A 57,172-nucleotide genomic window follows, 5' to 3' on the forward strand; every position below is an offset into this window, starting at 1 on the left:
CCCGTAGACGTCGGTGGCGGCCTTGGTCGCGGTCTGCTGGACCTTGCTGTCCATCGACAGCGTGATCTGGTAGCCGCCGTCGCGCAGGGCGGCGAGCCGCTTTTGCGGTGTGTCGCCGAACGCCGACTGCTGCTGCCACCAGGAGACGAAGTAGTCGCAGAAGAACCGGCTGTCGGCCGGGGTGGCGGCCGTGCACCCGTTGGGCACGGTGCCCGGTTTCAGGCCCAGCGGCTTCTGCTTGGCCTGGTCGGCGTCGGCCTGGGTGATGTTGCCGGCCTTGACCAGCGCGCCCAGCACGTAGTCGCGGCGGCTCTGTGCGGCGGCCTTGTCGCCGTGGATCGGGTCGTACGCGTCGGGGGACTGGACGAGGCCCGCGAGCATGGCGGCCTGGGGCAGGGTCAGCTTGGCCGGTGTCGTGTCGAAGTACGTCTGCGCGGCGGCTCCGATCCCGTAGGCGCCGGCGCCGAAGTAGACGATGTTGAGGTAGTTGCCGAGGATCTGGTCCTTGCTCAACGCGTTCTCGACCGCGACGGCGTACCGCATCTCCTGGATCTTGCGCCCGACCGTCTCCTCGGTGGCGGCGTCGCGCTCCTCCTGGGTCGCCTTGGGATCGGTCTTAAGCACATTCCGGACATACTGCATGGTCAACGTGGAAGCGCCCTGCTGCGTCTCACCGCTGCGCCCGTTGGCTATCAGCGCCCGCGCCACACTGCGGGGATCGACGGCCCCGTGCTCGTAGAACCGGGTGTCCTCGGCGGCGACGATGGCCTGCCGCATCACCGGCGCGACCTCGCCCAACGCGACGTCGTTCCGGTTGAGATCGGCGAAGGTCGTGATCAGCGTCTTCCCGTCGGCGGCGTAGAGGCGGGAGGCCTGGGGAACGGTCGGGTGGGCCAGCGCTTCCGGAAGATCGGTGGTCGCGATCGCGACCTTGGTGGCCACGAACCCGGCCAACAACCCAGCCGGCAACGCCCCCGCGGCGACCAGCAGACCCACCACGCCGGCGCCGATCGCCAGCCGCGTCCATCTCGCCATCGGTGCCTCCCCTGAGTTGCCCCTGCACTCAGGCTGCGCCATCCGCCGAGTGATCCTCACTTAGGATGCGTATGTTCTACGGAAATGCCCAGCTACCGGGCCAAATTCACACACCTCTGCCAGCAACTGTCCAGCCCGCGCTCAGAGGTGGTCACGCAGCGCACTTGGATCAGAGCAGCGAGTCCTGCCACTGGGTGTGTAGTCGGGCATAGCGGCCTCCGCCCGTGATCAGGCGGCTCGGTGGGCCGTCTTCGACCACCCGGCCGTCGTCGACGACCAGGACGCGGTCGGCGATCTCGACCGTGGACAGGCGGTGGGCGATCACCAGGGCCGTGCGCTGCCGCAGGATGGTCCGCAGCGCCCGTTGGACCAGTCGTTCCGTCGGCACGTCCAACGAAGATGTGGCCTCGTCGAGGATCAGCACGCCGGGGTCGGCCAGGAACGCTCGCGCGAACGCCACCAACTGTCGCTGCCCGGCGGACAGCCGACCACCGCGCCGGTGTACGTCGGTGTCGTAGCCCTCCGGCAGCGCGGCGACGAAATCGTGCGCCCCGATCGCCCGGGCCGCCGCCACCACCTCCGCGTCCGTCGCATCGGGGCGGCCGAAGCGCAGGTTGTCGGCGACCGTACCCGCGAACAGGTGGTTTTCCTGGGTGACCATGACGACGGCCCGACGCAGGTCGGTATCGCCCACGTCGCGCAGGTCGACGCCGTCGAGCCGGACGGTGCCCGAGTCCGGGTCGTAGAACCGCGCCACCAGTTTGGCCACGGTCGACTTGCCCGCGCCGGTGGCGCCGACCAGCGCCACGATCTGGCCCGCGGGTATCTCGATGGTGAAGTCGCTCAGCACCGGTGGACCGTCGCGGTAGCCGAAGGTGACGTTCTGGAAGGTGATCGCCCGCCCGCCGCCGGCCGTTGGCAGCGGCACCGCACGGGCCGGCTCCGGCACCGCCGGCCGCTCGTCGAGCACCCCGGCCAGCTTCTCCAGCGCCGCCGTGGCCGACTGCAACGCGTTGTAGAACTGGCTCAGCTCCTGCATGGGCTCGAAGAACCGGCGCAGGTAGAGCAGAAACGCGGCCAGCACACCGATCGCCGTCCGGCCGTGCAGCACCTGCCAGCCACCGAAGGTCAGCACGCCGGCGATCGCCACGTTGCCGATCAGCTTGATGCTCGGCGAGTACACCGCGATCAGCCGGAACGCGCGCAGCGACGCCACCCGGTAGTCGTTGTTGAGCTCGTCGAAGATCTGCTGGTTGCGCGGCTCCCGGCGGAAGGCGTGCACCGCCCGGATGCCGCCCAGCGACTCGACGAAGTGGACGATCACCAGAGCGACCGCTTCCCGGGTACGCCGGTAGGCGACGGCCGACGCGCGCGCGAACCAGCGCGACAGGAACAGCAGGAACGGGAAGGTCAGCAGCGTCACCAGGGCCAGCGGCGCGTCGAGGTAGAGCAGCACGCCGGCCACCGAGACGACCGACAGCCCGGCCAGCACCAGGTCGTCGATGCCGCCGTCGACCAGTTCGCTGATCGAGTCCATGTCGCTGGTCAGTCGGGCCACCATCCGGCCCGACGTGTAGCGCTCGTGGAACCCGATCGACAGCCGCTGGAAGTGGTCGTAGACCCGTTGTCGCAGGTCGCGCAGCACGTCCTGGCCGATCCGGGCCGACAGGCGCAGGAAGCCGCGCTTGCCGAAGTATTCGGTCAAGGACGCCGCCACGAAAGCCAGGCCGACCTCGATCAGGATCGTCGGATCTCCCTGGCGCAGCGGCGGGATGCCTTTGTCGATGGCGAGCATCACCAGGAACGGCCCGGCCATCCCGGCGACGCTCTGCAACAGCAGCAGGACGATCGTGGCGGCCAGCGCGCGCCGGTGCGGGCGCACCAGGGAACCCAACAGCACTCGGCTGCGTACCCGTAGGCGCGCGACTGCCGCAGGGTCGCTGGCCTCGGCGGCGGTCCGGTCGGCATCGAGGTCGGCGGCCCGGCCGCGCCAGGCGTGCGCCGTCATGCGGCGTCCGCGATCGCCGCCGCCTCGGAGAGCACCGCCCGGTACGCGGGCACGGTGGCCAAAAGTTCCGAGTGCGTGCCGGTCGCGACGATCACCCCACCGGCGAGCAGCGCCACGCGGTCGGCCAGGGCGATGGTCGACGGCCGGTGCACCACGAGCAGCGCGGTGGTGTCCGAGAGCACACCGGCCAGCGCCTTCTCGACCAGCGCCTCGGTGTGCACGTCGAGCGCCGACAGCGGGTCGTCGAGCACCAGCACCCGGGGCCGGCTGAGGATCGCCCGGGCCAGCGCCAGCCGTTGCCGCTGGCCGCCCGACAGCGAGAGCCCCTGCTCGCCGACCCGGGTGTCGAGACCCCAGGGCAGGTCCTCGACGAAGTCGGCCTGGGCCAGCGCGAGCGCTTCGTGGATCTCGTCGTCGGTGGCGTCGGTGCGGCCCAGCGCGAGGTTCTCCCGGACCGACATGGAGAACAGCGTCGGCTCCTCGAACGCGACGCCGACCACCTCGCGCAGCGAACACATCCGCAGGTCGCGGATGTCGCGGCCGTCGAGGGTGATCCGGCCCGAGGTCACGTCGTAGAGCCGGGGCACCAGGGAGACCAGCGTGGTCTTGCCGCAGCCCGTGGTGCCGACCACGGCGAGGGTCTCGCCCGGCCGCACGGTCAGCGAGATGCCCCGCAGCACCGGCACGTCGCTGCCGGGATAGCTGAACCACACGTTGTCGAAGCACACCTCGCCCTTGACCGGCCCGGCCTTTGTCGCGCCCGGGCGGTCCACGATGGAGGGTGGCGCGTCGAGCACCTCGTAGATCCGGTCCGAGGCGGTCATCGCCTCCTGTGCGTTGCCGATGATCCAGCCCAGCGACTCGATCGGCCAGATCAGCATGAGCTGGAGCGTGACGAAGGCGACGAGCTCGCCGATCGTGAGCCGGCCGGCGGCGACCTCCATCGCGCCGGCCACCAGCACCGCCGCCAGCGTCAGGTTGGGCACCAGGTCGAACTGGGCGGACGTGCCGGCGAGTTGGCGGCCCTTGTCGACCGCGGTGTCCCGCAGCCGATCGGCGCCGCTGCCGAACTGGTCGCTCATGAACGACTGCCGGCCGAACGACTTCACCGTGCGCAGGCCGCGGGCGGTCTCCTCGACCTGGGTGGCCAGGTCGCCCTGCTCGTCCTGCATCCGCCGCGAGGTGCGCAGGTAGGTGCGGGTGAACCGGCGGCTGACCACGACCAGCGGCACGGAGCTAGCCGCGACCAACAGGCCAAGTGGCCAGTGCAATTGGATCAACAGACCCACCACCACGGCGTACGTGGCCAGGTTGACGATCAGGAACAGCAGGCCGAAGGAGAGGAAGCGGCGGATGACCGACAGGTCGGCGGTGACCCGCGCGAGAAGCTGGCCGCTCTGCCAGCGATCGTGGAACGCGACCGGCAGCCGCTGGAGGTGCGCGTAGATCTCCTGCCGGATGGTGGCCTCCATGCCGAGCGCCTGACTCGACTGTGACCAGCGGCGGATGAAGGTCAGCGTGGCCTCGGCGACTCCGAGCAGCAGCGCCAGAGCACCGAGCGCGAACAGGCCGCCGGGGTCGTGGTGGGCGATCGGCCCGTCGACCACCCGGCGGATGACCAGCGGCACCGCGATGCCGACGGCGGTGCCGGCGAGTGCGGCGAGGATCAGGCCGGTGAACTGGAGGCGGTAGGGGCGGAGGTAGCGGCGAAGCCGCCACAGGTTGCGTACCCCTGACTGATGGTCACCTTTGGTACGCACCCCGTGACGGTAAACGCTGCGAGTGTCCTAACGCATCTCGTGCCCGAGAAGCCACTTTTTCACTTCGAGTCCGTAGCGGTAGCCGCCCAGGGTGCCGTCGGTGCGCAGCACCCGGTGGCAGGGCACGAACGGCGCGATCGCGTTGCGGGCGCAGGCCTGCGCGGCCGCCCGGACCGCCGCGGGCCGCCCGGCCAGCTCCGCGAACTCCGTGTACGTGACCGGTTCGCCGGCTTTGACGTCGCGGAGCACGTCCCAGGCGCGGCCGAGGAAGCCTCCGCCGGACCGCTGCTCCACCGGCACCGCGTCGAGCGCCGTGAGATCACCGTCCAGATAGGACTTGACCGCGTCGGTGATCGGGCCGAGGTCCTGCTGGGGCTGTGGTTGCCCACGCAAACTCGGGTGTACGAGGGCGAGCAGCTCGTCGACGCTGTCGGTGAAGCCGGCGGCGCGCACGACACCCGCGTCGGTCGCGATGATGGTCAGCGGGCCGGTGGGGGTGGACATGGTGGTGGTGTTCACGCGTTCCTCCAGAGACGGATCAGGGCGTACGAGCGCCACGGCCGCCAGTTCGCGGCGTGCGCTTCCAGTGCTTTCGGGTCGTCCGGCAGGCCGAGGTTCTTCGCGCCCCGGCGGACGGCCAGGTCGGTGGGCAGGAAGACGTCCGGGTCACCGGCGGCGCGCATCGCGACGTAGCCGGCCGTCCAGGCGCCGATGCCCGGCAGGGCGACCAGGCTGGTGACCAGTTCCTCGCGGTCGGCGCCGAGGTCGAGGTCGACGGTGCCGTCGGCGACCGCGCGGGCCAGGCCGCGGATCGTCGCCCGGCGGGCGGCCGGCATCGGCAGGGCCTCGTCCGGCAGGTCCGCGACCATGGCGGGGTCCGGGAAGCCCGGTTGGCCCGTCGCGGCCGCGATCCGGCCCAGGATCGTGCGGGTCGCCGGCACCGAGATCTGCTGGCCGACGATCGCCCGGACCGCCGTCTCGAAGCCGTCGACGGCGCGCGGGACGCGTACCCCCGGCTCCTTTTCGACGATCTTGGTCAGTTTCGGGTCGGCCTCGAGGGTGGCGTCGATCGCCTCGGGGTCGGCGTCCAGATCGAGCAGCCGGCGGCAGCGGGCTACCGCGGGCGCCAGGTCCCGGACGTCTTTGAGCCGCAGCGTCGCGGCGACGTGTGCGCCGGTGCCGTGACCGGGGATCGGCGTCAGGGCCACCTCGCCCGCGCCGTGCGGCAGGGTCATCGTGCGGCGGTACGTGCCGTCCGTCACCTCCTCGACGCCGGGGATGGCGCGGTCGGCGAGGAACTCGAGCAGAGCGGTGGCGTGCAGCGGGGGACGGTAGGCGAGCCGCAGGTTGACGACGCCGGCCTCCTTGGCCTTCGTTTTTGTCGCTCGCAGCGTCGACGGCGGGCCGCCGTACACCTCCTTGATCGTGTCGTTGAACTGCCGCACTGAGCCGAAACCGGCCGCGAAGGCGATCTCCGCGAGGCCGAGGTCGGTGGTCTCGACCAAGATCCGGGCGGTCTGAGCGCGCTGTGCTCGCGCCAGTGCCAGCGGACCGGCGCCGAGCTCCTCGGTGAGCATCCGGTGCAGGTGGCGCTCGGTGTAGCCCAGCCTGCCGGCGAGCCCGGGAACCCCCTCGCGGTCGACCACGCCGTCGCCGATGAGCCGCATCGCGCGACCGACCGTGTCGGCCCGCACGTCCCATTCGGGTGAACCCGGGGCGGCATCCGGCCGGCACCGGCGGCAGGCCCGGAACCCGGCCCGCTGAGCTGCGGCGGCACTGGGGTAGAAGCGGACGTTTGCCCGTTTTGGCGTGATGGCCGGGCAGGAGGGCTTGCAGTAGATCCCGGTCGACGTCACGGCCGTGTAGAACCAGCCGTCGAACCGCTGGTCGCGGCTGTCGACTGCGCGGTAGCAGCGCTCGAACTCCAGTTCCATGCCATCGATCCTGCCTCGCTTCGGCCATTCTGGCTCGCGGGATTCGGACATGGCCGCTAGCTGTGTCGACGCTCAGCTTTTTGTCGGTACCGTGCTGCACACTTGTGGTCATGGCGAAGAAGTCGACATGGGCGTTGGGGATCCTGGGCGCGGCCGCTGCGGCGCTGGCCTGGGCGGCACGTGACGTGCCGCGGGCGATGGGCGCCAGCCCCGAGGAGCGCCGGGTCGCCCCGTCGCCACAGTGGCGCGACGGCAAGTTCCACAACCGGGTCCCCGCCCGCACCCTCACGCAGCCGGCGGGTTCGATGCTCGGCTCGTTCCTGCGCGACCGCGAACGCCGCAAGCCGCGCCTGCCGATCCCGCTGGCAGCGCCGTCGCACGCGACGACCCAGGGCCTACACCTCACCTGGTACGGCCACTCGTCCGCGCTGGTGGAGATCGACGGCGACCGGGTCCTGTTCGATCCGGTGTGGAGCGAGCGCTGCTCGCCGTCCCACCTGGTCGGCCCCCGCCGCCTGCACGAGCCGCCGGTGGAGATCTACGAACTACCGACGCTGGCCGCGATCGTGATCTCGCACGACCACTACGACCACCTGGACCTACCCACGATCCAGGAGCTGGCCCGCACGTCAACGGCCCCGTTCGTGGTCCCGCTCGGCGTCGGCGCCCACTTCGCCACCTGGGGCGTCCCACCGGAGCGAGTGATCGAGCTCGACTGGGACGAGTCGATCACAGTCGCCGGCCTAACCCTGACAGCGACAGAGGCCCGCCACTTCTCAGGCCGGGGCCTAACCCGAGACGAGACCCTATGGGCGTCCTGGGTGGTAGCCGGCCACGGCCGCAAGGTCTTCTACACAGGCGACTCGGGCTATTTCGACGGCTACGCCGAGATCGGTGCGGCCCACGGCCCGTTCGACGCGACCCTGATGCAGATCGGGGCCTACGGAGACGGCTGGCCAGACATCCACATGACCCCGGAAGACGCGGTCCGAGCCCACCAGGCGGTCCGTGGCGGCTTGCTGATCCCGCTGCACTGGGGCACGTTCGTGCTGGCCTTCCACGACTGGTCAGAGCCAGCGGACCGCCTATGGTCCGAAGCCAAAGCCGAGGGCGTGACGCTAGCGGTGCCGCGCCCCGGCGAGCGGGTCGACGTCGACACCCCACCCGCGGTCGACGGCTGGTGGCAAGCGATCGCCTGACCCCTCGACCGTCTGGACCTGGTGATCGGCCGCTGCCGCGCCTTCCGCGGAGCGGCGGGTCGGCGGCGATCGCGGTTTGCGCGAGCCAGCGGGCCGGCAGCGGTCGCGCGCTGCCGCGGTTCGCGCGAAGCGGCGACGGCCTGATGCCCCGGGCCCCGGACCTGGACCTGGTGATCGGCCGCCGCGGCGCCTTGCGCAAGGCGCCGGGCTGGCAGCGGTCGCGTGCTGCCGCGGTTCGCGCGAACCGGCGACCGCCTGACGCCCCGGACCTGGACCTGGCGATTGGCCGCTACGGCGCCTCGCGCAAGGCGGCGGGCTGGCAGCAGCCGCGCGCTGCCGCGGTTTGTGCCGGGCGGCGGGCCGTCATCGGTCGCGACCGCTGCCCCGCTGCAGACCGCCCCGCCAGGTCCACCCAGGGCCGCGATCGAAGATCAACAACCACACATCAAGCCGCAGCCGGGGTGGGTCTCGTTGTCGGGCGTAGCCCTCAAGTCAGGATCTCCGGGCGGTGACAAGGTGGAGCGCCCCACCGGACGTACGACCTTGTCACCGCCCGGAGATCCTGATGCCCTTGCGAAGTCCGACAACGAGACCCACCCCTCCCGGGCCTCCGCAGCTCGGGCGGGGTCCGGGGCAAAGCCCCGGAGACCACCAACAGCGCCCCACCAAAGCCCGAGCACCCGTCGAGATCCGAAGGGCGCCCGAGGCAACCACGACACCGGCCGCCAACCCCGGGGCCCCGCGGTGCCGAGACAAAGGCACCCCCAGATCCACCGTTTGATCTTGCCCCTAGGCCGCCCATCCCAAGCCGGCCACGACCCACTGAGCTTCCCTGCGTAAGCTGGTCTGTTGTGAGTCTGACCATCGGGATCGTCGGCCTGCCCAACGTCGGCAAGAGCACGCTGTTCAATGCACTGACTAAGAACGACGTGCTTGCGGCGAACTACCCATTCGCAACCATCGAGCCGAATGTCGGCGTTGTGGGGTTGCCGGATGACCGGCTGCCGAAGCTGGGCGCCCTGTACGACTCGCAGAAGATCGTGCCGGCTCCCGTTTCGTTCGTGGACATCGCCGGGCTGGTCCGCGGGGCCTCGAAGGGCCAGGGGCGCGGCAACGCGTTCCTTGCCAACATCCGCGACGCGTCGGCGATCTGCCAGGTCGTGCGGGCCTTCTCGGACCCCAACGTGGTCCACGTCGACGGCAAGGTGTCCCCGGCCGACGACATCGAGACGATCAACACCGAGCTGATCCTGGCCGATCTCCAGACGATCGAGAAGGCACTGCCGCGGCTGGAGAAGGAAGCGAAGCTCCGCAAGGACCGCGCGGCGATGGTCACCGCGGCCAAGGCCGCCGCTGAGCTGCTGGACACCGGCGTGACCCTCTACGGCGGCGCGGCCGCCGCCGGCATCGAGGTGGACCAGCTCCGCGAGCTGCACCTGCTGACCACCAAGCCCTTCCTGTACGTCTTCAACGTCGACGAGGAAGAGCTCAACAACGCGGCGTTCCTCGACGAGCTGCGGGCCCTGGTCGCCCCGGCCGAGGCCGTCTTCATGGACGCCAAGGTCGAGTCCGAGCTGATCGACCTGCCCGAGGACGAGGCGCGCGAGCTGCTGGAGTCGATCGGCCAGCAGGAGCCGGGCCTCAACCAGCTCATCAGGGTGGGCTTCCGGACGCTGGGCCTGCAGACCTACCTGACCGCCGGCCCGAAGGAATCCCGCGCCTGGACGATCCCGGTCGGCGCCACCGCCCCGGAAGCCGCTGGCGTGATCCACTCCGACTTCCAGCGCGGCTTCATCAAGGCCGAGATCGTCTCCTTCGACGACCTGATGACCGCAGGCACGATGAGCGCCGCCAAGGCGGCCGGCAAAGTCCGCATCGAAGGCAAGGACTACACGATGCAGGACGGCGACGTCGTCGACTTCCGCTTCAACGTCTGACCCGGGTCCGACGGCCCGGCCCGGCGAGGCCGGCGTGCGGGGCCACCGCATCGTCGAGAAGGTCGCCTCGGCCGACTGGGACCCGCCGGCGTCGAGCCTTCGTCTCGGCCGGCCTGAACCAGCCGGCTCGAGGCTTCGCCAGATCCGGGCTGGCTACGCTTTCGATCGGATCGCTTCGACGTCTGGGGATGACTTATGTACCTGCTCGAACTGGCCTTCGACGGCAACCCTGAGCGGCTGGAGCACCGGCCCGCACACCGTGAGGTCCTCGCGGCTCTCAAGGAGCGCGGGAAGGTCGCGATGGCGGGCCCGTACGCCGACGAGTCCGGGGCTTTGCTGATCTTCGACGTGGCCACCGAAGAAGAGTTCGAGGCGTTGGTTGCCGCCGACCCCTACTACCGGGCTCCCGGTGTCACGATCGCCGCCAAGCGCCTGTGGAATCCCGTCATCCGGTGATGTAGTGCAGCACCACGTTGTGGACGTGGTGGGCCTTGTCGGAGCCGCGGAACTCGACCTCGTACGTGTGGGCGCCCACGTGGATGGCGATCGTGCCCGTCGAGAAGAACGCTCCGCCCCAGGACTTGTTGCTGACCACGCTCACGCTGGTGATCTTGGCGTACGGGATGCTGGTGATGGCGACCTTCTTGCCGATGAACGACTTGTCCTGCACGATCACGCGGCGGTTGGTGACACCGATGAAACCAGTGCCGGCGCCGATCGCGTCGTAGACCGCGATGACCTCCTCGCCCTGCAACAGGCCGCTCTCGATCTGCCGCAACTGCTCTTTCCGGTCGTACTTGGCGTTCGTGGTCGTCATACGAACGACGCTAAGGGCCGCGGTCAAGGACGAGATTTCTCACGCTAGGCAGCACGGGCGGGGCCGGGCATGCTGTCGCCATGAGTCTCGATGGTGTGGTGGCGTTGGTTACGGGCGGCTCGCGGGGGATCGGGCGGGCGGCGGCCCAGCGGCTCGCGGGCAGCGGCGCGACCGTGGTCGTGCACTACGGGACCAACAAGGCCGCCGCGCAGGAGACCGTGGACAGTCTCGGCGCCGGTGGCCACGAGATGCTGCCGGCCGACCTCAAGGACCCGGCCCAGATCAAAGAGCTCGTCGACCAGGTGGTCGCCCGGCACGGCACGATCGGGGTCCTGGTCAACAACGCCGGGACGTACGAGCCGCATCCTGTGCTCGAGACCTCTTACGAGCAGTGGCAGGACGTCTGGCGGCGGACGATGGACACCAACCTGACCGGGCCCGCCAACCTGATCCACGAGGTCGTGCCGCACATGGTCGCCGCCGGCGGTGGGCGGATCGTCAACATCACCTCGCGCGGCGCGTTCCGGGGTGAGCCGACCCACCCGGCCTACGGCGCCAGCAAGGCCGGCCTCAACAGCCTCAGCCAGTCGCTGGCCAAGGCGCTCGGCCAGCACAACATCTTCGTCACCGCGGTCGCGCCCGGGTACGTGGACACCGACATGGCCGCGCCCTACCTCAACGGGCCTCGTGGCGAGGCGATCCGCAACGAGACCGCCATCGGGCGCATCGCGGATGTCGACGAGGTGGCGAAGCTGGTGGTCTTCCTGGCCACGCCGGGCACGGAGTCGATGACCGGCGGGGTCATCGACATCAACGGCGCTTCCTACCTGCGTACGTGACGGCGGAGCCGGTGGCTTCGTAACCGTCGGTGACGAGGAAAGGCCACAGCGCACCGAGTAAGCAACCCAGGAGAGTGGCGCCGGATACCCACAGCAGCGAGTGGCGGTAGGTCGCCGACTGGCTACTCCACGTTGAGAACGAGCCGGTAAGCGTCTTCGATGCGCGCCGCGAGCGTCACTTCGCGTTCCGTGATCGACACCCCGTCGGCGGCTGCGAGCTTGACCTGTGTGTAACCATCGAGGCGACGGATTTCAGCCCTGAGGCGCAATGCGTCCGCGCAGACCTTCACCCGTTCGGTGAGATCGCTGTGTTGCGAGTTGTCGAGCTGGAACACCCGCTTGAGCTGCTTGTCCTCGCGCGACCAACCGGCCAGCAGGGCGAGCGCGTCTGACAGATAGTCGCCTCGGGCCCGACCGTTCCACAGGGCTCGCATCCACACCTCCCAGGCGTCGTTGCCGGCTTGTGGCCAAATCGCCGCCATCTCGTCATGGTTCGGCGCCCTCAGTCTTTCGCTGACCGGCCCTGGTGTCCACGCCCACATTTCCCCCTTGTGGTGACCTAGGGGACGGCTCCGGCACCCGAAACGACATTTCATCTGGCAGGCTGGTTGCTCGTGCACGCCGAACGTCCGAGTCAGTCCGCCAGCCGGGGGAGTGCGACCATCCTCGTCATCGTCGGTGCCGCCATCGTTGCTGAGCGTAAAGTTCTGGCCTGCGCCCGGGCACATCCTCCGGAATTAGCCGGCATGTGGGAGTTTCCCGGCGGGAAGGTCGAGCCGGGTGAGTCCGAGACCGGTGCACTCGTGCGGGAATGCCAGGAAGAACTGGGTGTGCGGATCGCGGTCGGTGATCGCATCGGCGACGATATCCCGTTGGGACACCGCCGTACCGTATTGAAGATTTTCGCCGCACGACTGGTTGACGGCGACCCGAAGCCGTTGGAGCATGCCGCCCTGCGCTGGCTGGGTCCCGACGAGCTCGACGACGTGCCGTGGCTCCCGGCCGACGCCCCGATCGTGGAGGCCCTCCGCGCCGGCCCCTGGCTGGGCCAATAGAAAAAGGGCCCCCGGCCGAAGCCGGGGGCCCTTACAAAAGCCTCAGTCCTGGTCCGGGTGCGCGTAGTTGAGGTCGCGCGGAGGCATCGGGAACTCCACGTCGTCGCCGAACGGTGATGCGGCTCCCGAGCGGTCGAACGCGGCCTCGCTGACGCCCAGGCGGCCGTTGGCGCCCACCGCCGGAAGCTGCGCGGGCCCGACCCGCCGGTGCCAGTTGACGCCTCGTTCCACTTCCTGCTCCTCGGTGCGTTCGTGTGCGTCCGGAAGGTCCACGCCGGTCATGGCGGGGCCCGCGGAAACCGCATGGCTGGAGCCGGACTGTACCAACTGGTCATCGTCAGGGTGCCGGCGGAAGATCTTGCTGCCCAGCCACACCAGCGGATCGTATTTACGGTCCACCACGCGCTCCTTCATCGGAATGATCGCGTTGTCGGTGATCTTGATGTGCTCAGGGCACACCTCGCTGCAGCACTTGGTGATGTTGCAGTACCCGAGGCCCTGATGCTGCTGAGCGTACGTCTTCCGGTCTTCCCGCGCGTCCAATGGATGCATATCCAGCTCCGCCGCGCGGATGAAGGTCCGCGGACCCGAGAACGCCTTCTTGTTCTCGTCGTGGTCACGCACCACGTGGCAGGTGTTCTGGCACAGGAAGCACTCGATGCACTTGCGGAACTCCTGCGAGCGCTCGACGTCGATCTGCTGCATCCGGTATTCGCCGGGTGCCAGGTCGGCGGGCGGGGCGAACGCCGGCGTCTCCCGGGCCTTCTCGTAGTTGAACGAGACGTCCGTGACGAGGTCGCGGATCACCGGGAAGGTGCGCAAGGGCGTCACCGTGATGGTCTCGTCCTCGGAGAACGTCGACATCCGGGTCATGCAGCCCAGCCGCGGCATGCCGTTGATCTCCATCGAGCACGAGCCGCACTTGCCGGCCTTGCAGTTCCATCGGCAGGCGAGGTCGGGCGCTTCGGTGGCCTGGAGCCGGTGGATGATGTCGAGCACGACCTCACCCTCGTTGACCTCGACCTGGTAGTCCTGCAGGTCGCCGCCGGTCTCGTCACCACGCCAGACCTTGAATTGGCGCTTCTCTCCCATTACTTGCTCGCCCCTTCGGTAGCAGACGTGTCGAACTCCGCCAGCTCTTCCTCGGTCAGGTACTTCGAAAGCTCGCCTCGGTCGAAGAGCCCGACCAGCTCCGGCCGGATCTTCGGCAGCGGCTTGTGCTCGAGCCGGACCTTGTCGCCGTCGAGCGAGCAGACGAGGTTGACCGTCCGCCACTTCGCGGACATCGCGGGGAAGTCCTCGCGGGTGTGGCCGCCCCGCGACTCCTCCCGCTCCAGCGCCGCCTTCGCGGTGCACTCGGAGACCACCAGCATGTTGCGCAGGTCCAGAGCGAGGTGCCAGCCCGGGTTGTACCGGCGGCCGCCGGTCGCACCGACGTTGGCGACCCGCACGCGCAGCTCCGCGAGCCGGGTCAGGGCGTCCTCGAGCTCGCCCTTGCGGCGGATGATGCCGACCAGGTCGCCCATCACCGCTTGCAGATCCTGCTGGAGCTTGTACGGGTTCTCGCCCGTCTCCCGCGCGAGCGGGGCGAGCGCCGTGTCGACGGCCGCCTCGACGTCGGCCGCGGGCACGGTCGGACGCTTCTCCATGCTGTCGACGTAGCTGGCCGCGAACTCGCCGGCGCGCTTGCCGAACACCAGCAGGTCGGACAGCGAGTTGCCGCCGAGCCGGTTGGAGCCGTGCATGCCGCCGGACACCTCGCCGGCCGCGAACAGGCCCTGCACGTGCCCCATCGCCGCGCCGGAGTCAGGCTCGACCTCGACGCCGCCCATCACGTAGTGGCAGGTGGGGCCGATCTCCATGGGCTCCTTGGTGATGTCGACGTCGGCCAGCTCCTTGAACTGGTGGTACATCGACGGCAGGCGCTTCTGGATGTACTCGGCCGAGCGACGCGACGCGATGTCGAGGTAGATGCCGCCGGCCGGAGTGCCGCGACCCTCCTTGACCTCGTTGTTGATCGCGCGGGCGACCTCGTCGCGGGGGAGCAGCTCCGGCGGGCGCCGGTTGTTGTCCGGGTCGGTGTACCAGCGGTCCGCCTCCTCCTCGGTCTCCGCGTACTGCTTGCGGAAGACGTCGGGGACGTACTCGAACATGAACCGCTTGCCCTCGGAGTTCTTGAGGACGCCGCCGTCGCCGCGGACCGACTCGGTGACCAGGATGCCCTTGACCGAGGGCGGCCAGACCATGCCGGTCGGGTGGAACTGGAGGAACTCCATGTTGATCAGCGTCGCGCCGGCGCGCAGGGCCAGCGCGTGGCCGTCGCCCGTGTACTCCCAGGAGTTCGACGTGACCTTGTAGGACCGGCCGACGCCGCCGGTTGCCAGCACCACCGCGGGCGCCTGGAACAGCAGGAAGTCGCCGGACTCGCGGTAGTAGCCGAACGCGCCGGCGATCCGGTCACCGTCGAGCAGCAGCTCGGTGATGGTGGTCTCGGCGAACACCCGGATCCGGGCGTCGTAGTCGCCGAACTCGCGCTTGTCCTCCTGCTGGAGCGACACGATCTTCTGCTGGAGCGTGCGGATCAGCTCCAAGCCGGTGCGGTCACCGACGTGCGCGAGGCGGGGGTACTCGTGACCACCGAAGTTGCGCTGCGAGATCTTGCCGTCCGGCGTGCGGTCGAACAGCGCGCCGTAGGTCTCCAGCTCCCAGATCCGCTGCGGCGCCTCTTTGGCGTGCAGCTCGGCCATCCGGAAGTTGTTGAGGAACTTGCCGCCGCGCATGGTGTCGCGGAAGTGCACCTGCCAGTTGTCGCGCGAGTTCGCGTTGCCCATCGCCGCGGCGGCGCCACCCTCGGCCATCACCGTGTGGGCCTTGCCGAACAGCGACTTGGAGATGATGGCGACCCGCTTGCCGGCCAGCCGTGCCTCGATCGCCGCGCGGAGGCCGGCGCCGCCGGCGCCGATCACGACGACGTCGTAGTGGTGTCGTTCGATTCGCTCAGTCATGTCAGTCGCCTCAGTTGATGAACCGCACGTCGCCGAACCATCCCGCCGAGACCGCCATGATGTAGAAGTCCGTGATGGCGAGCGTCGCGAGAGTGATCCAGGCCAGCTGCATGTGCCGGGTGTTCAGCTTGGACACGAACGTCCAGAAGCGGTAACGCACCGGGTGGCGGGAGAAGTGCTTGAGCCGCCCGCCCGCGATGTGCCGGCACGAGTGGCAGGAGAGCGTATAGGCCCAGAGCATGACCACATTCAAAATAAGAATGAGGTTGCCGAGCCCGAAGCCGAATCCCTCGGGGCTGTGGAACGCCTTGATGGCATCCCACGTGTTGATGACCGAGATGATGCCGGCGGCGTAGAACGCGTACCGGTGGGCGTTCTGGAAAATCAGCGGGAAGCGCGTCTCGCCCGAGTAGGTCTTGTGACCGTCGGGGACCGCGCACGCCGGCGGGGAAAGCCAGAACGAGCGGTAGTACGCCTTGCGGTAGTAGTAGCACGTCAGCCGGAAGAGCAGCAGGAACGGCAGCGTGAGGGCCGCCTCCGGGATGATCCACCAGCTCGGCAGGAAGGTGCCGAACTCTGCCGCCTCGCCGCACCTGTCGGTAAGACATGGCGAATAGAACGGCGTCAGATAGTGGTAGTCCTCCACGAAGAACCACTTGTGCATGTAGACCCGGACGGTCGCGTAGGCGATCCAGGCGCTCAGCCCGATCACGGTGATGAGGGGCGCTATCCACCATCGATCCGTACGCAACGTCCGAGCCGAAATCGAGGCGCGCGCCTGCGCCCCGACCGGCCTCGTCGCCGTTGTCGTCATGAAGTCTCCCGCAAGGTTCTTATGGCCGCTGGCCGGCGCGTGACGGTGCACACGTTACGCCGGGGGAATCAAGCGGCTCGCAGAGGTGCCAGCGGGTGTGATCAATCCGCTCGACGCACTTACAGATCGGGTGCACCGAGCCGGCGTACGGACGGCGAACAGTCGCGGTGAAGGTCTTCGAGACGTTCGAGCACCGGTAGGTCGCGGTCGCCACTCGGTGCGACGAAGAACGCCGGAGCACCCGACGAGGCCTGTCGGTCGAGCGCGTTCGCGTACGCGGTGCGGGCCTCTACGAGCTCCGTCCACATGTTCACGGTCCGGTCGTCGGCGCGGTCGTCCCGGTCGCGTTCGGCGACCCGGCGCAGGTCGTCGAGGAACGGCTGGAGGGCGGCGTTCTCGTTGCGGATCGCGACGGCACGCTGGCGCGGACCGGCCGCGGAGCCCGGCGGCGCCACCCGGTTGAGCCGCACCTCGAGCGCGCGGCACGCGTCGTCGACCCGCACCCGGTCGCGGCCGTCGGCACTCGCCTCGTCGACGGCGCCGACGAGCCGCGCCACGCCGATCGAGATGCCCGTGCAGGCACCGAGCACCACCACGACGGCGGCGACCACGATCGCGATCACAATCCGGCGACGACCCCGATTGTCCTTATTGTCTGGACCGGGAGTCGTTGCCGTGTCGGGATCCGGCGCCGAAGCGGGCGCAGGATCCACCAATTTATCCGGTTCGGGCGCGTCGGGCGACCTCGGATACGGCGGGGGTGGCGGGGTCGTCATACAGACGAATCTATCCCGACGCGCCACCCGTGAAGTTCCACGAAGCCAGCCGCAGTGACGGACCGGTGAAGCCGAACAGGTCCCAACTGTCGGCCGGCGTGATCGCGTTGCCGCCGACCCCGAGCACCGCACCCGGCCCGAGGGCCAGCGGGTAGGACTGGGTGAACCGGAAGTTCCGGACCGGCCGGGTGATCTCCCCGTCTTCCACCAGCCATACGCCGTTGCGGGTCAACCCGGTCACGACCAGGGTCTTCGGGTCGAGCACCCGGGTGTACCAGAAGTCGGTGACCAGCAGGCCACGCTCCATCGTGGACAGCAGCGCGGCGGTGTGCCCGTCGGCCGCCGGCCCGGCCACGGCCGCGGTCGGGGCGCTCTCGTCGGGCAGCAGCCGCAGGTTGGCCGGCACCGGCCCGAACGCGCCGCCACCGGGCCAGCCGTGCCCGGTGGAGACGGTGCCCGCCTCGGCCGCGGACCGCCGGTCGTACGCGACGCCGGTGGTGATGCCCGCGTCGACGAAGGTGACCGGCCGCTTGGGCGTGCCCTCACCGTCGAACGGGATGCCGACACCCGCGGTCGCGGTCACGTCGTCGACGAGGGTCACGGCCGGGTCGAACTGCGCCGCACCGATCTCGGCGAACGACTGCCGCTCGTTGTGCAGTTTCCCGTTGAAGCCGTACAGCGCGAAGTTGGTCAGCAGGTCGGCCACCGCGGTCGGCTCGAGCACCACCTCGTAGCGGCCCGGCGGCAGCTCGATCGCGTCCGCGCCGGCCCGGGCCTTGAGTGCGGCCCGACCGCCGAGCACCGCGCCGTCGAGGTCGGCGAGCCGGCGCGAGCCGAGTCGCGCGACGCCGTCGGAGCCCGGCACGCGCGCGATGCCGTCCATCGCCGCCTCGGCCGCCCGACCCGCGACCGCCTGGCCCGCGCTGTTGGCGAAGGCGCCGGACCAGTACACGGTGCGGCAGTAGCCGGCCGTCTCCAATCCCTCGGCCGCGTCGACGAAGGCGCGCACGCGGGCGGCCCGCTCGTCGGGCGTGGCCTGCGCGGTCGCCTCGTCCCAGGCGCCGTCGGTGACCAGCGGCGCGGCCGGTGCGAGGCCCGGCCAGCCGGGGTCGACCGGGGTCAGTGGCACCGCCGCGATGGTCCGCTCGACGAGCGCGGTCAGGCCGGCCTCGTCGACCACTGTGGTCGAGCCGCCGACGGTCCGGCCGTCGAGGTGGACCCGCAGCCGGACGGCGGAGGTCGCGTCGGCCACGTTCTGGTGGATCCCCGAGTTGGCGAACCGGGTCAGCGCCAGGGCGGTGTGGTCGACCAGCACCTCGGCCTGCGCGCCGCTGCCGGCCAGCCGCCGGACCAGGTCGACGACCCGGCCCGCGAGATCGAGCTCCGCCGACATCAGCCCGTCACCCCCACCCGTACGCCCGTGAACCGGGCCGGAGCCGCGGGATGGCCGGTGTGCCCGGTCTGGCCCGGCTGGCCCTTGCCGCAGTTCGGGATGCCCCACGCCGTGACCTCCGACGAGAGCATGTCCATCGACTGCCAGAAGGTCGGTCCGATCCCGGTGTAGGTCGGGTTGCGCAGCATCCGGCCGATCTTGCCGTTCTTGATCTCCCAGCCGATCTCGCAGCCGAACTGGAAGTTGAGTCGCCGGTCGTCGATCGACCAGGACCGGTTGGTGTCCATGAAGATCCCGTCGTCGGTGCTGGCGATGATCTCTTCGAGCGTGTGCGGCCCGGGCTCCAGCCCGACGTTGGTCATCCGCACCATCGGGAGCCGCGCCCAGCCGTCGGAGCGCACGCTGCCGGCGTAGTCCAGACCGGCCACCGACGCGGAGTCGCGCCCGGCGAGCACGCCGACCCAGAGGCCCTCGTGCACCGCGTAACGGGCCGAGGCCGGGGTGCCCTCGTCGTCGAAGCCGAAGCTGCCGAGCGCGCCGGGGATGGTCGGGTCGATCGCGATGTTCATCAGCGACGACCCGTAGCGCATCGAACCCAGCTTGCTCAGGTCGAGCCAGGAGGTGCCGGCGTAGGCGGCCTCCCAGCCCAGGATCCGGTCGAGCTCGATCGCGTGCCCCACCGACTCGTGGATCTGGAGCGCCATCTGCTCACTGCCGAGGATCAGCGAGGTCTGTCCGGCCGGGCAGGGCGCCGCGGTCAGCAACTCGCGCGACTCGATCGCGACCCGGGCCGCGTTGCCGGGCAGGTCGAGCCCGGTGACCATTTCCCAGCCTCGGGTGCCGTACTGGTTCCCGTAGGACCTTCGCTGCGACTCGCCGTCGCCGATCGAGGTCGCCGTGATGCCGCCACCGCACTCGCGGAACCGCTGGTCGATGCGGTGTCCCTCGCTGGAGACGAACCACTTCGCGGTGTCCCAGATGCGGTAGTGGCTCTCCGCGAGGTCGGCGCCGTGCTCGCGCATCGTGGTGGTGAGCCCGACCATCAGCTCGGCCTTGTCGGAGAGCGGCACGCTCAGCGGGTCGACCTCGCAGGGAGACGACCAGGAGCCGGTCGCCGCGGGCAGTGGGATCAGGCCGGTGGCGGGGACAGGCACGCTCGCGCTCGCGGCGGCGATCTTCGCGGCGCGGGTGCCGGCCGCGCGGGCGGCTGGGTCAGACATGTCGGGCACGGCGTAGAAGCCCCAACCGGATCCGACCAGTGCGCGTACGCCGACACCGGCGTCCTCGTCCTGGCTCAGCTCTTCGAGCTCGCCGTTGCGTGCGGACATGGACTCGGTGCGCCGATGCATCACCCGCGCGTCCGCGTAGCGCGCCCCGGCGTCGAGAGCGGCCTGGACCGCGGCGGCTGCCGCGTCGAAATGGGTCACCCTGCGGAGCCTAGGTCACGATTCCGCGACGCGCGCGAACCAGACGGCATGCATCGCGCGTCCTCGATGCAGAGTCGTTACCACGGACCAGGCTGACAGTTCGATGGCCGTAGCTTACTTTCAGCGCCAGCGGTCGGATGCAACTTCCTTTCGCACTCGAAGCGTTCACTGCACAGTGCACGACCCGGAAGGGAGGTGACCGAGGCCATGACGGATGGCGCCACCGGACCGGTTGGCCTGAAGGTCTCGACGCCCGACGAACCGGCCGCGGACGTGTCGGCCACCGTCGCCGAGAACGTCCTCGGCCGGTCGCCCGGACAGCTCGCCTGGCTGCGGTTGAAGCGCGACCGCACCGCCTGGGCCAGCGGCTTCGCGCTGCTGTTCTTCGCGGTCGTCGCGATGGCGGCACCCCTGATCGAACGCCTCTACGGCAAGGGTCCGCTCGACCGCTTCTCCGACAAGCTCGACGGGAACGGCAACCCGCTGGGCTACCTGGGTGGCGTCAGCGCCGAGCACTGGCTGGGCGTCCAGCCCCGGCTCGGCCGCGACATCCTGATCCAGATCGTCTACGGGATGCGCACGTCGCTGCTCGTCGCGCTGACCGCCGCGCTGCTGACCATCGTGCTCGGCGTGGTGGTCGGGATCGTCGCCGGCTACCTCGGCGGCAAGGTCGACGCCGTCCTGAGCTGGCTGACCGACCTGACGCTGGCGTTCCCGTTCTACATCTTCTGCTTCGCGTTCGTGCCGATCGCGGTCGCCCAGCGCTACGGACCGACGGACCAGGAGGCGTCCTGGTTCCGGCCGGTGTTGTTGATCATCGTGTTCGTGCTGTTCAACTGGACCTACAGCGCCCGCCTCGTCCGCGGCCAGGTGCTCACCCTGCGCGAGCGGGAGTTCGTCGAGGCGGCCCGGGCCTCCGGTGCCGGCCTCGGGCACGTGCTGTTCCGCCAGCTTCTGCCCAACCTCTGGGCACCGATCCTGGTCACCTTCTCGCTCAACGTGCCGGCGCTGATCACCGCCGAGGCCGCCCTGTCGTTCCTCGGCATCGGCATCCTCGAGCCGACCCCGGACCTGGGCCGGCTGATCGCTGACAGCGTCAACTACGTCCGTGACGACCCCGCCTTCACCCTGACCGGCGGCATCACGCTCTTCGTGCTGGTGCTGGCGTTCAACCTGTTCGGCGACTCGCTGCGCGACGCCCTCGACCCGAAGTCCGACCGGTAGGGGGCGCGACGATGCTGCGGTTCTTCATCAAGAAGCTGCTCCTCGCGGCCACGACGCTGATCACCGTCAGCGTGATCACCTTCGGGCTGTTCTTCGCGGCGCCGAACAACCCCGCCGAGCTCATGTGCGGCAACCGCAAGACCTGCACGCCCGCGCAGGAAGAGAGCATCGCCCGGCGGATGGGCCTCGACAAGCCGGTCGTCCAGCAATATGCCGACTTCATGGCCGGCATCGTGAAGGGGCGCACGTTCGGCGAGGGCGACGCGGTGCGCGAGTGCCCGGCGCCCTGCCTGGGCTACTCGTTCCGCAACGACGAACCGGTCACCGACATCATCGGGCGCACGCTGCCCGTGACGCTGTCCATCGTGTTCGGTGCCGCCGTGGTCTGGCTGCTGATCGGCGTATCGGTCGGCATGGTCTCGGCGCTGCGCAAGGGCACCATCTTCGACCGGGGCGCGGTCGGCTTCTCCCTGACCGGCGCCTCGATGCCGATCCTCCTGTTCGGGCCTTTACTGCTGATCATCTTCGTGTACGAGACGGGCCTGCTGGCCTATCCCAGCTACGTACCGCTGACCGAGAACCCCGTCAAGTGGGCGGCCGCGATGCTGCTGCCCTGGCTGGCCCTCGGTTTCATCAACTCCGCCAGCTACGCGCGGCTGTCCCGTGCGCAGATGCTGGAGACGCTGTCCGAGGACTTCGTGCGCACCGCGCGGGCCAAGGGCATGACCAAGTTCCGGGTGTACGGGAAACACGCGCTGCGGGCGGCGATCACGCCGATCGTCACCATCGCGGGTCTGGACCTGGGCACCTACCTCGGCGGCACGGTGGTGACCGAGACGATCTTCGGCTTCACCGGGCTGGGCAAGGCATCGCTCAACGCGGCGATCAACCTCGATATGCCGCTGGTTATGGCGACGGTGCTGCTCGCCGCGTTGTTCATCGTCGCGGCCAACGTCATCGTCGACGTCCTCTATTCGTTCATCGACCCCAGAGTTCGTCTCGCATAGACCCACGGGCGCGTGTCGGTGTGGGCCGTGCCGACACGCGCCCGTGATCCGAAAGAAATGTTCGGTGTAGAGGCTCATGTCGGAGGATTTCTGCAATCCTCCGCGGGATAGGGAGGGAGTGACCGATGCGTTCAACACGGACGTTGCGGCGGCTGACCGCGGCTACCGGGGCCGCGTTGCTGCTGACGGCGACGCTTGCCGCTTGTTCGAAGAACACCGGCGAGTCCACTGAGCAGGGCAAAGAGGTCGTCGAGAGGACGGGCGCGATCTCGACCGACCCCAAGGAGTCGCAGGGGCCCGCGCCGGAGGTGGCAGGTGCGACCAAGGGCGGCACGCTGAAGGTGATTCAGCAGACCGACTTCGAGCACATGGACCCCCAGCGCACCTACGTCGTCGGCGCGATGGCCGTGCAGCACATGCTGGTCCGCAACCTGACGCAGTTCCGGGAAGACGGCAAGGGCAAGCTGACGCTGGTCGGCGACCTCGCGGAGAGCCCGGGCAAGGACGTCAACAACGACTGCAAGACCTGGGAGTACACGCTCAAGAAGGGCGTCAAGTACGAGGACGGCACCGAGGTCAAGGCCGCCGACGTGGCGTACGGCATCGCCCGGTCGTTCGAGGAGACCATCGACGGCGGGCCGACTTACGTGCAGGAGTGGCTGGCCGACAACCCGACCTACAACGCGGTCTACAAGGGCCCCTACACCTCCGGCAACACCAACGTGCCGGGCCTGACCGTGAACGGCGACTACGGGCTCAAGTTCGAGTTCAAGAACCCGCACTGCGACCTGCCGTTCGCGCTGTCCATGGGCACCTCGGCGCCGCTGCCAGCCGCCAAGGACACCAAGCTCGAGTACGACCGGCACGTCTTCTCGTCCGGCCCGTACAAGATCAAGGAATACATCAAGGACAGCAAGCTGGTGCTGGAGCGCAACCCGAACTGGGACCCCAACACCGACCCGATCCGGCACAACTACCTCGACGGCCTCGAGGTCGAGATGGGTCCGGACGACGCCGCGCAGACCGAGCGGGCCATCGCCGGTGGCGCGGACGCCAACGCGATCGCCTGGGACGGCGTGCCGCAGTCGCTGGTCAGCAAGGTGCAGGGTGACCCGTCGCTCAAGGAGCGCACGATCGACACCCCGAGCCTGTTCGTCTGGTACCTCGCGATCAACAACCAGAAGGTCACCGACATCAACGTCCGGCACGCGATCGGTTGCGCGCTCGACAAGCAGGGCATCCTGCTGACCCAGGGTGGCGACGCGGCCGGCCGGCTGACCAACAACCTGCAGGCCGACACCACGATCGGCTACCAGGAGATCGCCGACCCGACCGGTTGTGGCCCCACGGGTAACCCGGAGAAGGCCAAGGAGCTGCTCGGCGGCAAGAAGATCAAGCTCGCCTTCATGTCGCGCGACACCGCCTTCGGCCAGCAGACCGCGCCGGTGCTCAAGGACAGCCTGGAGAAGGCCGGCTTCGAGGTCGTCGTCTCCTACATCGCGCAGCCGAACCACAACCCGACCGCGCGTACGAAGGACAACCCGTACGACATCTACATCAGCAACTGGGGTGCGGACTGGCCGAGCGGCGCGTCCACGATCCCGGTGCTCTACGACGGCCGCAAGATCGGCCCGCAGGGCAACTCGAACGTGTCCTACTTCAACGGTGACGACGTCAACACCGCGATCGACGCGGCGTCGGCGCTGCCGGCCGGCGAGGCGGGCGACGACTGGTCCGCGATCGAGAAGACCATCATCGACAAGTACTACCCGGTCGTCCCGATCTACCAGTCCAAGACCTTCGTGGTCATGGGCGACAAGGTCGGCGGTGTCTTCCACTCCGACTCGATCGGCACGATGGTCTACTACAACGCCTTCATCAAGCAGTAAGGCAGCACGTTGAGGAGGGGCTCCCGTTCGGGGGCCCCTCCTTTTCACAGTCTCTGGTCGAGCGGGCAGAACCAGGTGCTGCGGCCGCCGTACGTGCCATGGGACATCGGGGTGCCGTCTCGAGGGCAGCGAGCGTCCGGGCCGCGCATCCGGACGATCTCCAGCGTGTGTACGCCGCCCCCGGCCACCGAGGTGCGGATCGCGTAGCGGGTAGCCCGCAGCAGCGCCGCCACCTCGTCCGCGGAAAGGTCGTCGACCGGCTTGCCGGGGTGCATCCTGGCCCGCCAGAGGATGTCATCGGCGAGCAGGTTGCCGATCCCGGCGATCGCATGCTGGTCGAGCAGGCGGGCCTTGACCGGCGCGGTGCCGCGGCCCAGCATCGCCCGGAACTGCGCCGGCGTGATCTCCGTGGCGTCCGGCCCGAGCAGCTCGATCGGCGGATCCAACCGGATGCGGCCGAGCCGCCGCGGGTCGACCAGCATCAGCCGGCCGCCGTCGGCGAACGTCAGCGCGAACCTGGAGTATCGGAAGTCGCCCGGTGCCCGGCCGCGCTCCCAGTAGTCGCCGCCGTCGACCTCGGTGCCGTCCGGATCGGCCACCACGATCTTGCCGGACATGCCGAGATGGATGCCGAGGACCGGCCCGTCCCCGGACGTCTCGCACCACATGCTCTTGCCGCGCCGGTGCGCCACCGTCAGCCGCCGCCCGACCAGCGCGGCGCGGATCTCGCCCGGCGGGTGCGGCCGGCAGACCCAGGTGTCGTGGTCGTCGACGTCGACGACCTCCCGGTCCAACGCGGCCCGCGCGATCACCGAGCGGGCGTTCTCGACCTCCGGTAGCTCCGGCACCCGTCAGAGGGTACGGCGCAGGAAGTCGCGTTCGGCCAGCAGCCGCCGGGCCAGGTCGGCCTCGCGGAGCAGCTCGTGCGGGCGGTTGGTCCGGGTGAGCGCGGTGGACAGCCGGGCCACGTGCGCCGACTCCTCGAGGTCGGTCGGGTCCGCCACGATCAGCAGTGGTTGCACCGCAGACCGGGTGGGCACGGGCTCGGCCGCCAGCTCCAGCAGCGAGTGGTGCGCGTAGATGTCCGGGCCGTCGACCGGCTGGCCGAGATAGCGCTCGGCGTACGCCGAGCCGCACCGCGCCCAGTCGACGATCGGGCCCTCGGCCACCGCGCAGCGGAACACCTCCGGGCGGCGGAGCACGGCGAGCGCCGCGAGCCAGCCACCGAAGCGCCGGCCGCGGACAGCCACGCGTGCCAGGTCGAGGTCGGGGTGCTTGCCGCTGAGCGCGGTGAGCGCGTCGGCCTGGTCGGCGAGCATCACGTCGGCGAGCCGGCGGTGCACCACCTTCTCGAACGACGGCGCCACGCCGGGCGTACCCCGGTTGTCGACGGTGACCACGGCGAACCCGTTGTCGGCCCACCATTGGCGCTCGATCCAGGCGGCTCGCTCGGCCCGCACCTCCTGGTGCCCCGGGCCGCCGTCGATGTCCAGCAGCACCGGCATCCGGCGACCGTCGACGTGCCCGGCCGGGTAGACCACGGCGGCCGGCAGGCGCCGGTCGGTGACCCGTTCCAGCGCGGGACGCGGCGCGGTCGGCGGCTCGGCCGAGAGCAGGTCCAGCTTCGCCACCTGGGCGTCGCCCTTCCAGACCGTCCAGCGGGTGCCGGTGTGGTCGAGCGATCGGGCGCCGATCACCAGCACGTCGCCACCGACCGCACCCGTGTGCCACCCGGGCGCGGTGGTCAGCCGGCGCGACTCCACGCCGCCACCGCCGATCGCCGTGCGTACCCGGAACAGGTGTTGCTCGCTCGGCTCGCCGTCACTGGCCTCGACCAGCAGGTCGGGGGAGCCGCCCGGGCCGGGCATGCGGCCGACCACCCGGCGCAGGTAGAGCGACGGCGGCGTGAGCAACGTGCCGTCGGCGAACAGGCAGCGCGCGTCGTAGCCGTCGTGCGCTAGCTCGCCCCCGACCAGCACCCGGCCGTCGGGGAGGTGGCAGGGCGTGCCGGCGACCGGCTCGACCCAGCGCGGGTCGGCGAGCTCGGCGTGCACCTGGGTCTCTCCGGTGCGCGGGTCGACCGCCAGCACGAGGCCGTGCTGCTGCATCCGGCGCAGCACCGTGATCAGTGGGCCACCCTCGACCCAGTCGACGGCGACCAGGTACGGATAGGTCTCCCGGTCCCAGTGCACGTCGACCCAGCCGCCGTCGAGGTCGAGCAGGTGCAGGCTGACCTCCGCGTTGACGCCCCCGGCCAGCGACCGGGCGATGGTCACCGGCGGCTCGCCGACCTCTAAACGGGTCACCCGGGTGTCGTCGACCCGCGTGGCCAGCAGCGTCTTCCCGTCCGGCGACCACCAGTAGCCACGGCGCCGGTCGAAGTCCCGCGCGGCGACCTCCTCGGCGCGGCCCCAGCTCACGTGGGTGCCTTCGCCGGCCAGCAGCACGTCGGCGCCGTCCGGCTCGATCACCCGCAGCTCGCCGGTCGCGCTCAGGTAGGCGATCCGCGTGCCGGTCGGGTCCGGGCGGGCGTCGGTGACCGGCCCGGCCGCGGTGACGTCGGTGACCGCGCCGGTGCGCAGGTCGACCTGGCGCAGGCGGCCGTCGGCGACCAGAGCCGCCACCCGGGCCAGCGGATCGGCCGCGTACGCGTCGATCGGGCCCTCGGCGACGAGTCGCTCGACCGAGGGTTCGCCGTCGCCGGCCGGTAGGTCCAGCGTCCATAGCGAGTCGGTGGGATCTTCCGGGCCGGCTGAGCGCAGGAACAGCACCCGCGAGCCGTCGACAGCCACGGTGACCTGGTGCGGGGCGCCGCGGGTGAACCCGTGGGTCCGTGCGGCCAGCTCGGGAAACTCCACATCCGGATCGTATGGGCTACAAGGGGTCGGTGAGAGTCGTTCCGAGAGGCCCCTCGGCGACACGCGTAGAGTGGCCCGGTGGCTCGACGACTACTGCTGGTGCACGCCCATCCGGACGATGAGTCGATCAGCACCGGCGCGACGATGGCGCACTACGCGGCGCTGGGTGACCAGGTCACCCTCGTGACGTGCACCCTCGGCGAAGAGGGCGAGATCTACGTTCCCGAGCTCGCGAAGCTGGCCGCGGCCGACGCTGATCAGCTCGGTGGCTACCGGATCGCCGAGCTGCGGGCCGCGTGCGCCGCACTGGGCGTCGGCGACGTCCGCTTCCTCGGTGGCGCGGGGCGTTACCGCGACTCCGGGATGATGGGGCTCGCCACCAACGACAACCCGCGCTCGTTCTGGAGCGCCGACGTCGACGAGGCCGCCGCCTACCTGGTCGAGGTGATGCGGGAGACCCGGCCGCAGGTCATGATCACTTACGACGAGAACGGCTTCTACGGGCATCCCGACCACATCCAGGCCCACCGGGTCGCGATGCGGGCGGCCGAGCTGGCCCGGGCCGAGGGCGTCGGTCCCGAGAAGATCTACTGGATGGCGCTGCCCTGCAGCGTGCTCGAGGCGGGCCTGCACGCCTTCGCCGACACGGTCGGCAACCCGTTCGAGGGCGTCGAGAGCGCCGACGACTTCCCGTTCGGCACCCCGGACGACGAGATCGCCGCCCGGATCGACGCGACCGACCTGCACGACGCGAAGGTCGCCGCGCTCAAGGCGCACGCGACCCAGATCCCCGACTCCTCCTGGCTCTACGCGCTGGCCGGCGACTTCGGCAGCGAGTTCATGGGCGTCGAGTACTACACCCTCGCGGCCGGCGAGCGCGGTCCGGGCGATGGGCCGAACGGGTGGGAGACCGACCTGTTCGCCGGCATCGCCGTGGCCGAGCCGGCGCCGGCGGAGGCCGGTTCGAGGTGACCAGCGTGTCCAGCCCCACCGACCACCTGCCGCCGCCGGAGCCGCCGGAGCCCGCGGAGACCCCGGCCCCCGAGCCCAGGCCGAGCCGGGACCGCGGTGCCGTCGCGGTGCTGCTGACCACCGCCGGCGTGCTGCTCGCGGTGCTGATGGCGGCGCTGTCCGCCGTGCTCGAGCTCCAGTTGGTAAGCGTGCGGGTCGGCGGGCAGTTGATCGGCGTCTCGGCCCTGCTGGCGCTGGTCGGCAACCTGTTCATCGGCTGGTTCGCGTACCGGGCGACCAAGCACAAATGGGCCGTTTTCCCGCCTGCCCTGATCTGGCTCGCGATCACCCTCATTGCCGCCGGCAGAACTACAGAGGGTGACTATCTGATTGCATCGAATAACTGGGTGGGCTGGGCCATGATCGGGCTCGGTTCACTGTCCTGGACGATTGTCGGCATCCGACTCGTCTCTTCTTCACCTGCGAAAACGTCAGCGAGAACGCTGTACTGAGCGGCCGGCGCCGGGTGGCGCCGAAGGTGAGCGCGGCCACGCAGTCGTGTCAGACCCGAGATCTCTTCGTTACACTTCGTGCGGTCTACTAAATCCCGACTTAAGGTATTTGATGCAGACCGCCCTCTGGAGCAACAAGCGTCGTCGCCGGTACGCCGTCGGCGGCGCGATCCTCGCCCTGCTGCTGGTTCTGATCGGTGTCCTGGCCGGGTTCACCAACCGAGGTGAGAAGGGCGATTTCGCCCGCGGCACCTCCGTGCTCGGCATCGACATCGGCGGCCTGGACCGTTCGGATGCGGCCGCTCGCCTGCACTCCGGGCTCGACGGCAAGCCGGAGCTCGACAAGCCGATCACCGTGCACATCACCGGCGACTCCGCCAAGACGGCCGACGCGCTGGTCACCCCCGACCAGGTCGGTCTCGCGGTCGACATCGACGCGACCGTGGCCGCGGCCGCCGCGCACGGTGGCGACCCGGTCACCCCCCAGGTCACCCTCGACTCCACGAAGCTCGACGACGTCCTGCGCCCCACGGTCGCGCAGGTCACCTCCGACGCCGCCACCCCCGGCTCGGTGACGTTCGACGGCGTCACCCCCAAGGTCACCTACCCGTCGCCGGGTAAGGCCGTGGACCTGCCGAAGGCCACGGACGCCGTGAAGACCGGCTGGATCGACGCGATCTCGGCCGCTGGTGTCACCACCGGCGGCACCGTCCCCAGCCCGGGCCAGACCGGCGCGCCCGCCGTGTCGGTGCCGCTGGTCGAGGTCGACAACGGCAAGGCCCGCGCGGCGGTCGACCAGCTGATGGACACGCTGGTCAAGCCGGCGGTAGCCGCTCCGGTGACCGTGCACTCGGCGAAGGGCGACGTCACGATCACGCCCGACATGATCGCCAAGAGCCTGAAGATCGACGGCGCGGCCGACGGCACCGTCACGCCGTCCGTCGACGCCGGCGCACTGCGGACCGCTATGGGCCCGGCCATCTCCAAGATCGAGTCATCGCCGCCGAGCGCGGTGAAGGGCGAGGGCGCCACCCAGCAGGTGCTGGTCAGCGCGGCCGGCGGCCAGTACGTGGACGGCGGCAAGCTGGCCACCGACGTGCTCGGCGTGCTGCCGCAGACCGGCGCCCGCAGCGTGAACGCCACGCTGAACCCGGCTCCGGCCCAGGTCGCCGACGCCAACCTGCAGAAGCTCGGCGTCAAGGAGAAGGTCTCCTCGTTCACCACGAAGTTCACCGGCGGGCTCACCGAGCCGCGGGTCAAGAACATCGTGACCGTGGCCAAGAAGGTCGACGGCGCCGTGGTGAAGCCCGGTGAGACCTTCTCGCTCAACGGCTTCACCGGCTGGCGCGGCTACGAGCAGGGCTACGTCGACGCTCCGGTGATCGTCGACAACAAGCTCGTGCCCGCGGTCGGCGGCGGCATCTCACAGTTCACCACCACCATGTTCAACGCGAGCTACTACGCCGGCCTCAAGGACGTCGAGCACAAGCCGCACTCGTTCTACATCTCGCGGTACCCGTCGGTGATCGAGTCGACGATCTACTGGCCGAACCTGGACCTCAAGTTCCAGAACAACACGCCGTACGGGATGTTGATCGACACGTCGTACACCAAGGACTCGGTCACGGTCTCGATGTGGAGCACCAAGGTCTACGACAGCGTCAAGACCGAGTGGGCGCCGAAGCACGACGTGACCAAGCCGGAGAACAAGACCCTGCCGGCCGGCCCGGACTGCATCGCCACGACCGGCACCGATGGCTTCACGCAGGACGCCTACCGCATCATCACCAAGGGCGGCAAAGAGGTGCAGCGCGAGAAGTTCTCCTGGCGCTACGATGCGGAACCGCGTTACGTCTGCGAAAAGCCCACCGACGACAAGCCCGCGAGCGACCAGGCCACGCCCGACCAGGCCACGACCGAATCGCCCGACAACCAGCTGGAGCAGCAGCCGAGTGACGTCCCGGTCGCACCGGTGACGCCGCCGGTCACCTCCGGCGGTGGCTGGGGGCGGTGAGCCCACGCCGACTGACGCCAGTTGAGCGTGGGAGGCGTCCATGAGAAACCGTTGGCTACGGATCGGCGTCCTCGCCGGCGCGTTGTTCGCGATCAACCTGGTTGCCCGGGGGGTCGCGAACTTCGCGTTCGGCGACGACACGGACATGCAGGACCGGATTTCGCTGATCTTCTTCGGCGTGGTCGCGCTGACGCTGGCGGTCGTCGCCTTCCGCTGGGGGCGTGACCGCCCGGTCGGCATCCTGCTGGCGGACATGGCCGGAGCCGCACTGGTCGCCTGCCTGGCGACCGTGCTGATCGGGCCGGCCGTGTTCGGCAGCAACCCGGTCGGCGGCGGCGCGGGCGAGTTCTTCGCCCAGATCTGGCTCTACGCCGCGTTCAGCGCCGGCGGCTTCCTGGTCGGCTACCTGCTGCTCGTGGTGCTCGGCCGGGACTACCGGTCGCGCCAGCTCGCCGCGTATTCGAAGGCCAAGCTCAGCAAGCCGCGTCGGGTCGTGCGGCGCTAGGTTGCTCCCGGGTCAGGTAGCTGTGGTGGGTGGTGAAGCCCATCGTCCCGTAGAGCGCGACCGCGGCCGTGTTGCGCTCTTCCACCTGGAGGAACGCGTGGGTCGCCCCGAGCTCCACGGCCCAGCCGGCGAGCGCCGCGGTGACCCGGCGGGCCAGGCCCTTCCGCCGGTACGCCGGCACGACCTCGATCGAGGCCAGGTGCAGCCACCGCCGTTCGTCGCCGACCACCGCGCCCCGACCCGCGGCGATGAGCGTGTCGCCGTCGTACACGTTGGCGAACCGGACCTCGGGTGGTCCGGTCAGCACCTGCAGCGCCGAGGCCGGCAGGCTGTGCTTGCGGGCCTCGTAGATGGCCAGCCAGTCGTCGCTGGGCGCTTTCGCCAGCGACACGCCCGAGTGTTCACCGGTTCCGACCAGCGGTAACAACGGCGCGGTCTGCAACAGGGTGAGCGGGCGGGCGGTCCAGCCGCGGGCGTCCAGTGCCGCTCCGACCGGCGCCGCGAGCGGCAACGGCGTGTTGACCAGAGCCGGCTGGCCGCGCTCGGCGTACCAGGCCTCGATCGCGTCGATCGCCGCTTCCAGCGGCCGGTCCGGGTCGCCGATCGGCAGCGCGGAGTTGGCCCGGCCGGTCCACCCGTCGGCGCTGCGCAGCAGCCAATCGCCCAGCTTGCCGCGGATAGGCGCGGGCCAGGCGGCGTCGGCAGCGAGTTCCAGCGCGATCACGCTGCCGGCGGTCGGGCGGCGTTGCGGCGGCACCCGCTTGGCCCGGTGTACCTCCGCCAGGGGAATGACGATCGTCCCCTTGGCCGTGGCCACGGTGAGATTGCTCTCGTCTACCGCGACAAGCTCGCCGAGCGCGTCGGAATAGAGCGGACGACCGTTACGAACACCGACAATCCGCCGGATCACCACACGGTGTCCCACATCCTGCCGTCGGAGCACGATCGACCCCCCTTCACGCGAGATACTAGGCTCTTGAGCGTCGCGGGTGATCGCGGCGTGGCTTGCGGAGGAGAGGAACCCGTGACCTACATCATCGCGGAGCCTTGCGTCGATCTGCTCGACAAGGCGTGCATCGAAGAGTGCCCCGTTGACTGCATCTACGAGGGCAACCGGATGCTCTACATCCACCCCGATGAGTGCGTTGACTGCGGGGCCTGTGAGCCGGTGTGCCCGGTCGAGGCGATCTTCTACGAAGATGACGTCCCGGAGCAGTGGAAGGACTACACCACCGCCAACTACGAGTTCTTCGCGGATCTCGGTTCTCCTGGTGGTGCGTCCAAGGTCGGCAAGATCGACAAGGACCACGCCGTGGTGGCCGCCCAGCCGCCGCGGGAAGCCGAGCACTGACCGGCGTGCGCGTCTCGGCCACCCTGCCGGACTTTCCGTGGGACCTGCTGGAGCCCGCCAAGGCGGTCGCGGCAGGGCATCCGGACGGCATCGTCGACCTGTCGATCGGCACACCGGTCGACCCGGTCCCGGCGGTGGTCCGCGAGGCGCTCTGCGCGGCCGCTGACGCGCCTGGCTACCCGCTGACCGCCGGCACGCCCGCCGTGCGCTCGGCGATTCGTCGGTGGGTGGCCCGCGCGTGCGGCGCCACCTTCGACGACATCGGCGTGCTGCCGACGATCGGCTCCAAAGAGCTGGTCGGCGGGCTGCCGGCGCAGCTCGGGCTCGGCGCCGGCGACGTCGTGGTGATCCCGCCGGTCTGCTATCCCACCTACGAGGTGGGTGCCCGGCTGACCGGCGCCAAGGTGATGCGCGCCGACTCGCTGGTCTCGCTCGGCCCGGCGACGAACATCAAGCTGATCTGGGTCAACTCGCCCGCGAACCCGAGCGGTCGGGTGCTGCCCCCGGCCCACCTGCGCAAGGTGGTCGACTGGGCGCGCGAGCGGGGCGCGGTGGTGGCCAGCGACGAGTGCTACCTGACCCTCGGCTGGGAGGTCGAGCCCACCTCGATCCTGTCGCCGTCGGTCAACGGTGGCTCGCTCGACGGCCTGCTCGCGGTGCACTCGCTGTCGAAGCGCTCCAACCTGGCCGGCTACCGGGCCGGCTTCGTGGCCGGCGACCCGGCACTGGTCGGCGAGCTGCTGGCGGTGCGCAAGCACGCCGGCATGATCGTCCCGCAGCCGGTGCAGGCGGCGATGGTGGCCGCCCTCGACGACGAGACGTCCGCGACCGAGCAACGCACGCGCTATGCCGCCCGGCGCGGCGTGCTGCGTGAAGCACTGGAGAAGGCCGGCTTCGCGATCTCGCACTCCGAGGCGGGCCTCTACCTGTGGGCGTCCCGCGACGAGGACTGCTGGTCCACCGTGGAGCACTTGGCGCAGCTCGGCATCCTGGTCGCGCCGGGCACGTTCTACGGACCGACCGGCGAACGCCACGTCCGGGTCGCGCTGACCGCCACCGACGAGCGCATCGCCGCCGCCGCTGAGCGCCTGGCCTCGGCGGCCTGACATGCCGGACCCGGTGGTCCCGGTGGTCGCGGTCCGTGGTGAGGCCGTGCGCGAGGTGCCGCCGGAGCTCGCCCGGTTCGTCGTCACGGTCGCGGCCCGCGACAAGGACCGCCAGGCCACCCTGCGCCGGCTCTCCGAGCGGGCGGAGCAGACCCGGGCGGTGATCGACGGCTACGGCGCCGCGGTCGAGCGCCGCGAGTCCGGCGGCCTCCAGGTCTATCCCGAGCGCAAGCGGTCGGGTGAGAAGGTCGCGGCCTACCACGGCAGCGTGACCACGACCGTCACCCTGGCCGACTTCGACGTGCTCGGCGAGCTGATGCTGCGGTTGGCGGACCAGGACCAGACCGAGGTCGGCGGGCCATGGTGGGAGCTCCGCCCCGACAGCCAGGCGCATCGCGAGGTGCGGCGGGCCGCGATCGAGGACGCCATCTCGGTGGCCCGCGACTACGCGGCGGCGCTCGGTGCCCGGATCACCGCGCTGGTCGAGGTCGCCGACGCCGGCCTGCGGCCGGCGGGAATGCAGCCGATGTTCGCCCGCGCGGCGGCGGATGCGGGCGGGGCCGGGCCCGTTGTGGACCTTGACCCGCAGGTGCAGACCGTGCACGCGGCGATCGAGGCCCGATTCACGATCAGCGAACCTACCGCCCTAACGCAGGTCGACTGACGTGCCACCGGGTTCCAGCGCGGCCGCGGCCCAGCAGTAGCGGGCCAGCACCGTCCGGTACGGCCGGAACCGCTCACCCTCCGGCTCGAGCTGCTTGGGCGTCGGCACGTCGTCCCGGGGCCAGATGTGCGTGAAGCCCTGCCGCACGCCGAGGTCGTCGACCGGCCACACGTCGAGCCGGTGCAGCTCGAAGATCAGGAACATCTCGGCCGTCCAGGGGCCGATGCCGCGTACGCTGACCAGCCGTTCGATGATCTCCGCGTCCGGCATCCGCGCGCCCGCCCGCAGCACCACCGTGCCGTCGAGGACCTTGGCCGCCAGGTCGCGCAGCGCGGCCATCTTGTTGTGCGACAGGCCGGCGCCCAGGAGTTGCTCGTCGGAGAGGTCCACCAGCGCCTCGGGGGTGAACGCGCCGTCGACCAGGGCCCGCAGCCGGCCGTGGATGGCCGTCGCGGAACGGCCGGAGAGCTGTTGGAACGTGATCGCCCGGACCAGTGCGGCGAATGGCCCGTCGGGGTCCCGCTTGCGGTGGTGGATCGGCCCGGCCCGGCGGATCACCCGCGCCAGGGCCGGGTCGACCGCGGCCACCCGGTCGGTCGCCTCAGCGAGGCCGACGGTCAAGAGTCCCGCACCTCGACGGCCACGTCGACGCCCGGGTAGTACGCGGTCACGTCGGACGCGCCGTACTTGCTGGTGAACCCCTCGATCACATGGTCGACCGTGCTGCGGTCGGTGATCAGGCGAGCCTTGGCCGACGTCGGGCCGAGCTTGAGCGTCGGGTTCTTCCGTAGGTTCCGGTACCACTGGCTGTTCGCGCCGCCGACCGGGAGCAGAAAGGTGGACTTGCCCTCACGCACGAACCAGACCGGGATCGAGTGACCCTCGCCGGTCCGCCTGCCGATGGTGGTGAGTTCGATCTCCGTCGCTTCGCGTGCCATCGCACACCCCCTCCTGACCACGGTAAGCGCGGGTCCGGAGCAGCCGCCGAGTAACGGCCGATCCGGCGTGCGATAGTTCCTCGCGTGACGTCGTACCCCCTCGATGTGCTCGTGGCCCGGGCGGCCGCGCTGGCCGATCTCGGCCCCCGCCGACTGCTCGGCATCGTCGGTGCGCCGGGCGCCGGCAAGTCCACCCTGGCCGCCCGGATCGTCGAGGGAGTCGGTCCGACGGCCGCGCTGGTGCCGATGGACGGCTACCACCTGGCCGAGGCCGAGCTCGACCGGCTCGGGCGGCACGAACGCAAGGGCGCGATCGACACGTTCGACGCGGGCGGCTACGCCTCGATGCTCGGCCGGCTGGCCGCCGGAGGACCGGAGACCGTGTACGCGCCGGCGTTCCACCGGGAGATCGAGGAACCGATCGCGGGGTCGATCCCGGTGCCGCAGGAGGTGCGGCTGGTGGTCACCGAAGGCAATTACCTGCTCGTGCCCGAGGAGCCGTGGTCGGGCGTGCGGCTGCTGCTCGACGAGGTCTGGTATCTGGACCTCGACGAGGAAGAGCGGCTGCGCCGGCTGGTCGAGCGGCACGTGGCCTACGGGCGCAGCCGGGCCGAGGCCAAGACCCGGTCGTACGGCAGTGACCAGGTCAACGCCGAGCTGATCGCCACGACCCGCGCGCGCGCCGACCTGGTCGTCCGCCTGGCCGATTAGTCGTTGGCGTGCAGGGCCGCGTTGAGCTCGATGCCGCTGCCCGCACGGGGTCGGGCCTCCAGCGCGCCGGTCACCGAGTTGCGCCAGAAGAGCAGGTTGGGTAGGCCCGCTAGCTCGCGCGCCTTGACCACCCGGCCGTCCGGCAGCGTGATCTTCGAGCCGGCGGTGATGTAGCAACCGGCCTCGACCACGCAGTCGTCGCCGAGCGAGATGCCGATGCCGGCGTTCGCGCCGAGCAGGCAGCGCTCGCCGATCCGCAGCTTGTCCTTGCCGCCACCGGACAGCGTGCCCAGGATGGACGCGCCGCCACCGATGTCGGAGCCGTCGCCGACCACGACGCCGGCCACGATCCGGCCCTCCACCATCGAGGTGCCCAGCGTGCCGGCGTTGAAGTTGACGAAGCCCTCGTGCATGACGGTCGTGCCGCTGGCCAGGTGGGCGCCCAGCCGCACCCGGTCCGCGTCGGCGATCCGGACGCCCGCCGGCACGACGTAGTCGGTCATGCGCGGGAACTTGTCGATGCCGTACACGGTGAGCTGTCGGCCGGCCAGCCGCTCGCGGACCCGCAGCTCGTCGACCCGGTCCGGCGGGCACGGCCCGGCCGAGGTCCAGGCGACGTTGGCCAGCATGCCGAAGATCCCGTCGAGGTTGAGCTCGTTGGGGCGCACGATGCGGTGGGAGAGCAGATGCAGCCGCAGGTACGCGTCGGCGGCGTCCTTGATCGGGTCGGCCAGCGAGCCGAGCTCCACCACGACGATCTCGGCGCGCAGCCCGGGCAGGGCGCGCTCACCGACGGCGCCCGCGGCGGCGCCGAGCAGGGCGGCCGGTTCGCCGCTGGGACGGGCGCCGAGCCCGAGGTTGTCCGCCGGGAACCAGGCGTCGAGCACCTGGCCTTCCGCGGTGCTGGTCGACAGGCCGATTCCCCAGGCAGGCTGCTCGCTCGTCACGGTTATGACGGTAGCGTGCGAGTCATGACCAACCCGCTTACCCCCGCCGTCCTGTCGGATCCGGTCGAGCTGACCCGTGTGCTGGTCGACATCGAGTCGGTGTCGCTGCACGAGAAGGACATCGCGGACTGTGTGGAGCAGGTTCTGCGGGCGGCGCCGCACCTGCGGGTGGAGCGGCTGGGCAACACGGTCATGGCCCGCACCGAGCTCGGCCGGGCGCAGCGGGTGGTGCTCGCCGGCCACCTCGACACGGTGCCGATCGCGGACAACCTGCCGGCGAAGGTCGACGGCGAGATCATGTACGGCTGCGGCACCTCGGACATGAAATCCGGTGTCGCGCTGGCTCTCCAGCTCGCCGTGGCGCTGCCGGAGCCGCGCTACGACCTGACCTACTTCTTCTACGAGGCCGAGGAGATCGACTCCGTGTATAACGGGCTCAACCTCGTCTCCAAGAGCCACCCGGAGTGGCTGGCGGCCGACTTCGCCGTGCTGCTCGAACCGACCCACGGCGTGGTCGAGGCGGGGTGCCAGGGCACGATGCGGGTGCTGGTCTCGACCACCGGCAAGCGGGCGCACTCGGCCCGTTCGTGGCGGGGCGTCAACGCGATCCACGCGGCCGCCGGCGTGCTCGACCGGCTGGCCGCCTACGAGGCGCGGCAGGTCACCATCGACGGCTGCGGCTACCGGGAGGGCCTCAACGCGGTGCGGATCAACGGCGGCATCGCCGGCAACGTGATCCCGGACCGGTGCGAGATCGAGGTCAACTACCGGTTCGCGCCCGACCGGACCGTGGCCGAGGCGGAGGCTCACCTCCGCGAGCTTTTCGAGGGGTACGAGGTGACGATGGTCGACGCGGCCCCCGGTGCGCTGCCGGGCCTGGGCGCGGCGCCGGCGCAGGAGTTCCTGGAGGCGGTCGGCTCCGACCCGGTCGGCAAGCTGGGCTGGACCGACGTGTCCCGCTTCGCGGCCATGGGCATCCCGGCGCTCAACTTCGGCCCGGGCGACCCGAACGTGGCACACGCGGCCGACGAGCGGGTGGAGATCCCACTGATCCGGCAAGGCGCGGCCACCCTGCACCGCTGGCTCGCTTAGGCCCTGGCCTAGTTGTTGGACACCGCGTCGTCGATCGGGTGGATCTCCATCGTCGGCTCGTCGTCATCGTCGGCGATCGGCGCGATGCGGTCGAGTCGCCGTTCGGCCACGACCGCTCGGATGCGGCGGTGCATTTCGCGGCGCTGGCGGAGCTGATCGAAGCGGGTCATCGTGGCTTTCCTCCCCCCAAGGTGCCCGGGCGATGCCACATACCCGGTATTCGAAAGATAAGACGCCCTACAAGCGAATTCGGTTGCGGCTACATCCGTGTGAATTTCTTGTTGTTCCCATTTCTGGCCGGTCGGCGGAATCGTCCCGGGTTACCCCGCGCCTCTTTCGGTCTTGATCGCGGGCGGGCCGGAACCTGGTGTCCGGGTCCGTTTTGGCTACCGTGGTGACCATGACCCACGGATATGGCCGCGACCCCGACCGGCTACGGGGACCGGAACGCCACCGCGGCGCCGTCACGCTGCGCCGCGAAGCGATGCCGCAGAGCACCGCCGATCAGCGCCTGCTGGACTCGCGCTCGCGGGCGGACTGGAAGACCAAGGACGCCTGGCGCGCGTTGCGCATCCTTTCCGAGTTCGTCGAGGGCTTCGACACGCTCGCCGACCTGCCCCCGGCGGTCAGCGTGTTCGGCTCGGCCCGGAGCAAACCGCAGAGCCCGGAATGCGTGCTGGCCGAGCAGGTCGGCGCCGCGCTCGCCCGGGCCGGCTACGCGGTGATCACCGGCGGCGGCCCCGGCGTGATGGAAGCCGCCAACCGAGGCGCGACCGAGGCCGGCGGCCTGTCCGTCGGGCTGGGCATCGAGCTTCCGTTCGAGCAGGGCATCAACGACTGGGTCGACATGGGCATCGACTTCCGCTACTTCTTCGCGCGCAAGACGATGTTCGTCAAGTACGCGCAGGCGTTCGTCGTGCTGCCCGGCGGCTTCGGCACGATGGACGAGCTGTTCGAGGCGCTGACCCTGGTGCAGACCGGAAAGGTCACCCGGTTCCCGGTGGTCCTGATGGGCGAGGCGTACTGGCGCGGCCTACTCGAATGGATGCGCACCACGCTGCTCGCCGACGGCAAGATCGGCGAGGCCGACCTCGACCTGGTCCTGGTCACCGACGACGTCGACGCCGCGGTCCGCTACATCGTCGACGCGGACGCGGCCCTCGCCGCCGAACAGGAAGCGCTGCACGAGGCGGCGGTGGCCAGCCAGAACGGCACCTGAGCCGTGGCCGCCATCTGCGTGTTCTGCGCGTCGTCCCAGACCCTGGACCAGCGCTGGCTCGACCTCGCCACCGAGGTGGGAGCCGCGCTAGCCCGGCGCGGCCATGTGCTGGTCTCCGGCGGCGGCCGGGCCGGCATGATGGGCGCGGTCGCCACGGGTGCCCGCGCGCAGGGCGGACACACCATCGGTGTGATCCCGCAGTCGCTGGTCGACCGGGAGATCGCCGACACCCGCTCGGACGAGCTCGTGGTCACCGACGGGATGGCCAGCCGCAAGAACCTGATGATCGAGAAGTCGGACGCCTTCCTCACCCTGCCCGGTGGCATCGGATCGCTCGACGAGCTGTTCGAGGTCTGGACCACGGCGTACCTGCACGTCCACGACAAGCCGGTCGTCCTGCTCGATGTCGACAACTTCTACGGCGGCCTGCTCGGCTGGCTGGAGTCCCTGGTCCCGACGGGCTTCGTCCGCCGCGAGTCGCTCGACCGCCTGATCGTCGTCACCAGCATCGACGACGCGCTGGCCGCCCTTCCCGGCTAGCTTCGCCCGTTCGGGGCGGGTGGTGCCGGTGTGGCTTGTCGGACCGGCGTGGTTCGATGGGCGGCATGCAGGCGTACCGGCTGGTTCGCCGGGCGCCCACGCCGCAGGAGCCTCGGGCTGCCCGGCCCGACCCTTTGCAGGCCAATGTCGTCGCGCACGCCGACGGGCCGTTGCTCGTGCTGGGTGGTCCCGGCACCGGCAAGACCAGCACGCTCGTCGAGGCCGTGGCAGCCCGGGTCGCGTCCGGCGTCGACCCCGAGCGAGTGCTGGTGCTGACCTTCAGCCGGCGCGGCGCCGGTGCGTTGCGTGACCGGATCGAGGCGCGGATCGCGGCCGGTGACGGGCGCGTCGTGCACGAGCCGTTGGTCCGGACCTTCCCTGCGTATGCGTTCGGCATGCTCCGGCGGGCCGCCGCGCTGCGCGGTGAGCCGTCGCCGCGGCTGCTCACCGGGCCCGAGCAGGATCTGGTGATCCGCGAGCTGCTCGACGTGGTCGGTCCCGACGGCGAGGACGACCCGATCGGCTGGCCGTTGCACCTGCGGCCGGCGCTGCGCACCCGGGCCTTCGCCGAGCAGCTACGCGACCTGCTGATGCGCGCCGCCGAGCGGGGGATCGGGCCGGTCGAGTTGGCCCGGCTCGGCGAGCGGCTGGGTCGCGACGACTGGCCGGCGGCGGCGCGCTTCCTGCGCGAATACGTGGCCGTGCTGGCGCTGCGTGACGTGACCACCCGCGGTTCGGTCGCCTACGACGCCGCCGAGCTCGTGCGGGCCGCCACCGGGCTGCTCGATGACGACCCGGAGCTGCTCGCCGCCGAACGGGGGCGGCTCGACATCGTCTACGTCGACGAGTTGGCCGACACCGACCCGGCGCAGCTCGACCTGCTGCACCGGATCGCCGGTGGAGGCCTGCCGCTGGTCGCGTTCGCCGACCCCGACTCGTCGACGTTCGCCTTCCGTGGCGCCGACCCGGCCGGGGTGACCACGTTCCCGCACCGGTTCCGCACCGCTTCCGGGGCGGTCGCGCGCACCGTGACGCTGCGCACGGATTACCGGTCCAGCGGGCCGCTGTTCGAGGCCACCGGCCGCGTGGCGCGCCGGCTGCGCGGGCCGGTCGGGCACCGCCGCGCACTGCCGTCGCCGGACGCGCCGCCGGGCCTGGTCGAGGTGCGCACCTTCCGCTCCCGCACCAGCGAGGCCGCCTTCCTCGCGCACGCGCTGCGCGAGGCGCACCTGCTCGAAGGGGTGCCCTGGTCGCGCATGGCGGTCATGATGCGGTCGACCACCCTCCAGCTCCCCGCGCTCCAGCGCGCCCTGCACTCGTCCGGCGTGCCGACCGTGGTCCACGCCGAAGACCTGCCGCTGCACCAGCAACCGGCGGTCGCCCCGCTCCTGCTGCTGCTGCGGTGCGCGCTCGAGCCGGCCCGGCTCGACGAGGAGGCGGCGGTCGCGCTGCTGCACTCGCCACTGGGCGGCGCCGACCCGCTGGCCGAGCGCCGGCTGCGCCAGGGGCTGCGCACGCTCGCCCTCGCCGCCGGCGACCGGCGGCCTTCCGGCGAGCTGCTGGTCGAGGCGTTGCGTGACCCCGCCGAGCTGGCCGCGGTCGAGCGGCGCTGGGCGGCCCCGGCCAAGTCCGTCGCCCGGCTCCTGGCCGTCGCCCGCGACGCCGCCGCCGAGCCGGCGAGCACCGCCGAAGACGTGCTCTGGGCACTCTGGCGGGCGACCGGGCTCGGCGACCGGTGGTACGGCGCCATCATCCGCGCCGGCCGCGCCACCGGGGAGCCCGACAACGGTCCGCGCTGGCGGGCCGCCGCCGCCGACCGCGACCTCGACGCGGCCGTGGTGCTGTTCGACGCGGCCGCCCGGTTCGTCGACCGGCTGCCAGGCGCGCGCACCGAGGTCTTCCTCGACCACGTCTTCGGCCAGCAGTTGCCGGCCGACACGATCGCGCCGAGCGCCGACCGGGGCGAGGCGGTCCGGCTGCTGACCGCGCACGCGGCCAAGGGGCTCGAGTGGGATCTGGTCGCGGTGGCCGGCGTGCAGGAGGGCATCTGGCCCGACCTGCGGCTGCGCGGCACCCTGCTCGGCTCGGAGCGACTGGTCGACGTGGTGTCCGGGCGCGCCGACGAGACCGGCGTGGCGGCATCGCTGGTCGGCCAGGCGTCCGCGCTGCTCGACGAGGAGCGCCGGCTGTTCTACGTGGCGGTCACCCGCGCGCGGCGGCGGCTGCTGGTCTCGGCGGTCAACTCGTCCGCGGTCGGTGGCGCCGACCACGAGGAGCAGCCCAGCCGGTTCCTGCACGAGCTGCTCGGTCCGAGCGGCGACGGCGGTGCGGCGCCGCCCGCCGCCGACGGCGGCCCGGACCCTGACGACCCGGGTCCCGACGAGCCGGGGGACCCGGACGAGCCCGATGACGACGGAGACGGTGACCTGCCGCCCGATCCTGACGACCTGCCGGTCGACGACGACGGCCGGGTGATCTGGCCCGATGACGAGTGGCCCGAGGTCGCACCGCCCGGCGGTGGCGCGCCGGCACCGGTGGTGGTCCGGCCGCGTGCCGGCGACGACCCCGACGAGCTGCCGCTGGCCCGGCCGCCGCGGGCGATGACCCTGCCCGCGCTCGTGGCGGAGCTGCGCACCGCGGCCACCGACCCGGGCGCGTCGGCGAGCAACCGGCACGCCGCCGCGGGCGAGCTCGCCCGCCTGGCCGCCGCCGGTGTGCCGGGCGCGCACCCCGACGACTGGTGGGGCCTGCGCCCGCTCTCCGACGATCGTCCGCTCGCCGAGGCCGGCGAGACCGTCCGGGTCACCCCGTCCACCATGGAGAGCGCGCTGCGGTGCAGCCTGCGCTGGCTGCTCGAACGGCACGGCGGCGCGGCACCGGCCAGCGCCGCGCAGGGCATCGGCAACCTGGTGCACGCGGCGGCCATGCTGGCGGAGAGCGCCGCCGCCGACCGGGAGCGCCTGATCGAATACGTGGCCGCCCGGTTCGACGCGATCGACCTGGCCGCCCGCTGGCTGGCCGGCCCCGAGCGCGAGCGCGCCGAGGCGATGGTCGACAAGCTGCTGGTCTGGCTCGCCGCCAACCCCCGCCGGCTGCTGGCCATCGAGCAGGAGTTCGCGGTCCGGCTCGACAACCCGACGCACCAGGTCGAGCTGCGCGGCCGGGTCGACCGGCTCGAGGTCGATGCCGACGGGCGGCTGGTCGTGGTCGACCTCAAGACCGGCCGCAGCACGTCGACCGCCGACGACCTCGCCGAGCACCCGCAGCTCGCCGCTTACCAGGCGGCCGTCCAGGCGGGAGCGTTCGACGAGCACGGGGCCGACTCCGGTGGCGCCGCCCTGGTGCAGCTCGGCACCACCGCCAAGGCGGCCAAGGAGCAGGTCCAGCCGTCGCTGGCGGAGCACGAGGACCCGGGCTGGGCGCAGGAGCTGGTGCGGCGCACCGCCGACACGATGGCGGCGTCGACGTTCAACGCGATCGCCAACAGCCGCTGCCGGGTCTGCCCGGTGCGCACGAGCTGCCCGATCTCGGGCAAGGGACGCCAGGTCGTGGAGCCGCCGTCATCATGACCCAACCGTCACTCTTCACTACCGCGCCCGCACCTCGAAAGGTTGCCTCGGCCGGGCCTCGTTACACGCCGGTCGAGCTCGCGAAGTTGCTCGGGATGCGTTACGCGCCGACTCCCGAGCAGTCCGCGATCATCGCCGCTCCGGTCGAGCCGCTGCTGGTCGTCGCCGGCGCCGGCTCGGGCAAGACCGAGACGATGGCGGCCCGGGTGGTCTGGCTGGTCGCCAACGGCTACGCCACGCCCGACCAGATCCTCGGCCTCACCTTCACCCGCAAGGCGGCCGGCGAGCTGGCCCACCGGGTGCGGATGCGACTGGGCCAGCTCGTCCGCCGGCTCGGCCGGGCCGGTGACCTGTCCGGCGAGGCGACCATCTCGACCTATCACTCGTACGCCGCCCGGGTGGTCACCGAGCACGGCCTGCGCTCGGGCTACGAGCCGGCGACCCGCCTGCTCACCGAGGCGTCCCGCTGGCAGATCGTCGACCTGATCGTGCGCAACTACGACGGCGACATGTCCGATGTGGAGCGGGCGGCCAGCACGGTCACCGACGCGGTCCTGGCCCTGTCCGGCGAGCTGGCCGAGCACCTGGTCACCCCCGACGAGCTGGCCGGCTGGACCGGACGGTTCTTCGCCGAGGTGCAGGGCCGGCCCGGCCGGGTCTACGCCGACGTGAAGAAGGCGCTGGGCACCCAGCAGGCCCGGCTGGCGCTGCTGCCGATGGTCCGCGCGTACGATAAGCGCAAGATCGACTTTGAGGCGATGGACTTCGGCGACCAGATGGCCCGCGCCGCCCGGGTGGCCCGCGACCACGCCGACGTGGGCGCGGTCGAGCGGGCCCGCTATCCGATCGTGCTGCTCGACGAGTTCCAGGACACCAGCCACGCCCAGGTGGTGCTGCTGCGCTCGCTGTTCGGCGCCGGCCACCCGGTGACCGCGGTGGGCGACCCGTGCCAGTCCATCTACGGCTGGCGCGGTGCCAGCGCGGGCACGCTGGAGCGGTTCCCGCACGAGTTCGCCCGCGCCGACGGCAAGCCGGCCCGGTCGCTCACCCTGACCACGAGCTGGCGCAACCGGCCGGAGATCCTCGGCGTCGCCAACCAGCTTTCCGCGCCGCTGCGCGCGGCCGGCGCCCAGGTGGCCGAGCTGGCCCCGGCGTACAGCGTCGACGATCCCATCCGCGGCCGGAAGACCGTCCACTGTGCGCTGTTGCCGACCGTCGGCGACGAGGCCGCCTGGATCGCCGACAGCGTGCTCGCCGCCTGGCGGGGTGCGGCCAGGATGGCCGACGCGCTGCCCGAGCACATCCCGCTGGAGCGCCGCCCGACCACCGCGGTGCTCGTCCGGGTCCGCTCGCAGATCCCGGCGATCGAGAACGCGCTGCGCTCCCGAGGCCTGCCGGTCGAGGTCGTCGGCCTGGGCGGCCTGCTGGACACGCCCGAGGTCCGCGACGTGGTCTGCACGCTGCGGGTGCTCGCCGACCCGACCGACGGCGCCTCGCTGCTGCGCCTGCTCACCGGAGCCCGCTGGCGGATCGGCCCGCGTGACCTGGTGGCGCTGCACCGGCGGTCCCGCTCGATCGCGGGCGCCCGGCGCGACCTGGCCCAGCCGGACGAGGAGACCGTCGTCCCGGACGCACTCGACGAAGCCACCCTGGTCGAGGCGCTGGCCGACCTCGGCCCGGCCCAGCTCTACTCGGCCGAGGGTTATGCCCGGCTGCGCGCGTACGGCAACGAACTGGCCCTGCTCCGCTACCGGATCGACCAGCCGCTGCCCGACCTGATCGCCGACGTCGAGCGCACCATCGGGCTCGACGTCGAGGTCGCGGTGCGGGCCGGCACGGGCGGCCGGGGCGGCGACGCCGGCCTGGCCCGCGGCCACCTCGACGCGCTCGGCGACGTGGCCGCCCGCTTCGCCCGCGACAGCGACGGTGGGGCGCTGCCCGGCTTCCTCGCCTACCTCACCGCCGCCGAGGACGAGGAGCGCGGCCTGGAGCCGGGCGAGGTCGAGGTGGTCGAGGGCGCGGTCCAGGTGCTCACCGCGCACGCGGCCAAGGGCCTGGAGTGGGACGTGGTCGCGGTCGCCGGGCTGGCCCGCGGCGTCTGGCCCGGCACCGCCCGTGCGTCCGACCACTATCTGCACGGCCTCGGTGTGCTGCCGTTCCCGCTGCGCGGTGACGCCGGCGGGCTGCCGAGGTTCCCGATCGACGACACGGGCGACCAGCGCGAGGTGATGACCGCGCTGAGCGAGTTCAACGAGGAGTGGAAGGCGCACGACGAGCGCGAGGAACGCCGACTGGCGTACGTGGCCGTCACCCGACCGAGGCGGCTGCTGCTCTGCTCCGGCTACTGGTGGGGCGAGGGCGTCAAGCGCCCCCGCGGCCCCTCGCGGTTCCTCGTCGAGGTGCACGACGCCTGCCTCGCGGGCAGTGGGATGGTCGACGAGTGGGCGCCGGAGCCGGCCGGCGAGTCCAACCCGACGGTCGAGGAGACACCCAGCGCGCAGTGGCCCGGCGACCCGCTCGGCCCGCGCCGACCGGGGATGACCGAGGCGGCGACCCTGGTGCGACGCCTGATGACCGAGCCCGCCGCCGCCGACGTGCTGCTCGACCCGGCGGCCGCCGACGACGCCGCGCGCTGGCGGCGCGAGGTCGACCTGCTGATCGCCGAGCGCGACAAGCTCGTCCGCGGCCCGGGTCCGCTGGAGGTCGTGCTGCCCGGCCACCTGACCGTCTCGCAGCTCGTGCTGCTGCAACGGGACCCGCAGGCGCTGGCCCGGTCGCTGCGCCGGCCGATGCCCTCCCGGCCCGACCCGTACGCCCGCCGGGGCACCGCCTTCCACACCTGGCTGGAGCAGCGGTTCGGCGCGGTCCGGCTGCTCGACGTCGACGAGCTGCCCGGTGCCGCCGACGAGGACGCCGCGCCCGACGAGGCCCTGGCCGAGCTGCAGGAGCTGTTCCTGGCCAGCGAATGGGCCGACCGCACGCCGATCGAGGTCGAGGTGCCGTTCGCGACCGCGGTCGGCGGCGTGGTCCTGCGTGGCCGGATGGACGCGGTCTTCGCCGAGCCGGGCGGCCGGTTCGACGTGGTGGACTGGAAGACCGGTCGCCCCCCGGCCGGCGCCGACGCGCGCGCGGCCGCGATCCAGCTCGCCGCCTACCGGCTGGCCTGGGCCCACCTGGCCGGCGTCCCGGTCGAGCGGGTCCGGGCGGCGTTCCACTATGTCCGCGACAGTGAGACGGTCCGCCCGGTCGACCTGCTCGACGCCGACGGGCTAGCGGCCCTGGTCACCGCCCTGCCCACCGTCGGAGCCGTCGGAGACCAGAGCTAGCCGGCCGAACGCGAGCGAGGCCAGCAGCGCGCTGCCGTCGGCCACGACCGCGTCGTCGAACAGTGCGTCGGCGGAGTGGTTGGACGGTGCGGTGGCCGGGTCCAGCTCCGGCGGGCAGGCGCCGAGGTTGAGGTAAGCGCCGGGCACCTTCTCCAGCACGAACGACATGTCCTCCGAACCGGTCTTCGGGTTCACCAGCCACTGGTAGCGCTGCTGGCCGAAGACCTCGGCCGCGGTGGCGGCGGCGAACTCGGCCTCGGCGACGTCGTTGACCACCGCGGGATAGCCCCGCTCGAAGTCCACCTCGACGTCGAGACCGTGTGCCGTGGCGATGCCGCGGACGACCTCGGCGGTGCGGCGGACCAGCTTCTCCCGGGCCGGCGTGGAGAACGAGCGCAGCGATGCGGAGAACTCGGCGGTCGACGGGATGACGTTGTCGACCGTGCCGGCGTGGAACTGGCCGACGGTGAGCACGACCGGGTCGAAGACGTCGAAGCCGCGGGTCACCATGGTCTGCAGCGCGAGGACCATCTCGCAGGCCGCCGGGATCGGGTCGCGCGTGCGGAACGGGGTCGAGCCGTGTCCACCGGAGCCGAGCACGCGCACCTTGCAGGTGTCGTGCGCGGCACCGAAGACGCCGCGCCGGCCGAAGATCATCCCGCGCGGGAAGACAGCGGACACGTGCAGGCAATACGCGGCCACGGGCGGGTCGCCGGCCGCCGAGAGCACACCTTCCGCCAGCATCGGCTCGGCGCCTCCCGGGCCCTCCTCGGCCGGCTGGAACATGAAGATGACATCGCCCGGCAGCTCGTCACGCACGGCGCTGAGCAGCCGGGCCGCGCCGACCACGATCGCCGTGTGCAGGTCGTGGCCGCAGGCGTGCATCGCGCCCGGGACCGTCGACGCGTACGGCAGGCCGGTCTGCTCGGTCACCGGCAGCGCGTCCATGTCGCCGCGCAGCAGCACCGCCGGACCGGGCCGGCCGCCGCGCAGCACCGCGACGACCGAGCTGAGCGCGCGGCCGGTGGTGACCTCCAGCGGCAGGTCGGCCAGCTCGGCGAGCACGGTCGCCTGCGTCTCGGGCAGGTGCAGACCCACCTCCGGCCGCCGGTGCAGTCGCCGACGCAGGTCCACCAACTCCGGGCTGATCGTCTCCGCGGACTTCCGGAACTTCATCGCGCTCCTTCTCAGTCGACGCCCAATCTGATCAGGTCCAGCAGTGCACCGCCGTACGCCTCCTCCGCGGTGGCCGCCTCGCACACCAGCGGCCGGTCGCCGACGGTGAGCTCGACGCGATAGCCGCCGCTCGTGCGTTCCAGCATGTGGAACGTCCCACCGAGCAGCTCACGGAGCTGGTCCTCGCGGGGCAGCCAGATCGCCTCGCTCTGCTCGAGGTCGTCCATCGCCCACTCGGTCGTGCCGTTGAAGCCGATCACCGGGCCGTCGGGCGACTCGTGCACCGCGATGACCATGTTGCTGAGCACGAAGACCTCGTCGTCGAGGTCGCGGTCGGGGACGGCGAAGCGGTCGCCCGAAGCGGGCTTCCAGCGCAGGCCGGCGTCGCGCAGGCGGAGGGCGAGCGGCACGGGCAACACGCCCTCCATGGTGCCTCGGATGCTTCACTAGGTGTATGCCGAACGCCGAACGCTTCCCCGCGGGGGCAGTGACCCGGCTCGGCCCACCCCCTTCTGATCTACCGCCACCGCCACCGGACGAGCCGCGCGGTCCCCGCCGGCGGCTGTGGTGGTTCGCGGGCGCGGCGGCGTTGATCGTGCTGACCGGCCTGGTCGCGGTGGTCGCGTCGCGTCCAGACCTGAGCCGGCGTCCCGATGCCCCGACCGACGCGCGTCCGCCGCTGGCCCGGGCCTGTCCGCCGCCGCCGGACGTGCCCAACACGGCGGCACCGCGGACGACCGCGCCCGCGCCGGCCGGCACCCGGACCGTCGACGAGGTGGCCGGGATCTCCTACCCGTCCTACGGTCCACCGTGGGAAACGTGGAACACCGTGTGGAACGCGGGTGACCTTCAGGTGCCCTACCGGGTCGGGCAGCACTTCGTCACCGAACCCGCGTACGACGGCCGCAGCGACTACCACGCCTCGGTGCTGTCCGGCGCGGTGCCGGCGGCGACCAACGACGCGTTCACCTTCGACCTGGAGTGCGTCGGCCGGCAGGTGGCCGCCGATGCCCGGGCCAATTACTACCCGCAGCCCAACGAGCAGGAGCTGATCCGCGACGAGCGGACCGTCCTCGGTGGACGACCGGCCTGGGTGACGGTGTTCCGCCTGCGGTTCAGCTCGCCCGGCCTGCGGGCCAAGAGCGAGCTCGTGGCGCTGGCCTGCGTCGATGTCGGCAAGCCGACGGCGGCGGTGCTCTACGTGTCGGTGCCGGAGACGCACCGCCAGTGGGACTGGGTGGCGAACGACGCGTTGGCTGGAATGCGGCCGGTCTGAACGTCGGGTTCGCACAAGAGCGCGCTAACCTCGGCCCTGTGGCCCGCAGAATAAAGATCCCGGCGACCAAATATCCGGTCGAGCGGTTCACGCTCGACAACGGCCTGCGCGTGGTGTTGGCGCCCGATCGCAGTGCGCCCGTGGTCGGCGTGGCGGTCGTCTACGACGTCGGCATCCGCAGTGAGCCCGAGGGGCGCACCGGCTTCGCGCACCTCTTCGAACACCTGATGTTCCAGGGCTCGGAGAACCTCGAGAAGCTCGCCCACTTCCGGCACGTCCAGGGTGCCGGCGGCACCTTCAACGGCTCGACCCACCTCGACTACACCGACTACTTCGAGACGCTGCCGTCCGGCGCGCTCGAGCGGGCGCTGTTCCTCGAGGCCGACCGGATGCGCGGTCCCCGCCTGACCGAGGAGAACCTGCGCAACCAGGTCGACGTGGTCAAGGAAGAGATCCGGGTCAACGTGCTCAACCGGCCGTACGGCGGCTTCCCCTGGCTGACGCTGCCGCCGGTCATGTTCGACACGTTCCCGAACGCGCACGACGGGTACGGGTCGTTCGCAGACCTGGAGAGCGCCACGGTCGCCGACGCGGCCGAGTTCTTCGAGCGCTACTACGCCTGCGGCAACGCGGTCCTCTCGGTCGCCGGTGACCTCGACGTCGCCGAGGCCACCGAGATGATCAAGCGGCACTTCGGCGACGTGCCGGCCCGGCCCGCGCCGGCCCGCCCCGACTTCGACGAGCCCGACCTGACCAGCGAGCGACGCGAGTCGTACACCGACCGCCTGGCCCCGCTGCCCGCGGTCGCGTCCGCCTGGCGGGTGCCGAACCCGATCGACGACTTCACCGGCTACCTGCCCTTCGTGGTGCTGGCCGAGGTGCTCACCGACGGCGACGCGTCCCGGCTGGTCGAGCGCCTGGTGCTGCGCGACCGCACGGTCACGAGCCTCGGCGGCTACCTCGGGTTCATGGGTGAGCCGTTCGAGGTGCGCGACCCGACCGCCGCGCTGCTCCAGTTCCACCTGCCACCGGGCGGCGACGTCGACAAGGTCCTGCGCACCGCCGACGAGGAGCTCGAACGGCTGGCCACCGACGGCCTTACCGCCGCCGAGCTCGGCCGGGTGCAGGCCCGCATGGCGACCCACCTGCTACGTGACACCGACGCGGTGCTGGGCCGGGCACTGCGGATCGCCGTGCTCGAAGAGCAGCGCGGCGAGCCTGAGCTGATCAACGACCTGCCGCGACTGATCGGCGAGGTCACCACGGAGCAGGTCCGCGCGGCCGCGGCCACCCTGACCCCGCAGCGCCGGGCGTCGATCGAGGTCATCCCCGGAGGCGGAAAGTGAGCGACACCAAGCGGACGTTGCCGGCCCTCCTGCCGGCGGCGCCGATCAAGCTGCCGAACGAGTCCGAGCGGCGGCTGACCAACGGCCTGACCGTGATCGCGATCCGCCGGCCGGCGGTGCCGCTGGTCGAGGTCCGACTGCGGATGCCGTTCGCCAAGGCCAACCTCGCCCGCGGCGCGATGCTGGGGCAGACGCTGTTCTCCGGCACGGCCGAGCTGTCCACCGTGGAGATCGCGGCCGAGCTCCAGTCAGTCGGCGGCGGCCTGTCCGCGTCGGTCGACCCGGACCGGCTGATGATCAGCGGCAACAGCCTGGCCGCCGGCCTCACCCGGATCCTGGAGATCCTCGGCGAGGTGCTGGACGGGGCGGCGTACCCCAGCGATGAGGTCTCTACCGAGCGGGACCGGCTGGTCGACCACATCCAGGTCGCCAAGAGCCAGCCCGCCCACCTGGCCCGCGAGGCACTGTTGCAGCGGCTCTACGGTCGGCACCCGTACGCGGTGCAGACCCCGGAGCCGGAGCAGGTGCGCGCGGTCCGGCCGGCCCAACTTCGGGCGCTGCACGCCGAGCGGGTGCACCCCGCCGGCGCGACGCTCGTGCTCGTCGGCGACTTCCAGCCCAAGCGGGCCCTGGACACCGCCGAGGCGGTGCTCGGCTCGTGGAACGGTGGCGGCAAGGACGTCACGCTGCCGGCGGCGCCCCAGCCCGAGCCCGGCCCGGTCTTGCTGGTCGACCGGCCCGACTCGGTGCAGTCGTCGCTGCGCATGGCGCTGCCCGCCGTGCCCCGGACCCACCCGGACCACGCCGCGCTCCAGCTCGCCAACCTGGTCTTCGGCGGCTACTTCTCGTCCCGCTGGGTCGAGAACATCCGCGAGGACAAGGGCTACACGTACGGGCCGCACTCGGTGATCGACCACTCGGCCGCCGGGTCCGTGGTGCTGCTCTCGGCCGAGGTCGCCACCGACGTGACCGGCCCGGCATTGCTGGAGACGGTGTACGAGCTGGGCCGGATGGCCACCCTGCCGCCCGGTGAGGAAGAGCTGGAGCAGGCGCGCCAGTACATCCTCGGCACGCTGATGCTCGGGGTCTCGACCCAGGGCGGGATCGCCGCGCTTGCCACCACGTACGCCGGAGCGGGCCTGCGGTTGGACTTCCTGTCCGAATACACCGAGCAGCTCCGCACCGCGACGCGCGACGACGTAGCCGCCGCGGCCGCGAAGTACCTCGCACCGTCCGGCGCCGTGACCGTGATCCTCGGCGACGCCTCGAAGATCGAGGCGCCGGTGGCCACGCTGCGTGAGGTGGAGCTGGAATGACCGCCGCACCGCCCCTCGCCCGGGCGACGCTCGACCGGGCGGGGCACCGTCGGTCGGACCCGCACTGGCTCGAATCGGTGTGGCCGTCCGCCCGGCTGCTGCGGGTCGACTCGTCGGCCGGCACCGCGCTGTTCCGTGACCTGGTGACCGGCGACGCGGCCGACGCCGCGGTCGGTGCCGTGCTGTCGCTGATCGTCGACGACACGTCCGATGTGGATCGCGCGTCGGCTGTTCTGCTCGGCGTGGAGCCCGACGGGGTGCCGGTGTTCGCGGTCGACGGGCCGCTGCCCACGGTGCCGGGCACCCGCCCGGCAAACCTGCGCGACGTGGGCCACCAGCTCAGCGATCGGGACGCGGGCCTGCTCACCACGGCGATGGCGATCCTCAACTGGCACGCCCGCAGCCGTTTCTCGGAGCGGACCGGCCAGCCGACCACGATCGGCGACGCCGGCTGGTCGCGGGTGGACGCTTCGGGCAACCAGACCTGGCCGCGCACGGATCCCGCGATGATCGTCCTGGTAACCGACGGTGTCGCGGGTCCGGAGGGCCGCTGCCTGCTCGGCAACAACGCGACGTGGCCGAAGCAGCCGGGCTTCCGGCGCTTCTCGTGCCTGGCGGGCTATGTCGAGCCAGGGGAGTCGGCCGAGGCTGCGGTGACCCGCGAGGTCGCGGAAGAGGTCGGCATCGCGCTGGACCGGATCGACTACGTGGCGAGCCAGGCGTGGCCGTTCCCGGGCTCACTGATGCTGGCGTACTCGGCGGTGGCGGATCCGGCGCAGACCCTGAAGGTCGACCCGGCCGAGATCACCGAGGCCCGCTGGTTCACCCGCCGCGAGGTCCGCGAGCTGCTAGCGGGCGCGCGGGTCGATCTGGGCACAGCCGACGAGCCGGCACTCATGACGCTGCCGATGGAAGTCTCGATCGCGCACTACTTGATCACGACCTGGGCTGGGCTCGGGTAGCGCGGACCAGGCTGGGCAGGGACCCGGGTTGCGGGTCCCTGCCCATTTGCGCGCGGGAGCGAACGGTCGCGCCCCCGGCGGGCGCGCGTAGATCCGCTTGTTCTTTATGCCGCTCCGAGCGAAGCCAGATGTGTCTTCACCTGGGTGATCGACGGGTTGGTGAGGGCCGTGCCGTCGTCGAACCGAAGTGTCGGGACTGTCTGGTTGCCGCCGTTGACGCTCATGACGTAATCGGCCGAGGCTGGGTCGCGCTCGATGTCGATCACCTCGTACGCGATGCCCTCGCGGTCGAGCTGGGACTTCAGGCGGTGGCAGTAGCCGCACCACGAGGTGGAGTACATCGTCAACATCGAGCTTCCTCCGGGGGTTGGGGGTCCTCCATTCGAGAGAACGTCGGACCTGGCTGTCATGATTCCTGACTGTGGCGGTTGACTCTCCGGCGGAGCAGGTGCTCGCGGGCCTCGACCCCGAGCAGCGCACCGCCGTGACCGCGGCGGCCGGGCCGGTCTGCATCCTGGCCGGCGCCGGCACCGGAAAGACGCGGGCGATCACTCACCGCATCGCTTATCGCACTCTGCGTGGTGACATCGCGGGGCGACATCTGCTCGCCGTCACGTTCACCGCGCGGGCGGCGGCCGAGATGCGGGCCCGGCTCGCGGCGCTCGGTGTCGCCGGGGTGCAGGCGCGCACGTTCCACGCGGCGGCGATGCGGCAGGTGCGCTACTTCGCGCCACGGCTGCTCGCCGGTCGTGAGCTTCCTGAGCTCGTCGCCAGCAAGGCCCGGTTGGTCGGGTTGGCCGCTGCCCGGGTGGGTGTGCGCACCGACCGCACCGGGGCGCGTGACCTCGCCAGCGAGATCGAGTGGGCCAAGTCCTCGCTGGTCGAGCCCGGCGAATACGTGGTAGCGGCGGCCAAGTCGACCCGCGAGACCCCGTTCGAGGCGGCCAAGGTGGCCGAGGTGTTCGCCGCCTACGAGCAGCTCAAGCGGGGCAACGGGGTGATCGACTTCGAAGACCTGCTGCGGGCGGCGGTGTGGGGGATCGAGGAGCACTCCGACGTCGCCGAGCAGGTGCGGGCGCAGTACCGGCACTTCGTGGTCGACGAATACCAGGACGTCAACCCGTTGCAGCAACGGCTGCTCGACGCCTGGCTCGGCGGGCGCGACGACCTGACCGTGGTCGGCGACGCGTCTCAGACGATCTACTCGTTCACGGGCGCGACCTCCGCCTACCTGATCGACTTCCCGCGAAAGCGGAGCTCGGCGGTGGTGGTCCGGTTGGTCCGCGACTACCGGTCGACGCCGCAGGTGGTCGGGCTGGCCAACGCGGTGATCCGGCAGGCCCGCGGCACCGAGGCGCGGCTGCGGCTGGAATTGGTCGGCCAGCGGCCCTCGGGTGCCGAGCCCGAGCTGCGCATCTTCCAGGACGAGCCGGGCGAGGCGGCGGCGGTATCGGCCCGGTGCAAGCAGCTCATCGCCAGCGGCACGCCGGCGCGCGAGATCGCGGTGCTGTTCCGCACCAACGCGCAGTCCGAGACCTACGAGAAGGCTTTGGCCGAGGCCGAGGTGCCCTACGTCGTCCAAGGCGCCGAGCGGTTCTTCGAGCGCACCGAGGTGCGGCAGGCGCTCGTGGCGCTGCGGGCGGCGACCCGGTCCACCGATCCGGGCGAGCCGTTGGTGCGGTCGGTGGCCGCCGCGCTGGAGGCCGTCGGCTGGGCGCCCGAGCAGCGTCCCCCGGGCGGTGCGGCGCGTGAGCGTTGGGAGGCGCTGGCCGCGCTCGTACAGGTCGCCGAGGAGTTCGCCGCCACGCCGGTGCTGCTGCCGATCGGCGAGGGCGCCGTGTCGTCGCGGCCGCCTTCACTCACCGACTTCGTCGAGGAGTTGGCGCGGCGGGCGGCGGCGCAGCACGCGCCGACCGTCGACGGCGTGACCCTCGCGTCGCTGCACTCGGCCAAGGGGCTCGAATGGGACGCCGTGTTCCTGGTCGGGCTGTCGGACGGCACGCTGCCGACCACGTATGCCAAGACACCCGAGCAGGTCGAAGAGGAACGCCGGCTGCTCTACGTCGGAGTGACCCGGGCGCGGGAGTGGCTCTGGCTCTCCTATGCGATCTCCCGCTCGCCGGGCGGGCGACCCCGGCGGCCGTGCCGGTTCCTGCCGCAGTTCGACGGGCGGCCGGGCGGCGGGGGCGGCTCCGCGGGGGCCACCGGCGTCGCGCGACTCAGTCGCAAAACCGACAGCAGACCGCCACGGATCGTGTCGTGCCGGGTCTGCGGCGCCACGTTGCTCGGCGGCGCCGACCGCAAACTCGGCCGGTGCGCGACCTGTCCGTCCGATCTGGACGAAGAGCTGCTTGGCCGGCTCCAGGCCTGGCGGGCGCGCGTTTCCGCAGGTCAGCGCGTTCCGGCATACGTCGTCTTCACTGACGCGACGCTGGTCGCCATCGCCGAGCGCAAGCCCGCGCAGCGGTCCGACCTGATCGCCATCGCTGGCATCGGTCCGCGGAAGCTGGGCCTCTACGGCGATGCCGCGCTGGCCCTGGTGGCCGGTGCGGCGGTTGATGATCTTGAGCCAGAAAAAACTTCTGCGAATGACCCGTAAAACCGTTTGCCCTCCCTCGGAGGGGAGGCATAGCCTCAGAGCACACCAGGAGAGAGCGCTGCTCAAACCTGGTTAGGCAGAGATATTCCGTTCGCTTGACGAGTCAGCAGAAGGAGGTGGCCCCGGTGGCAAGCATCTACACGACCCGACCGTGGTCGCTGAGCGCTGCCCCGAGCCCGGCGGAGACTTCGCGTCTCGCTGTGCTTGCCCAGGCTCAGATCGCGCCGGCATATCAGGCCCAGGCTCAGACCGAGCTGATCTTGGTGCCTACTGCCGTCACGTTCCACGGGACCACTGCGTCCACGGTCAAGGGCATCCGGGTCAAGGGCGGCATGGATGTCAGCGGCGTTCCACCTCGAAGTAGGCCGGTCTAGCAAATAGACCTCCGGCTCGCTTCGAGGCCGCGGAACCCGTAACCCGGGATCCGCGGCCTTAGTTTTTTGCTCCATCAGTTTTGCCAAAGCGGTCCATGAGACCGAAAGCGAGAGAGAGGTGACCGGGCGATGAGCCTGGCCTTGGCCAACCCCGACGCGAAGAGCGTCGAGTTGGACGCGGAACTGCCTTGTCGGAAGTTCGACCCGGACCTTTGGTTCGCCGACGCACCTACCGAGCTCGAACTGGCGAAGTCGCTCTGCGGGGACTGCCCGCTGCGCGTCGAGTGCCTGTCCGGCGCGGTCGAGCGTGCCGAGCCCTGGGGCGTCTGGGGCGGCGAGATCTTCGAGCGCGGCGCGGTAGTGCCCCGCAAGCGGCCCCGTGGCCGTCCGCGTAAGGAAGACGTCGCCCGCGACGCGGTCCTCCGAGTCGAGGTCGAGGCGCGGATGGCAGCCGAAGGGCTCGCCGAGCAGCCGCGCGTCGCGGTCCGACTGGCGGCCTGACATGTCAACGGTCCGCGTAAGCCACACCACCCACGTCGAGAAACCGAGAACAAACGCCATGACCAGTGAAAACGGAGCTACGGACATGAATCTCATCCAAGAAGCGTTGTCCCGAGCGCGAATGCGTCTGCCTCAGACCGGCAGGAAGACGCGCTCTGAGGCCACCCGATCTGCCCGCAACATCGCCATGTCGGCTCGCCGCGAGTCTGCGCGCCAGATGGGCGGCTGGTAGATCACGCTTTCCTGATCGGCCCGCTCCCTTCGGGGGGCGGGCCGGCTCTTTTGGGCATCAAGTTGGCATCAAGATCGGATGATCAAGATCGAGATCAAGGTCGAGATCAAGGTCGAGATCGAGATCTGGTCCCGGGTTCGCGGTGGTCCGGACCGTTGCTCCCGCCGGGGACCGCTCGCTTCGCTTCGCTGCCAGGTCCGCCGTGGGCTTCTTCGGATGGATGCGCTGCGCGCGGGGCTCGGCCACCGCCCATCGGCTTCCGCCAGTCGGCTGGCCGCGGGGACCGTGCCCGCCGCTGGATGTGCTGCGCGTATGACTCGGCCGCCGCCTGTCGGCCGCCGGCGGACCGCGCCCGCCGCCGTGTCGGCTGCCCGCCAACACGCTGAGAGCGGGTGGGCCGCTTCCTCTCGTCAGCCGCTGTCCCAATGACGTCAGGTGGGCGCTTCAGTGGAGGCAGCGGAAGAGGTATGTGGTGCGGTCGGCGGTCGTCAGCGGCTGTCGCATGACGTCAGGTGGGCGCTTCAGTGGAGGCAGCGGAAGAGGTATGTGGTGCGTTCGCCGGTCGTCAGCCGCTGTCCCATGACGCCAGGTGTGCGCCGCAGCGCAGGCAGCGGAACAAGTACGCCGTGGGCTCGCCGGTGCGGTCGAGACTGCGGATGAAGTCTTCCGCGTATTGCTCCGCCCAGCCCGACCGCCGCAGGTCAGCGCGGATCATGTCGACCGCGTCCGGATGCGCCGCCAGCTCGCGATAGCCGGCCGGGCCCAGGAACGCGGCGCCGTCCGCGCAGTGGAAGAGCCATGACTCCTGCTGCCATCCGACGAAGCCGGGCGTACGTCGGGTGATCTCCATGACGACCTCGGGCGGCACGTCGTCGGGAACGCCGACGGCGTCGGTGAAGTCGGCCGGCTGAGCCACCTCGTCGCCGCCGATGCCGAGCGCCCGGGACGCCTCTCCGGAGTGGATGCAG

Annotated in this window: 52 protein-coding genes (2 of these 52 only partly in view); 27 read left to right on the plus strand and 25 right to left on the minus strand. The window is 71.0% G+C overall.

The window, feature by feature from the left end; genetic code table 11:
- The 5 genes from BLV39_RS15890 to BLV39_RS15910 all read right to left on the minus strand — a co-directional run.
- Positions 1-1,077, minus strand: the 5' portion of a protein-coding gene (locus BLV39_RS15890) for a transglycosylase domain-containing protein (RefSeq protein ID WP_090792383.1). It extends 1,086 nt beyond the left edge of the window; 1,077 of the gene's 2,163 nt are visible here — the first part of the coding sequence; it begins with the start codon at positions 1,075-1,077; the stop codon falls past the left edge of the window.
- A gap of 127 nt (positions 1,078-1,204) precedes the next feature.
- Positions 1,205-3,043: an ABC transporter ATP-binding protein gene (locus BLV39_RS15895; protein WP_090792385.1), complete on the minus strand. Its 1,839-nt coding sequence runs from the start codon at positions 3,041-3,043 to the stop codon at positions 1,205-1,207.
- Positions 3,040-4,803 (minus strand): ABC transporter ATP-binding protein, encoded by a 1,764-nt coding sequence (locus BLV39_RS15900; protein ID WP_090792388.1) that lies wholly within the window; start codon positions 4,801-4,803, stop codon positions 3,040-3,042. Before BLV39_RS15900 ends, BLV39_RS15895 begins: the two co-directional genes overlap by 4 nt.
- Positions 4,804-4,830: 27 nt before the next feature.
- Positions 4,831-5,307 (minus strand): methylated-DNA--[protein]-cysteine S-methyltransferase, encoded by a 477-nt coding sequence (locus tag BLV39_RS15905; RefSeq protein ID WP_090797373.1) that lies wholly within the window; start codon positions 5,305-5,307, stop codon positions 4,831-4,833.
- An 11-nt stretch (positions 5,308-5,318) separates the two neighbouring features.
- A complete protein-coding gene (locus BLV39_RS15910; protein WP_090792390.1) occupies positions 5,319-6,737 on the minus strand; it encodes a DNA-3-methyladenine glycosylase 2 in 1,419 nt (472 codons plus the stop codon).
- A gap of 110 nt (positions 6,738-6,847) precedes the next feature.
- Between BLV39_RS15910 and BLV39_RS15915 the strand changes: the two genes are divergently transcribed.
- From BLV39_RS15915 to BLV39_RS15925, 3 genes are all read left to right on the plus strand, one after another.
- Positions 6,848-7,936 carry an MBL fold metallo-hydrolase gene (locus BLV39_RS15915; RefSeq protein WP_090792393.1) on the plus strand — a complete coding sequence of 363 codons (1,089 nt, stop codon included), beginning with the start codon at positions 6,848-6,850 and terminating at the stop codon, positions 7,934-7,936.
- A gap of 851 nt (positions 7,937-8,787) precedes the next feature.
- Positions 8,788-9,873, plus strand: a complete 1,086-nt coding sequence (gene ychF / locus BLV39_RS15920) for a redox-regulated ATPase YchF (protein WP_090792396.1) — start codon at positions 8,788-8,790, stop codon at positions 9,871-9,873.
- 195 nt (positions 9,874-10,068) lie between these two features.
- The gene (locus tag BLV39_RS15925; protein ID WP_090792398.1) at positions 10,069-10,329 is read left to right on the plus strand and encodes a YciI family protein; all 261 of its coding nucleotides are present in this window, start codon (positions 10,069-10,071) and stop codon (positions 10,327-10,329) included.
- Here BLV39_RS15925 and BLV39_RS15930 read toward each other — a convergent pair.
- Positions 10,319-10,690 carry a PH domain-containing protein gene (locus BLV39_RS15930; RefSeq protein ID WP_090792401.1) on the minus strand — a complete coding sequence of 124 codons (372 nt, stop codon included), beginning with the start codon at positions 10,688-10,690 and terminating at the stop codon, positions 10,319-10,321. The two genes, BLV39_RS15925 and BLV39_RS15930, sit on opposite strands and share 11 nt — an antisense overlap.
- Positions 10,691-10,770: 80 nt before the next feature.
- Here BLV39_RS15930 and BLV39_RS15935 point away from each other — a divergent pair, with 80 nt between their 5' ends.
- Positions 10,771-11,529 (plus strand): SDR family NAD(P)-dependent oxidoreductase, encoded by a 759-nt coding sequence (locus BLV39_RS15935; RefSeq protein ID WP_090792404.1) that lies wholly within the window; start codon positions 10,771-10,773, stop codon positions 11,527-11,529.
- 122 nt (positions 11,530-11,651) lie between these two features.
- Here the strand turns inward: BLV39_RS15935 and BLV39_RS15940 are convergent, their stop codons facing one another.
- On the minus strand, positions 11,652-11,963 hold the full coding sequence (locus BLV39_RS15940) for a 4a-hydroxytetrahydrobiopterin dehydratase (protein WP_090797377.1): 312 nt from the start codon (positions 11,961-11,963) through the stop codon (positions 11,652-11,654).
- A 180-nt stretch (positions 11,964-12,143) separates the two neighbouring features.
- Here BLV39_RS15940 and BLV39_RS15945 point away from each other — a divergent pair, with 180 nt between their 5' ends.
- A complete protein-coding gene (locus BLV39_RS15945; RefSeq protein ID WP_090792407.1) occupies positions 12,144-12,584 on the plus strand; it encodes a (deoxy)nucleoside triphosphate pyrophosphohydrolase in 441 nt (146 codons plus the stop codon).
- 42 nt (positions 12,585-12,626) lie between these two features.
- Here the strand turns inward: BLV39_RS15945 and BLV39_RS15950 are convergent, their stop codons facing one another.
- From BLV39_RS15950 to BLV39_RS15975, 6 genes are all read right to left on the minus strand, one after another.
- A complete protein-coding gene (locus tag BLV39_RS15950; RefSeq protein ID WP_090792410.1) occupies positions 12,627-13,676 on the minus strand; it encodes a succinate dehydrogenase/fumarate reductase iron-sulfur subunit in 1,050 nt (349 codons plus the stop codon).
- On the minus strand, positions 13,676-15,589 hold the full coding sequence (locus BLV39_RS15955; RefSeq protein ID WP_090792413.1) for a fumarate reductase/succinate dehydrogenase flavoprotein subunit: 1,914 nt from the start codon (positions 15,587-15,589) through the stop codon (positions 13,676-13,678). Before BLV39_RS15955 ends, BLV39_RS15950 begins: the two co-directional genes overlap by 1 nt.
- A 10-nt stretch (positions 15,590-15,599) precedes the next feature.
- Positions 15,600-16,403 carry a hypothetical protein gene (locus BLV39_RS15960; RefSeq protein WP_090792416.1) on the minus strand — a complete coding sequence of 268 codons (804 nt, stop codon included), beginning with the start codon at positions 16,401-16,403 and terminating at the stop codon, positions 15,600-15,602.
- A gap of 119 nt (positions 16,404-16,522) precedes the next feature.
- On the minus strand, positions 16,523-17,014 hold the full coding sequence (locus BLV39_RS15965) for a hypothetical protein (protein ID WP_176984936.1): 492 nt from the start codon (positions 17,012-17,014) through the stop codon (positions 16,523-16,525).
- Between the two features lie 175 nt (positions 17,015-17,189).
- Positions 17,190-18,572: a TldD/PmbA family protein gene (locus BLV39_RS15970; protein ID WP_090792423.1), complete on the minus strand. Its 1,383-nt coding sequence runs from the start codon at positions 18,570-18,572 to the stop codon at positions 17,190-17,192.
- Positions 18,572-19,999: a TldD/PmbA family protein gene (locus BLV39_RS15975; protein WP_090792426.1), complete on the minus strand. Its 1,428-nt coding sequence runs from the start codon at positions 19,997-19,999 to the stop codon at positions 18,572-18,574. Before BLV39_RS15975 ends, BLV39_RS15970 begins: the two co-directional genes overlap by 1 nt.
- Before the next feature lie 207 nt (positions 20,000-20,206).
- Here BLV39_RS15975 and BLV39_RS15980 point away from each other — a divergent pair, with 207 nt between their 5' ends.
- From BLV39_RS15980 to BLV39_RS15990, 3 genes are all read left to right on the plus strand, one after another.
- Positions 20,207-21,223 (plus strand): ABC transporter permease, encoded by a 1,017-nt coding sequence (locus tag BLV39_RS15980; RefSeq protein ID WP_090792429.1) that lies wholly within the window; start codon positions 20,207-20,209, stop codon positions 21,221-21,223.
- 11 nt (positions 21,224-21,234) lie between these two features.
- Complete coding sequence (locus BLV39_RS15985; RefSeq protein WP_090792432.1) at positions 21,235-22,230, plus strand: ABC transporter permease; 996 nt, start codon at positions 21,235-21,237, stop codon at positions 22,228-22,230.
- Positions 22,231-22,355: 125 nt separating this feature from the next.
- Complete coding sequence (locus tag BLV39_RS15990; RefSeq protein WP_090792435.1) at positions 22,356-24,119, plus strand: ABC transporter substrate-binding protein; 1,764 nt, start codon at positions 22,356-22,358, stop codon at positions 24,117-24,119.
- Positions 24,120-24,163: 44 nt separating this feature from the next.
- Here BLV39_RS15990 and BLV39_RS15995 read toward each other — a convergent pair whose 3' ends face one another.
- Together BLV39_RS15995 and BLV39_RS16000 are read right to left on the minus strand one after the other, a co-directional pair.
- Entirely contained in the window at positions 24,164-24,967 is an 804-nt protein-coding gene (locus tag BLV39_RS15995) for an Fpg/Nei family DNA glycosylase (RefSeq protein WP_090792437.1), read from the minus strand.
- Positions 24,968-24,970: 3 nt separating this feature from the next.
- Positions 24,971-26,977, minus strand: a complete 2,007-nt coding sequence (locus BLV39_RS16000) for a S9 family peptidase (protein ID WP_090792440.1) — start codon at positions 26,975-26,977, stop codon at positions 24,971-24,973.
- 78 nt (positions 26,978-27,055) lie between these two features.
- On the opposite strand from BLV39_RS16000, the gene mshB reads away from it, so the two are divergent.
- From mshB to BLV39_RS16020, 4 genes are all read left to right on the plus strand, one after another.
- On the plus strand, positions 27,056-27,949 hold the full coding sequence (mshB, locus tag BLV39_RS16005; RefSeq protein ID WP_090792443.1) for an N-acetyl-1-D-myo-inositol-2-amino-2-deoxy-alpha-D-glucopyranoside deacetylase: 894 nt from the start codon (positions 27,056-27,058) through the stop codon (positions 27,947-27,949).
- 107 nt (positions 27,950-28,056) lie between these two features.
- Positions 28,057-28,440, plus strand: coding sequence for a hypothetical protein (locus tag BLV39_RS16010; protein ID WP_176984937.1), 384 nt, complete (start codon positions 28,057-28,059; stop codon positions 28,438-28,440).
- Positions 28,441-28,552: 112 nt separating this feature from the next.
- Positions 28,553-30,454, plus strand: a complete 1,902-nt coding sequence (locus BLV39_RS16015; RefSeq protein WP_090792449.1) for a VanW family protein — start codon at positions 28,553-28,555, stop codon at positions 30,452-30,454.
- Between the two features lie 40 nt (positions 30,455-30,494).
- On the plus strand, positions 30,495-30,959 hold the full coding sequence (locus BLV39_RS16020; RefSeq protein ID WP_090792453.1) for a hypothetical protein: 465 nt from the start codon (positions 30,495-30,497) through the stop codon (positions 30,957-30,959).
- Here BLV39_RS16020 and BLV39_RS16025 read toward each other — a convergent pair.
- On the minus strand, positions 30,928-31,902 hold the full coding sequence (locus tag BLV39_RS16025) for a GNAT family N-acetyltransferase (RefSeq protein WP_090792457.1): 975 nt from the start codon (positions 31,900-31,902) through the stop codon (positions 30,928-30,930). The two genes, BLV39_RS16020 and BLV39_RS16025, sit on opposite strands and share 32 nt — an antisense overlap.
- An 81-nt stretch (positions 31,903-31,983) precedes the next feature.
- Here BLV39_RS16025 and fdxA point away from each other — a divergent pair, with 81 nt between their 5' ends.
- The 3 genes from fdxA to BLV39_RS16040 are packed head-to-tail and all read left to right on the plus strand — an operon-like array spanning position 31,984 to position 34,080.
- Positions 31,984-32,310: a ferredoxin gene (gene fdxA / locus BLV39_RS16030; RefSeq protein WP_239083611.1), complete on the plus strand. Its 327-nt coding sequence runs from the start codon at positions 31,984-31,986 to the stop codon at positions 32,308-32,310.
- A gap of 5 nt (positions 32,311-32,315) precedes the next feature.
- Complete coding sequence (gene dapC, locus BLV39_RS16035) at positions 32,316-33,416, plus strand: succinyldiaminopimelate transaminase (protein ID WP_275414257.1); 1,101 nt, start codon at positions 32,316-32,318, stop codon at positions 33,414-33,416.
- Position 33,417: 1 nt separating this feature from the next.
- On the plus strand, positions 33,418-34,080 hold the full coding sequence (locus BLV39_RS16040; protein WP_373315272.1) for an SIMPL domain-containing protein: 663 nt from the start codon (positions 33,418-33,420) through the stop codon (positions 34,078-34,080).
- Here BLV39_RS16040 and BLV39_RS16045 read toward each other — a convergent pair.
- Both BLV39_RS16045 and BLV39_RS16050 read right to left on the minus strand, forming a co-directional pair.
- A complete protein-coding gene (locus BLV39_RS16045) occupies positions 34,063-34,701 on the minus strand; it encodes a DNA-3-methyladenine glycosylase family protein (RefSeq protein WP_090792463.1) in 639 nt (212 codons plus the stop codon). The two genes, BLV39_RS16040 and BLV39_RS16045, sit on opposite strands and share 18 nt — an antisense overlap.
- Positions 34,698-35,018, minus strand: a complete 321-nt coding sequence (locus BLV39_RS16050; RefSeq protein WP_090792468.1) for a nitroreductase/quinone reductase family protein — start codon at positions 35,016-35,018, stop codon at positions 34,698-34,700. Before BLV39_RS16050 ends, BLV39_RS16045 begins: the two co-directional genes overlap by 4 nt.
- Positions 35,019-35,102: 84 nt before the next feature.
- On the opposite strand from BLV39_RS16050, the gene BLV39_RS16055 reads away from it, so the two are divergent.
- A complete protein-coding gene (locus BLV39_RS16055) occupies positions 35,103-35,729 on the plus strand; it encodes a nucleoside/nucleotide kinase family protein (RefSeq protein WP_090792472.1) in 627 nt (208 codons plus the stop codon).
- Here the strand turns inward: BLV39_RS16055 and dapD are convergent.
- A complete protein-coding gene (dapD, locus tag BLV39_RS16060) occupies positions 35,726-36,676 on the minus strand; it encodes a 2,3,4,5-tetrahydropyridine-2,6-dicarboxylate N-succinyltransferase (protein ID WP_090792475.1) in 951 nt (316 codons plus the stop codon). The genes BLV39_RS16055 and dapD overlap by 4 nt on opposite strands.
- A gap of 24 nt (positions 36,677-36,700) precedes the next feature.
- Here dapD and dapE point away from each other — a divergent pair, with 24 nt between their 5' ends.
- A complete protein-coding gene (dapE, locus tag BLV39_RS16065; RefSeq protein ID WP_090792477.1) occupies positions 36,701-37,768 on the plus strand; it encodes a succinyl-diaminopimelate desuccinylase in 1,068 nt (355 codons plus the stop codon).
- Between the two features lie 8 nt (positions 37,769-37,776).
- On the opposite strand, the gene BLV39_RS43010 is transcribed toward dapE, so the two are convergent.
- Complete coding sequence (locus BLV39_RS43010; protein ID WP_176984938.1) at positions 37,777-37,938, minus strand: hypothetical protein; 162 nt, start codon at positions 37,936-37,938, stop codon at positions 37,777-37,779.
- Between the two features lie 230 nt (positions 37,939-38,168).
- Between BLV39_RS43010 and BLV39_RS16070 the strand changes: the two genes are divergently transcribed.
- From BLV39_RS16070 to BLV39_RS16085, 4 genes are all read left to right on the plus strand, one after another.
- On the plus strand, positions 38,169-38,987 hold the full coding sequence (locus BLV39_RS16070) for an LOG family protein (protein WP_090792480.1): 819 nt from the start codon (positions 38,169-38,171) through the stop codon (positions 38,985-38,987).
- A 3-nt stretch (positions 38,988-38,990) separates the two neighbouring features.
- Positions 38,991-39,527, plus strand: coding sequence for an LOG family protein (locus BLV39_RS16075; protein WP_090792483.1), 537 nt, complete (start codon positions 38,991-38,993; stop codon positions 39,525-39,527).
- A 65-nt stretch (positions 39,528-39,592) separates the two neighbouring features.
- A complete protein-coding gene (locus tag BLV39_RS16080) occupies positions 39,593-43,096 on the plus strand; it encodes an ATP-dependent helicase (protein ID WP_239083610.1) in 3,504 nt (1,167 codons plus the stop codon).
- The gene (locus tag BLV39_RS16085; RefSeq protein WP_090792488.1) at positions 43,093-46,422 is read left to right on the plus strand and encodes an ATP-dependent helicase; all 3,330 of its coding nucleotides are present in this window, start codon (positions 43,093-43,095) and stop codon (positions 46,420-46,422) included. Before BLV39_RS16080 ends, BLV39_RS16085 begins: the two co-directional genes overlap by 4 nt.
- On the opposite strand, the gene BLV39_RS16090 is transcribed toward BLV39_RS16085, so the two are convergent.
- Together BLV39_RS16090 and BLV39_RS16095 are read right to left on the minus strand one after the other, a co-directional pair.
- Positions 46,366-47,598, minus strand: a complete 1,233-nt coding sequence (locus BLV39_RS16090) for a M20 metallopeptidase family protein (protein ID WP_090792491.1) — start codon at positions 47,596-47,598, stop codon at positions 46,366-46,368. The two genes, BLV39_RS16085 and BLV39_RS16090, sit on opposite strands and share 57 nt — an antisense overlap.
- Positions 47,599-47,609: 11 nt before the next feature.
- Positions 47,610-48,017 carry a pilus assembly protein CpaE gene (locus BLV39_RS16095; protein WP_090797383.1) on the minus strand — a complete coding sequence of 136 codons (408 nt, stop codon included), beginning with the start codon at positions 48,015-48,017 and terminating at the stop codon, positions 47,610-47,612.
- A 35-nt stretch (positions 48,018-48,052) separates the two neighbouring features.
- Between BLV39_RS16095 and BLV39_RS16100 the strand changes: the two genes are divergently transcribed.
- Genes BLV39_RS16100 through nudC form a run of 4 tightly spaced genes read left to right on the plus strand, consistent with a single transcriptional unit; the run spans position 48,053 to position 52,498 of the window.
- Positions 48,053-48,874, plus strand: coding sequence for a hypothetical protein (locus BLV39_RS16100; RefSeq protein WP_090792494.1), 822 nt, complete (start codon positions 48,053-48,055; stop codon positions 48,872-48,874).
- A gap of 38 nt (positions 48,875-48,912) precedes the next feature.
- Positions 48,913-50,220, plus strand: coding sequence for a M16 family metallopeptidase (locus BLV39_RS16105; protein WP_090792497.1), 1,308 nt, complete (start codon positions 48,913-48,915; stop codon positions 50,218-50,220).
- A complete protein-coding gene (locus BLV39_RS16110) occupies positions 50,217-51,536 on the plus strand; it encodes a M16 family metallopeptidase (protein WP_090792499.1) in 1,320 nt (439 codons plus the stop codon). The genes BLV39_RS16105 and BLV39_RS16110 overlap by 4 nt, the downstream gene beginning before the upstream one ends.
- A complete protein-coding gene (nudC, locus tag BLV39_RS16115) occupies positions 51,533-52,498 on the plus strand; it encodes an NAD(+) diphosphatase (RefSeq protein ID WP_090792502.1) in 966 nt (321 codons plus the stop codon). Before BLV39_RS16110 ends, nudC begins: the two co-directional genes overlap by 4 nt.
- Positions 52,499-52,602: 104 nt before the next feature.
- On the opposite strand, the gene BLV39_RS16120 is transcribed toward nudC, so the two are convergent.
- Positions 52,603-52,848, minus strand: a complete 246-nt coding sequence (locus BLV39_RS16120; protein ID WP_090792504.1) for a mycoredoxin — start codon at positions 52,846-52,848, stop codon at positions 52,603-52,605.
- A gap of 71 nt (positions 52,849-52,919) precedes the next feature.
- On the opposite strand from BLV39_RS16120, the gene BLV39_RS16125 reads away from it, so the two are divergent.
- Positions 52,920-55,097 (plus strand): ATP-dependent DNA helicase UvrD2, encoded by a 2,178-nt coding sequence (locus BLV39_RS16125; RefSeq protein WP_090792507.1) that lies wholly within the window; start codon positions 52,920-52,922, stop codon positions 55,095-55,097.
- Positions 55,098-55,600: 503 nt separating this feature from the next.
- On the plus strand, positions 55,601-55,972 hold the full coding sequence (locus BLV39_RS16135) for a WhiB family transcriptional regulator (protein WP_090792512.1): 372 nt from the start codon (positions 55,601-55,603) through the stop codon (positions 55,970-55,972).
- Between the two features lie 289 nt (positions 55,973-56,261).
- Here the strand turns inward: BLV39_RS16135 and BLV39_RS42360 are convergent, their stop codons facing one another.
- Together BLV39_RS42360 and BLV39_RS16140 are read right to left on the minus strand one after the other, a co-directional pair.
- On the minus strand, positions 56,262-56,450 hold the full coding sequence (locus BLV39_RS42360) for a hypothetical protein (RefSeq protein ID WP_143049778.1): 189 nt from the start codon (positions 56,448-56,450) through the stop codon (positions 56,262-56,264).
- Between the two features lie 319 nt (positions 56,451-56,769).
- Positions 56,770-57,172: the 3' portion of a CbrC family protein gene (locus tag BLV39_RS16140; RefSeq protein WP_090792514.1), read on the minus strand. The gene runs 140 nt beyond the window's last position; the window shows 403 of its 543 coding nt (coding positions 141-543); the start codon falls outside the window, past its right edge — the gene reads right to left on this strand; its stop codon occupies positions 56,770-56,772.

It is taken from the genome of Asanoa ishikariensis, assembly GCF_900107455.1.
GTDB lineage: Bacteria > Actinomycetota > Actinomycetes > Mycobacteriales > Micromonosporaceae > Asanoa > Asanoa ishikariensis.

Excerpts from the sequence above, each read along its gene's own strand:
- BLV39_RS15955 (WP_090792413.1), bottom strand. The coding sequence starts at position 15,589 with ATGACTGAGCGAATCGAACGACACCACTACGACGTCGTCGTGATCGGC.
- BLV39_RS15925 (WP_090792398.1), top strand. The coding sequence starts at position 10,069 with ATGTACCTGCTCGAACTGGCCTTCGACGGCAACCCTGAGCGGCTGGAG.
- BLV39_RS15985 (WP_090792432.1), top strand. The coding sequence starts at position 21,235 with ATGCTGCGGTTCTTCATCAAGAAGCTGCTCCTCGCGGCCACGACGCTG.
- BLV39_RS15905 (WP_090797373.1), bottom strand. The coding sequence starts at position 5,307 with ATGTCCACCCCCACCGGCCCGCTGACCATCATCGCGACCGACGCGGGT.
- BLV39_RS43010 (WP_176984938.1), bottom strand. The coding sequence starts at position 37,938 with ATGACCCGCTTCGATCAGCTCCGCCAGCGCCGCGAAATGCACCGCCGC.
- BLV39_RS15960 (WP_090792416.1), bottom strand. The coding sequence starts at position 16,403 with ATGACGACAACGGCGACGAGGCCGGTCGGGGCGCAGGCGCGCGCCTCG.
- BLV39_RS15895 (WP_090792385.1), bottom strand. The coding sequence starts at position 3,043 with ATGACGGCGCACGCCTGGCGCGGCCGGGCCGCCGACCTCGATGCCGAC.
- BLV39_RS16015 (WP_090792449.1), top strand. The coding sequence starts at position 28,553 with ATGCAGACCGCCCTCTGGAGCAACAAGCGTCGTCGCCGGTACGCCGTC.
- BLV39_RS15970 (WP_090792423.1), bottom strand. The coding sequence starts at position 18,572 with ATGTCGGCGGAGCTCGATCTCGCGGGCCGGGTCGTCGACCTGGTCCGG.
- BLV39_RS15915 (WP_090792393.1), top strand. The coding sequence starts at position 6,848 with ATGGCGAAGAAGTCGACATGGGCGTTGGGGATCCTGGGCGCGGCCGCT.
- BLV39_RS16020 (WP_090792453.1), top strand. The coding sequence starts at position 30,495 with ATGAGAAACCGTTGGCTACGGATCGGCGTCCTCGCCGGCGCGTTGTTC.
- BLV39_RS16090 (WP_090792491.1), bottom strand. The coding sequence starts at position 47,598 with ATGAAGTTCCGGAAGTCCGCGGAGACGATCAGCCCGGAGTTGGTGGAC.
- BLV39_RS15910 (WP_090792390.1), bottom strand. The coding sequence starts at position 6,737 with ATGGAACTGGAGTTCGAGCGCTGCTACCGCGCAGTCGACAGCCGCGAC.
- BLV39_RS16070 (WP_090792480.1), top strand. The coding sequence starts at position 38,169 with ATGACCCACGGATATGGCCGCGACCCCGACCGGCTACGGGGACCGGAA.
- BLV39_RS16040 (WP_373315272.1), top strand. The coding sequence starts at position 33,418 with ATGCCGGACCCGGTGGTCCCGGTGGTCGCGGTCCGTGGTGAGGCCGTG.
- BLV39_RS15930 (WP_090792401.1), bottom strand. The coding sequence starts at position 10,690 with ATGACGACCACGAACGCCAAGTACGACCGGAAAGAGCAGTTGCGGCAG.
- BLV39_RS15990 (WP_090792435.1), top strand. The coding sequence starts at position 22,356 with ATGCGTTCAACACGGACGTTGCGGCGGCTGACCGCGGCTACCGGGGCC.
- BLV39_RS16050 (WP_090792468.1), bottom strand. The coding sequence starts at position 35,018 with ATGGCACGCGAAGCGACGGAGATCGAACTCACCACCATCGGCAGGCGG.
- BLV39_RS16085 (WP_090792488.1), top strand. The coding sequence starts at position 43,093 with ATGACCCAACCGTCACTCTTCACTACCGCGCCCGCACCTCGAAAGGTT.
- BLV39_RS15980 (WP_090792429.1), top strand. The coding sequence starts at position 20,207 with ATGACGGATGGCGCCACCGGACCGGTTGGCCTGAAGGTCTCGACGCCC.
- dapE (WP_090792477.1), top strand. The coding sequence starts at position 36,701 with ATGACCAACCCGCTTACCCCCGCCGTCCTGTCGGATCCGGTCGAGCTG.
- BLV39_RS16135 (WP_090792512.1), top strand. The coding sequence starts at position 55,601 with ATGAGCCTGGCCTTGGCCAACCCCGACGCGAAGAGCGTCGAGTTGGAC.
- BLV39_RS16100 (WP_090792494.1), top strand. The coding sequence starts at position 48,053 with ATGCCGAACGCCGAACGCTTCCCCGCGGGGGCAGTGACCCGGCTCGGC.
- nudC (WP_090792502.1), top strand. The coding sequence starts at position 51,533 with ATGACCGCCGCACCGCCCCTCGCCCGGGCGACGCTCGACCGGGCGGGG.
- BLV39_RS15935 (WP_090792404.1), top strand. The coding sequence starts at position 10,771 with ATGAGTCTCGATGGTGTGGTGGCGTTGGTTACGGGCGGCTCGCGGGGG.
- BLV39_RS15950 (WP_090792410.1), bottom strand. The coding sequence starts at position 13,676 with ATGGGAGAGAAGCGCCAATTCAAGGTCTGGCGTGGTGACGAGACCGGC.
- BLV39_RS16120 (WP_090792504.1), bottom strand. The coding sequence starts at position 52,848 with ATGTTGACGATGTACTCCACCTCGTGGTGCGGCTACTGCCACCGCCTG.
- BLV39_RS15940 (WP_090797377.1), bottom strand. The coding sequence starts at position 11,963 with ATGCGAGCCCTGTGGAACGGTCGGGCCCGAGGCGACTATCTGTCAGAC.
- BLV39_RS16080 (WP_239083610.1), top strand. The coding sequence starts at position 39,593 with ATGCAGGCGTACCGGCTGGTTCGCCGGGCGCCCACGCCGCAGGAGCCT.